This is a genomic window from Actinoplanes sp. GCM10030250, assembly GCF_042666575.1.
Lineage (GTDB): Bacteria > Actinomycetota > Actinomycetes > Mycobacteriales > Micromonosporaceae > Actinoplanes.
In genome coordinates this window covers 1-56,317 of sequence record NZ_JBHTDO010000019.1, presented here as the reverse complement: position 1 = coordinate 56,317, position 56,317 = coordinate 1, and the positions used below count along the sequence as shown (strand labels likewise).

The window sequence follows — 56,317 nt, the reverse complement described above, 5'->3', positions numbered from 1 at the left end:
CCTGCTGATCTACGGCCTCATCTTCATGGTCCCGATCGCACCGTTCGGCATCTTCGGCAGCGTCTACAACGGGTCCGGCGGCATGGTCGCGCTGGCGTACGTCATCGGCATGGTGGCAATGATGTTCACCGCGCTTTCGTACGCCCAGATGGTCAAAGCCTTCCCGATGGCCGGCTCGGTCTACAGCTACGCCGGGCGCGGCATCGCGCCCCCCGTCGGTTTCCTCGCCGGCTGGGTGATCCTGCTCGACTACGTGCTGGTCCCCGGCCTGCTCTACCTGGTCGCCAGCGTCGCCATGCACTCGCTGGTGCCCGGCATACCGGTCTGGCTGTGGCTGGTCGCGTTCGTGCTGCTCAACACGGCCGTCAACTACCTGGGCATCCAGATGACCGCCCGGGTCAACAAGATCATGCTGATCGCCGAGCTCATCGTGCTGGCGATCTTCCTGGCGGTCGGCATCGGCGCACTGCTCTCCGGCAAGGGCGCGGGCTTCTCGTTCGCCCCGCTCTTCAACGCCGACACGTTCTCCTGGTCGGTGGTGTTCGGCGCGGTGTCGATCGCGGTCCTGTCGTTCCTCGGCTTCGACGGCATCTCGATGCTGGCCGAGGAGAGCCGTGAGGAGGCGCGCCAGATCGGCCGGGCCATGGTGGCGGCGCTGCTGCTGGCCGGTGTCCTGTTCATTGTCCAGACGTGGGTGGCGGCATTGCTCGTACCCGATGCCCCTGGTCTTCTGGCCAACGGTGACCCCGACGGAACCGCCTTCTACGACGCGGCCCGCGCTGCCGGCGGCGGCTGGCTGGCCAGCCTGACCGCACTGGCCACCGCGATAGCCTGGGGTTTCGCCAACTCGCTGGTAGCGCAGGCCGCCACCAGCCGCCTGCTCTACGCGATGGCCCGCGACCGCCAGATGCCCCGATTCCTGGCCCGGATCAACGACAAACACAAGGTCCCGGCCAACGCCACCCTGCTGGTAGCCGCCGTCTCCCTGGCGCTGGGCCTCTACATGGCCACCCGCGACGACGGCATTTCACTGCTCTCCACCCTGGTCAACTTCGGCGCGATGACCGCCTTCCTCGCCCTGCATGTGGCTGTAGTGGTCCACTACGTGGTGCGCCACGGCAGCCGCGACTGGCTCCGGCATCTTGTCGTGCCGGTGGTCGGCTTCCTGATCCTGCTCTACGTGGTGATCAACGCGAACATCGCCGCACAGACGCTGGGCTTCCTCTGGCTCGGCATCGGCGTCATCGTCCTGATCACTTTCTACCTCACCGGCCGCCGCCCTGAGCTGGCCGGACTCACCGAAGGGAGCAAGCAGTGACCGAGGTGGTCCGCTATCGTCCCGCCGAGGACGAATTGTCCTACACCTTCGGCGGCCGGCAGCCGGTGCGCCGCGTCAAGCCCGGCACGATCGTCGAGCTCTACACCGAGGACTGCTTCGGCGGCCGCGTCCGCACCGTCGACGACCTGCCTTCCCAGGTGTGCGAGTTCCCTTACCTCAACCCGGTCACCGGCCCGCTGCACATCGAGGGAGCCGAGCCGGGCGACACCCTCGCGGTCCACTTCGCCGAGATCGTGCCGGCCCGCGACTGGGCGGTCTCCTCGACCTTCCCTCACTTCGGCGCCCTGACCGGCACACACACCACAGCCATGCTGCACCCCCCGCTCCCCGAACGCGTCTGGCGCTACGATGTCGACGTCGACGCGGGCGTCGTGCGCTATCACGCCCGGCGCGGCGACTTCAGCATCGACCTTCCTTTGGACCCCATGCACGGTACGGCCGGAGTAGCGCCCGCCGCATCGGAAAGCCGCATGACCATCGTCCCGGACGCCCATGGCGGCAACATGGATTCCCCGGAACTACGTGCCGGCACCACTGTGTACTTCGGCGTCAACGTGCCCGGTGCGTTGTTCGCCGTCGGGGACGGGCACTGCCGCCAGGGCGAGGGCGAGGTCTGCGGCACGGCAGTGGAGGCGGCCATGAACACTGTGGTCATCGTCGACGTGATCAAGGGCGTGGCGACGCCCACACCACGCTTCGAGACCGATGAGGCACTGATGTCGGCGGGCTCGGCCCGGCCGCTGGAAGACGCCTATCGGATGAGCCAGCACGATCTGGTGACGTGGACGGCCGGGCTGGTCGGCCTAGACGTATTGGACGCGTATCAGCTGATCAGCCAGGCCGGCGAGGCACCGGTGGGCAACGTGTGCGACCCGAACTACACGATGCTGGCGAAGGTGGCCAAGCGGTACCTAGGCCCGGCGGAGGTTTACGAGGGGGTGCACGGGCGGCTGCGCGCGGTGGCCCAGGAATACCTCTCCTCCCGGTAAGAGCGCTAGGCGGGTCCTCCCGGTAAGAGCGCTAGGCGGGCCCTCCCGGTAAGAGCGCTAGGCGGGCTGGGTGCGCAGCGCGCGCACCAGCCCAGCGAACTCGGGCAGTTGCTCGGCGTCGTGCATTGCCTGACGCAGCGCCTGGTCGTGGGTGGGGCGGGCCTCTGACAGCAGCCGCAGGCCCGCCTCGGTCACCTCGGTGTAGATGCCCCGGCGGTCGTTCTCACACAGGTAGCGGCTCAGCAGGCCCTGCTCCTCCATCCGCGCGACCAGCCGGGTCGTGGCGCTCTGGCTGAGCACGACGGCCTCAGCCAGCTGCTGCATCCGCATGTGCCAGCGCTCCTGACGCGACAGCAACTCGAGAACCGAGTATTCAACGACGCTCAACCGGATCGCAGCCTGCAGGGCCCGCTCGAGCCGCTGCTCGATCCGGGCGTGCAACCCAGCTAGCGCGCGCCAACTCTGCGCGCACGTGTCGACGTCTTGCTCCTGTGTTGCCATGCGGATAGGGTACACCGCCTTCGCAGGTATACCGCGTTTGCAATATCACGCGTCTGCAACTACCTTTTGATCGTCAGCTGTTGGCGTTGGCGTTGCCATCGACGGTGGTGTTGGCGTTGCCATCGACGTTGGCGCTGGCGTGCCATCGGTGTTGGCGTTGGCGTGCCATCGGTGTCCGCGTCGGCGTCGGCGTCGGCGTCGGCGTCGGCGTCGGCGTCGGCGTCACCGGAAGAAGGATCATTCGATGCGGGAACTTGCCCTGACCCCTCTCGTGAACGGCGCACACACGCGGCTCATGCTCTCGGCCCTGCCGTGCAGCCCTGTGGTACCGGACCGCCCGCCCGGCCGGCTCCGGCTGCTCACCGCCAGATCCCTGCACTGGCTGGCCGGGCGCCTCGACCGCGGGCATTCCACGCCGACGAGCGACTGGCAATCAGCAGTTTGTGTCCGCTGACGACGCCCGAGCAACGACGTTTGATTTCAGCTTTGCCGTGGAGTAGCGCATGGCCGTCGGATCGCCGCCTCGGACGCCTTTATAACGCCAGCAATAGTGCAAGTATAACGCCAGCAATAGTGCAAATCTTTTACCAAGCCCCGAACCGTGACCGAAAATAGCACACTCATTCCGTCTAATTGTTCACCCTCACCACAGCATGGTGACCCACGCGGACCCGCCCATAACCGACAACACCTTTTATCACCTCGACCAAAGCCCTGCAGCGACCACCTGAATTCAAGAAAAGTCCAGACCGAGCCGATCGTGGCAGGGACGACTCCGGCCGCCCTGCCACGGGGCCAGGTTGCGGATTCTCGGGCTATTTTGGTGGGGTACCGGCGATGCGGTGCCGACGGTCGCGGCGTATGGCGTGTGCCGCGACCTGCCGGCGATGAGGTCTGGGCAGCCGCCGATGAGGTCTGGGCTGCCGGCGATGAGGTCTGGGCCGCCGCCGGTGAGGTCTGGGCTGCCGGCGATGAGGTCTGGGCAGCCGCCGGTAGCGTTCGGGGCTGTCGGCTCGGCGCCGAGGATGGATTCACCTGCGGCGATGACGCTTTCGCTGACCGCGGCCCGGGAGGCGGCGGCGCGACGGCCGCCCGCTGCGCATCGGGAGCGGCCGCGGGCACCGTGCCCGCCGCCGGCACCCTGCCCGCTGCCGGCACCCTGCCCGCCGCCGGCACCCTGCCCGCCGCGGGCGCCACGGTCACCGCAGGCACCGTGGTTGCCACGGACGCCGCAGGCGACGCGGGCGCTGTCACCAGCCCCGACCTGCTCTTCGCAATACGTCGGAGCTTCGCGGCATGCCTCTGCTGCAAACCCCACAACCGGTGCCGTTCATGCTCACGACGAAATGCGTCGCGGGCCGCAGAATAATTGCGAGAAGCGGTCCGGTCACGCATCACCGCAATTTCCGCCCGACTGAAAAACGACCCCTGCCCCATGCGAATAATTCTTCCGCACCCGCGCCCCGAGGTGTAAGCAGTCGATCATGCCATTTCCACGCAGGATCAAATGCCACGGCAGCGACGATTGAGCCGAAGCGTCAGGCAAGCTCGAGCGCCACCGAACCCCGCTGCGGGCAGGACATCGGCTTGGCCCGCCAGTGCTCCGCGACATGCCGCCTCCACAAGACGACATCGAGCGACCGCAGAACGCTCACCTCGTGGTCCAAGCCCACGGCTGCGCGGGCTGTGGCGAGTGCGGCCCGCAGGCTGCCGTCGTTCTGGGCGAGCTGGTGATGGAGCTTCATCCACACGTTCTTCGGCGCCCCGAACTGGCAGCTGACGATGGAGTCGTACACGGGGATGAGCTTCGGGCGCTTGCGGGCCAGAAGCTTTCCGGCGATCACCCAGCCGATCCCGGTCTTCTCGTTCCGGTTGTTCAGGAGCCGCCATGCCCGATCGGCGTGCCCACCATCGGCGACCAGCTCTTCACCGCCGCGCACGCCCAGCTCGGCATCAATGGGGATCTCTCGCAGGTGAGCCCCGATGTCGCTGCCGAGCTGCCCATCGATCAGTTCCTTGCCGACGGCAAACGGAACCTGGACGTTGAGGGCCTCCACCGCGTACAGATCCTCCACGGTGATCCGGTCACGAACCTCGGCTCGATCGCCGCCACCGGCGAAGGCTTCGAACCACTGCCCCGTGTACGCCCCCGGCGCGAAGTAGGCCTTGAGATGGTCCACGCCTTCACGGCGAACAATGTCGATCAGCTTCTCCGGCATCGCCAGATGCTACCGACCACCAGCGACCCCCGGGCCGGGACCCGTTCTCTTGGCCGGGATATTCGGCGTGAAGGTCACCGTCGAACAGGCGCCAGCAGAAGTCGTTCATCCGGGCAGCGGCCGGGGAGTGCCTGGCGATGATCTCCGCCACGGGCGACGGCACGTCCGGTGGGATGCCGCCGGTCGCGCATCGGCGTACGACCTGATCGCGGGCAACAGGACCACTGCCGGCCGGCGCGGGAATCCCGCAAACCGAGGTGACCAGCCAGTTCACCAGGCGCATGGAAGCGTAGTCGGCATCGTGACCGGCATTGCGGGCGGCGAAGTCGCGCTCGGCGTCCGACAGCTCGAAGCGCGGTGAGGTGGCGAGCCCGAAATCGACCAGGTAGAGCCGGTCGTCGTCGGCCCGGATGTTGCCGAAGTGTCCGTCCAAATGCAGCACCTCGCGGTGACGCAGAAACGCCACCATCTCGAACAGCTGCCGCTCTACCGCCGCGGCTCTGCCAACCGGGTCGCCCAGCCAGCGAGGCAGCCCGTCGGGAAGATGTTCGAGAAACAGCACAAGGTTCGCAGTGGCACCCACCAGCGCTTCGAGCCGCGCACGCACAGCTTGGTCACCACCGAACTGGTCGACGACGGCGTCGACGTCGAGGTGCTCGGCCGCGACCGGCGGCCGGCCGGGCAGCACCCGCCAGTGGTGCAGCAACGCAAACGACCCGGACTCGCCTGCGAGGACGCCCTCCGTGACGCTCAGGTTCGCGGCCAGCTCGCGCCACGCGCCGAACCCCGGGCCGGCCAGGCGGTACATGCCGTACTGCCAACGGGCCGGTAGTCCGAACAGGTTCGCCGTGCTGTGCGGATGAGCCAGCTCCCGCTCGGTGATGGGGACCCGCTTGACGAACACGGGTACACCATCGACCTCGGCAATCGACGAGCCGCCGCCCACGCCCACACCGTTGAGTGGCGAGTTCAGCAACAACTCCGCCAGGTCCCCGTCGGTGCGGGCGGCCAGCGACGCCGCGACCCGGTCATGGCGGGAACGCCGCGTGTGGAGCACCGCCGCATCATGCCATCGAGCGGCTTCTCGGCGCGACCAGGAGTCCGGCTGAGCGCGTACGGCCCACGCTGTCAGACAACAGCGTGGGCCGTACGTTGTCCAAGAACGGTCAGTTGGAGCTGGTGAAACGGGTACGCCGCTGACGTGCCAGCAGGAACGCCACCGCTCCGGCGACCAGCAGGCCCACGCCCGCCACAACGGCCGTCGTCGTGTTGGAGCCGGTGACCGGCAGGCCGCCACCGTCGCCCTCACCGGCGCCGGTCCCGGGCGCCGCGCTGGAGGCGGAGGGGCTCACCGTGGCCGCACCGCTCGAAGCGGTTGCGGACGGCGCCGGCCGGCTCGGTTCGGCCGTCGGCTCGCCGTTGCGCTCCAGCTTGAACGTGAAGCTGCCCGGCTTCGCCTTGACGTTGACCTCGGCCTGGGCGACGTCGGTCGCCTTCCAGCCCGCCGGCGGTGTGACCTTCACCTGATAGCGGCCGACCTGCGCGCCCTTCAGCTGGGCGTTCCCGGCGGCGTCGCTGCTGATCCGCGCCGAGAAGTTGCCGGGGCTGTTGGTCAGCTCGGTGAACTGGACGACGGCGCCGGCGACACCGCCGCCGCTGGATTTGGCGTCGACGACGTGGATCGTGAAGTCACCGACCTGGCCGGGCACCCGGATGCTGCGGTAGGCGATGTTGTCGTTCATGTTCTTGTCAGTGTTCGCCGCGGCGAAGAAGTACAGCACCTGGACGTACCCGTCGGCGAGCGCCGCCTCCGGGATGGTGCCGGTGCGGGTCAGAACCTTCGACTCCCCGGCGGCGAGGTCGAACTTGGCGCCGTCGGCAAGGGCGGGCGACGTCCACGTCAGGGCGTCGTCCCATTCTCGCCGAACCGCCACGTCCTTTGCCGTACCGGTGCCGTTGTTGGACACCGTGACCGTAACGGTCACCGTGTCGCCGACCTTGCCGGTCTCCTGGCTGAACGCGACGGCCGTCTTGACGTCGGGCTGGGCCTCCTCGGCATGCGCCGGCGAACTGAGCGCCACGGATGCCAGGCCTGCGGTTACGGCCAGCATCGCTCCGGTCAACGTACGAAGAAACATCCACTGCTCCCGTGATCAATCGACGAACCGGTGCAGCTTAAAGGGCGCAAACCGATCCCGCTGTCCCCCGAATACCCGGGCGCTCAGCTTCGGAGGCGAATCGGCAGGGCTGCCAGCCCGTGCATCAACATTCCGGTACGCCAGTGCAGCTCCTGCGGCGGCACTGCGAGTTGGACGTCCGGGTAGCGGTTGAGGAGTCGGCCCAGGGCGATCCGCGCTTCCAGCCTGGCCAGCGGCGCGCCCAGGCAGAAGTGGACACCGTGACCGAAAGCGAGGTGCCCGCCGTCGCTGCGATCCAGGTCGAGCGTGTCCGGGTCGGCGTACCTTTCCGGGTCGCGGTTCACCGCCAGGAGCGAGATGAGCACCTGCTCGCCGGCCGGGATCGTGGTCTCGCCGAGCGTGATCGGGCGGGTGGTGACCCGGTAGGTGGTGGTCGCCGCCGGACTTGCCATCCGCAGCACCTCCTCGACCATGGCGGGCAGCAGACCCGGATCGTCCAGCACACGTTTGCGCTGATCCGGCCAGCGGCAGAGCAGGTAGACAGCGTTGCCGATCAGGTTCGCTGTGGTTTCGTGGCCGGCGACCAGTAGCAGCAGGGCCATGCCGACCACTTCGTCGTCCGTGAGCCGGTCACCGTCGTCGACAACCGCCAGCAGCGCGCTGAGAAGATCGTCGGCCGGCTGGGCACGCTTACGGGCGAGCAGGTCACGGAAGTAGGCAACGATCTCCGACATCGCCCCGACCATGTCAGCCGCGCTGGAATCGCCGATAATGATCACGTTGGACCAGGCGTGGAACGGGCCACGCTCGGCCGCCGGGATGCCGAGCAGCTCGCAGATCACCGCGAACGGAAGCGGAACGGCGAACCCGCTGATGAGATCCGGCTCCGGCACCGTGGCCAGTTCGCCGAGCAGCCGGTCGGTGATCCGCTCGATACCCGGCGCCAGCGCCTGCGTCCGGCGCGGTGTGAAAGCCGCCGAGATCAGCCGCCGCAGCCGGGTGTGGTCCGGCGGGTCGCGCAGCAGCATCTGCGTCGCCAGGGCTGAGCGCAGTTGCGGGGGCAGCTGGTCGACCGGCTGCCGCTTGGACAGCGACGAATCGGCCAGCACCTGACGTGCCTCGTCCCACCGCGTGATCATCCAGAACGGGACCCCGGCGGCCGAGATCACCCGGTGCGCCGGCCCGGCCTGCCGCAGCTCAGCCAGTGCCGGATGGGGATCCGCCGCGTACGCGTCGTCGAACAGTGCCATACGACCCCCCACCCCCGCTGCGAGCATGCGCCGACCATCGTATTGGTCCACATCCATGCCGCATGCCACTACCGGATGATGCCGCCGCCATGGCCCGCTCGGCAGCGTGCCGCATGCTGGCTACAAGAGGTGGATGGGCGGCTTGACCTGAAGCTCGCTTGAGGTCGCAGGATGGGTGCATGACGGCGACGGATGAGGCGCTGCGCGCGCTGGAGCGGCAGCGAACCGTGGAGATCACCACGATCGGGCGGCGAACCGGGCAGCCGAGAAGGATCGAGACGTGGCGCTACCAAGCCTCCGGCCGCTTCTGGCTCACCGGAAGCCCCGGCTCGCGCGACTGGTATGCCAACGTGCTCGCCCACCCCGAGTTCACACTGCATCTGAACAACCAGGATCTTCAGGTACGGGGACGCCCCGTCACCGACTCCGGCGAGCGAGCACGGGTGCTCGGTGAGATAGTCCCGGCTCTGGACTGGGCCGGAAGCCTGGAGAGCTGGATCGCCGGCAGCCCACTCGTGGAGATCGAACTCGGCTGACGACCACATGCCTGCTAGTGGCGACGAGCGGGACCAGCGGGCCGGCCGCCGGCGGCGCGATTCACGGACGTCACGTCGCGGATCGGCCGGTGACCTCTTCGTAGATGGTGTCGTAACCGGCGGCGTCGACCAGGTCGAGCAGGCCGTCCTCACCCAGCGTGTAGACGCCCCCGGCGAAGCAGGCGTTGGTGACGGTGACGAGTTCGGCGACAGAGCCGAATTCGACGACCGGGTTCCCCGGATCCAGCAGAGACACGACCACCGGTTCCTCGCCCGCCGCGGACCAGGCCGCCACGTACAGGTCGGTGGCGCCGTCCCGCAACAGCGGGACCCAGTGGGGGTACGACAGCTCGACCGGCCATTCGTCGCTGGTCTCGGCGAGGGTGACCGGCCAGTACCCCGGTATCACCCAGCAGTCGCCGATCGTCTGGCCGGGTGCGTCGTCGACGCCGTCGCACCACGAGAACCAGGCGAGGACCGCCGCGGGCACGTCCGCGCCGAGCACGGCGTGGATCTCCTCGGGCGGCCGTCCGCGACGTAGCCACGGGGCAACCGGGGCGCCGAGCCGGCTCAGCCACCCGCTCCACTCCCGAAGGGCGCCCGCCAGGCTGCTGTCCGCATGCACGCCGAGGAAGATAGCAAGCGCGGAGGAACGGTAGCCGGATCAGCCGGCCCGGGCACGGATCTCGCGGACCACGGTGGGCCAGATTTCCCGGGGCAGATCGTGACCGACACCAGGCAACTCGACATACCGGGCGCCCGGCACCGACGCGGCGATGCGGCGGCCGGCGGCGGGGCGGCCCAGCGGATCCTGCTCGCCGTGCAGCACCAGGGTGGGCACGCGGAGTTCGCGCAGGCGCGGGCCGTGCCAGGTGGCGCTCACCTGCCGGGCCTGGGCACGGTTGTCGCGGACACCGCTGGGCAGCCCGGCGTCGAGTTCGCGCTCCACGCGGAGGCGGGCGTCCTGCTCGTCGAACGGGTAGCCGGGTGAGGCGACCGCCCGCAACAGGTCCAGGCCGGCCGCCACATCGCCGTCGCGGCCGATGGGGTGGCGCATGCGTGCCAGGCGAGCCAGGAACGGCAGGCGTACGTAGCGCAGGACGGCGGCGCCACGGATGTCGCTGGGTATGGCGGCGAACGAGGTCACGGTGTGCACCCGTTCCGGGTGGCGCAGCGCGGTGCGCTGGGCGACCAGGCCGCCCTGCGAGATGCCGAAGAGGTGGGCGCGCTGCCAGCCGAGCACGTCCAGGACGGCGACGGTGTCGTCGGTCATGTCCTCGGCGGTGTAAGCGGGCGGCCGGCGGCGGAACAGCGCGGTCACCGGGTTGCCGACCGGGACGTCGTCGAAGTGGGTGGATCCGCCGGCGTCGCGGCCGTCGAAGGAGGCCACGCTGAAGCCTGCCTCGATCAGGGCGGTGACCAGGCCGTCGGGCCAATAGAAGCGGGAGACGCCGAGCCCCATGATCAGCAGCAGCGGGTCACCGCCGGCGCCGCCGAGGTCGTCGACGGCGAGGTGCACGTCGCCGTTGCGTGCGGTGTACGGGGTTCGGTTCATCGCCGCCTCATTCATTCGGGAGCCGCCTCGCTCATTCGGGAACGGTGTTCGCGAACACCGTATCCGCAACGGTAGGCTGGGCGCAACGGAGAGGGGTGGCATGGAGAGGGGTGGCATAGAGACGGTGCCGGTATGGCTCAGGGAGCGGCGTACGGGGATCGGCCGGCCCGCCGAGCGATCCCGGGCGGAGGTCACCGCGGCGGCGATCGCGCTGGCCGACCGGGAAGGCCTGGCCGCGGTTTCGATGCGCCGCGTCGCCGCCGAGCTGGGCACCGGGGCGGCGTCGCTCTATCGCTATGTCGACAGCCGGGACGACCTGCTCGACCTGATGACCGACGAGGTGGCGGGCCGGTACGCGTTGCCGGCTCCGGGCGGCCCTTGGCTGCCGGGCCTGCTGGAGGTGTGCCGGCAGGGACGCGAGCTGATGCTGCGGCACGGCTGGCTGCCGGAGCTGGTGCTCACCCGCTCGGCGCTCGGCCCGCACGGCACCGACCTGCTGGAACACGTACTGGCGGTCCTCGCCGAGCACTCGGCGACCGTGGGTCGCAAGCTGGAGGCGTTCGCGGTGATGAACACTCTCACCGCCGCGCTCGCCCTCAACGAGCTCAACGGAAGCTCCAGCGCCCGGCAAAGGCAGGGCGCATACCTCGCGCACGCGGTCGCAACCGGCCGGCACGCCCACCTGGCGGCGGCGCTGACCAGCGGTCCGCTGGTGCCGGCGCCACGCTTCGAGGACACGGTGTCGCGGGTTCTGGTGGGCCTGCTGGGCGAGTGAACCGACAGGGGATCACCGGTAGCCGACGTAGACGACCAGACGGTCCTGGCGTGGGTCGGCGCCGACGGTGACGAAACCCGGATCGGTCAGGGTGGGCGGCAGGGTCCGCTCCCGCGCGAGGCCCATCTCCCGGGCCAGATCCTCCGGTGTCTGACTGGCCGACGGCGTCAGAGTGAGGCTCCACCAGCATCCGCCCGAGGCGCACATCATGGTGTCCTCAACGACGGTCGCGCCGGCCGGGACCGCCGGAATGCGCCATCTCGGTGGCATCGCCCCCTCGTCGCCGAACATCCACAGCGCCGCGAACCAGAGACACCACAGGAGCCCGGCCGCCACCGCCAGGTAGACGGCCGTGCGGCCGATTCGCAGCGCGGTACGGAAGGTCATTCGCGCCAGGCTAACGAGGTGGGACCACCCCGCCCCGGTCGCGCCGTTGCGACCGGGGCCGGGGTACCGCTGATGGGTCAGGCCGGCAGCGCCCACTTCTGGTTGGCGCCGCCGTAGCAGTCCCAGATGTGGATCTGCTGCCCGTCCGCGGAGCTGTTCTGGCTCACGTCCAGGCACCGGCCCGACTGCGGGTTGCGGATCGATCCGTCGGCCTGCGGCGCCCAGCTCTGCGCCCCCGAGCCGTTGCACGTCCAGAGCTGGGCCTTCGTACCGTTGGCCGTCGCGCCACCCGCCACGTCGAGGCACTTGCCCAGGGCCCGCAGCGTCGTGCCCTGGCGGGTCCAGTTCTGGGCGCCGGAGTTGTTGCAGGTCCAGAGCTGGATCTTCGTACCGTCGGCGGTTGCCGACCCGGAGACGTCCAGGCATTTTCCTGCCAGGCCCTTGATCGGCCCGGAGGTCACCGGCGGTGTGCCGCCGAGTTCCTTGATCCGGATGTTGCGGAAGGACGCCTCGTCGTCGGCGCCGTGGTTCTGGATGCCGATGTGGCCGGCGAGCGAGCGTGCCGGGTCAGCATTCAGAAAATCATTGATCTGTACGCCGTTGAGGTACACCCGCAACCGCTCCCCCTCGACGAGCAGCTCGTACGTGTTCCAGGCGCCGGGCGGGTTCAGGGCGGCGTCCCGGGCCGCCAGGTCGGCGGACTTGAACGTGTAGACCGCGCCGGTGGTGCGGTCGGCGGCGTCAGTGGCGTCGATCTGCACCTCGTAGCCGTTGTTCACCGCCGACCACGGGTCGGTCGACGGCGGGAAGCCGAGGAAGACGCCGGTGTTGTCGTCGCCGGCGAGGCGCCAGTCCAGCTTGAGCGAGTAGTTGGTGAACTGCTTCGCGCTGTACCAGTAGAGGCCCATCCCGCCGGTCGAGGTGAGGGTGGCGTCGGTGCTGGTGAACGCGCCCGGCCCGGCCTGCGACCAGCCGGCGGTCGAGCCGTTGTAGAGCGGCGTGTAGCCGGTCTCCGGCCGGCAGTCGGCCTTGGCCTGGCCGGCCGCATAGCGGATGCCGCCCAGGAGGTGGGCACGGAAGGCACCGTCGGTGTACGACGCCGCGGTGTGCCCGCCGCCGGTGTAGAAGGAGCGGCCACCCTGGTACGGCTTGCACCACGAATGCGGATGGTCGGCACCCATCGTGCCGCCGGAGTACGACGACTCGTCCAGGGTGGCCAGCACGTGGGCGCTGCTGCGGGCGTTGGTGCGGTAGTCGTACCACTCGTCGGTGCGGTTCCAGACCTGCGGCAGGTGCGCGGTGGCCGCGTGTGCCCGGTCCTCGACCTTGACGTTGGCGGACTGGATCGCTGGGTGCGAGGCGAACCAGGCGCCGACCAGTTCGCCGTAGAACGGCCAGTCGTACTCGGTGTCGGCGGCGGCGTGCACGCCTACGAAGCCGCGGCCGGAGCGGATCCAGGTCTCGAACGCGCTCTGCTGCGCGGCGTTCAGCACGTCACCGGTGGTGTTCAGGAAGACGACGGCCTCGTAGTTCGACAGGTTGGTGAACACGGCCGGGTCCTCGGTGGCGGTCACCGTGAAACCGTTCGCCGCCCCCAGCTCGCGGACGGCCTGGGTGCCCGCCGCGATCGAGTCGTGCCGGAAACCGGCGGTGCGGGAGAAGACCAGGACGTCGTAGGGGGTGTCGGCCTGCGCCGCGGCGGGCACGCCGAGCGTCGCCGCGATCGTGGCGAGGATCAGGAGGGTTCTTCTCATGAGAGCACCCACTTCTGGTTGGCCGCTCCGGCGATGCAGTCCCAGATGTGGATCTGCTGACCGTCGGCGGAGCTGTTCTGACTGACGTCCAGGCAGCGTCCGGACTGCGGGTTGCGGATCGTGCCGTCGGACTGCAGCGCCCAGTTCTGCGCCGCGGAGCCGTTGCACGTCCAGAGCTGCGCTTTCGTGCCGTTGGCGGTGGCGCCACCGGCCACGTCGAGACACTTACCCAGGGCCCGGAAGGTCTGACCTGATCGGGCCCAGGTTTGTGCGGCGGTGTTGTTGCACGTCCAGAGCTGCACCTTCGTACCGTCGGCTGTTGCTCCCGCGGAGATGTCGAGGCACTTTCCGGCCAAGCCCTTGATCGCGCCCGCCGCGGGGGTGTTGAGGGTGAAGGCGTCGAGGTCGAAGAGCGCACCGGCGGCGCCGGCGAAGGTGAGATAGAGCGTGGTGGTCCCGGCCGGTGCGCCGGTCACCGTGCCGGTGACGTCGGTGAAGGAATCCCAGCCACCAGTCACGGGTACGGTCGACGAGCCCAGCACAGCGCCGGTAGCCGAACCCGCACGGATCTGCAGCGTCCCGCCCACCCCGGCGGACGACACCCGCGCGGTGAACGACGTGACGTTGCCCAGCTGGTAGGGCTCGAAGGCGATCCAGTCGCCGTTGTTGATGTCGCCGACCGTCCGGCCACCCTCGGCCGCCGTCTTGGTGAACGTGTTGATCCCGGACGAGGTCTTGTAGTGCTCGGCCTGGCGGTGCCGGGGCTGGAGGATGTGCTGCTGGTGCGTGGTGAGCCCGGCCGCGTCGGTGTACTCGGCGTCGAAGACCGCGAAGATGTTCGCCGCCGCGTCGTGCTCACCGTCGACCGGGATGGTGATGACGCCGGAGCAGCCGTTCGCCGAGGTGATCTGGTGGCCGTGACTGTCGTGGCCGAGCACGTACGTCATCTTCGCTCGCGCGCAGTTGACCGTGCCGTCCTCGGGGTCACTCGGTGTGAAGGTGAACGGCACCGTATCGCCGTACGAGAAAAGCTGCCCGTTTCCCGGAGAGCCGATGCTGATCGACGGCGCGGTGTTGCCCACCCCGATCTGCACGCTCGCCGTGCCCGTCGCACCCTGCGGATCGGTGACCGTGAGCGTCACGTTGTAGGTCCCGTTCGCCGCGTAGGTCTTGGTGGGATTGGCGGCGGTGGAGCTGCTGCCGTCACCGAAACTCCACGCGTAGGTCAGCGCCCCGCCCTCGGGATCCGAGGATCCGGCGGAGGAGAACGCGACGGTCAGCGGCGCCTGGCCGGACGTCTTGTCGGCCGCGGCGGCGGCGGTCGGCGCGCGGTTGCCACCACCCACGTAGTCGTAGCGGTAGAGCGCGGAGTTGGCATCGCCGTTGAAGTAGCCGGTGCCGTAGTCCAGGACGTAGAGCGAGCCGTCCGGCCCGAACGCCATGTCCATCACCTGCTTGCCGCCCCACGCGAAGTCGGAGATCGCGCCGACCGCGCCGTCGGTGCCGACGTGGATCGGCTTGATCCAGCCCCGGCCGAGCTCACCGGCGAAGAAGTGGCCGTCGAGCGACTGCGGGAACTTGGTGGCCGACGGGTTGCCGGCGTCGTACCGGTAGACCGGGCCGGCCATCGGCGACTCGGAGCCGCCCCCGAACTCCGGAGGGGTGCCGGCGTCTCCGGCGTACCGGATCCAGGCGGGCCTGGCCGGCGGCAGCGTCGCCTGCCCGGTGTTGCGGAACGAGTTGTTGGCCGGCCCGCCCGCGCAGTTGTACTTCGCCCCGGTCGTGCCGGCGGCGAAGTTCCACTCGTTGTAGGTCTCGGTGCCGGTGTTCGTCCCGGTGCAGTACGGCCATCCGTAGTTGCCCGCGCCGGCGATGCGGTTGAACTCGACCTGCCCGCTCGGGCCGCGGTTCGGGTCGGTGGAGCCCGAGTCCGGTCCGTAATCGCCCAGGTAGACGACGCCGGTGGCCTTGTCCACGCTCATCCGGAACGGGTTGCGGAAGCCCATCGCGTAGATCTCCGGGCGGGTGTTCGCCGTGCCCGCCGGGAACAGATTGCCGCTCGGGACCGAGTAGGACCCGTTCGCGTTCACCTTGATCCGCAGTACCTTGCCGCGCAGGTCGTTGGTGTTGCCGGCGGTGCGCTGCGCGTCGTAGGCGGGGTTGCGGTTGGTGCGCTCGTCCAGCGGTGAGAACCCGGCCGAGTCGAACGGGTTGCTGTCGTCGCCGGTGGACAGGTACAGGTTGCCGGCCGCGTCGAAGTCGATGTCCCCGCCGACGTGGCAGCAGATCCCCCGGGTGGCGGGCACGTCGAGCACGGTGACCGCGCTCGCGGTGTTCAGCGTGTTGTCGGCGTTGAGGGTGAAGCGGGACAGCCGGTTGACGCCGTTCCAAGCGGAGAAGTCGGTCCCGGTGGCGGGCGCGTCCCCGGCCGGGGTGGAGAGCGGTGGCGCGTAGTAGAGGTAGATCTGCCGGTTGGTGGCGAAACCGGGGTCGACCCCGACGCCCTGCAAACCTTCCTCGTCGTGGGTGTAGACGGGCAGCGTACCGATCACGGTGGTCGTGCCGGCGGCGTCGGTGCGCCGCAGCGTGCCGTTGCGGGCGGTGTGCAGCACGGACCGGTCCGCCAGCACGGCGATGGCCATCGGCTCGCCCACCTCGGCCACACCCTTGGCGAGGGTGACCTGCTGGAAGTCGGCGGCGTTGACGGGATGGGCGAGAGCGGGCCGGGGTGCGGCCAGCACCAGCGTGGAAGCGATGAGCAGCGATCCGAGGACGCGTTTCAAGGACATGGCAGGTCCACTTTCCTGACGGATGCCAGGTGCGGGGACCTGCGCCGACACACCGATCCTGGCTGGGGAAGCGCGACCGAGGGAGGGTCTCGCTCAGTTACCACCGTGTTACACGGTGCCCCAGACGTTAATGACTTTCGATGGAGCTGTCCATACTTTCATCGACAACGACAAAAGTCAGCGACGGCCGGTGGAGAGGGTGACGAGGAACTGACCCCCGCCCGCGTCGACGCTCGCGGCCACCGGCAGGCCCGGGACCAGCCGGGAGAACCGGTCGACCAGCCAGTCCGCCGCCTCCTGGGCGTCCCTGGAGTTCGGACAGCGGGCCACCAGCTCCCGGCCACCCTTGCGCTCGAGCCGCTCGGCAACGGTGATCAGCGGGGCGGGCTCCACCACACGCAGACGATCCGGCCAGGCGATGACCACCTTGACCGCACCCTTGCGGGTGTTGCAGGCACGGTGCGCGAGCCGCTCGGCGACCTTGGCCTTCCGGTCGGCGGTACGGCTGTCGACGCTGGGACCGCGCGGGTCGTTCACCGACATGCCGGCATCCACCGGCTCGTCACACACCCAGCAGCGCCAGCCGTCCCGCTCCGCCACATCCTCAAGAAGACTCATCCGGACAAACTAGCCTGCCGCGGGCGGCGAGCCCGTCACATGTCCGATTTAGCCCAGGCTCACCGCGGCACACCGGCAATCGGCCGCCGTGTGTCCACAGTGTCCCTCCGAGCGCCTGCCGGGCACCGCATATGGTGCTGGGGTGGTGACGATCAAGGTGCTCGGCTCGTTGCGGGCCGACGTGGACGGCGCCGCCGCCGACCTGGGCACACCCCGCCGGCGCGCGGTGCTCGCGCGGCTCGTGCAGGCCGGTGGAGCGGTCGTCGCCGTGGACCGGCTCGTCGACGACCTCTGGCACACCGATCCGCCGGCGAAGGCACAGGCCGCCCTTCAGGTCTACGTCTCGCACCTGCGGCGGGTCCTCGAACCCGGGCGCCGTCCCCGCACCCCGGCCACGGTACTGGTGAGCGCTCCGCCCGGATACGCGCTGCGGCTGCCGGTCGAGGCCGTCGACGCCTGGCGGGCCGAACGACTGGTGCGCGCGGCGATCGAGATCACGGCGGCCGATCCGGGCGGCGCGCACCGGCGGCTCGGTGAGGCGCTGGCGGAGTGGACCGGGCCCGCCTACGCGGAGTTCACCGACGAGCCCTGGGCCGCGGCCGAGGCTCACCGGCTGGAGCGGCTGCGGGTCGACGCCCTCGAACATCGGGCCGGTGCCGCGCTGCGGCTCGGACAGGCCGAGCGGGTCCTGCCGGATCTGGAGCTGATCGTCCGCGACGATCCGCTGCGCGAGTCGGCGGTGCGGCTGCTGGCACTCGCCCTCTATCGCACCGGCCGGCCGGCGGACGCGCTGGCCGTGCTGCGCCGGCTCCGTCACGACCTCGCCGAGCAGCTCGGCGTCGATCCGAGCCCGGACACGCGCGCGCTCGAATCCGACCTTCTCCGCCACGACCTGGCGTTCCCCGGCCCAGGTCCGGCCGGCGTCACCGCCGGCGCAGGCGCTACCGGCCCCTCCACTCACCCGGCGGCCGCTCAGCCCGCCGGGCGCACCGCCGCAATCACCCGGCTGCCGGCCGCCGCCCGGCCGGTCGGGCGCACCGCCGAGATCGCCCGGCTGGCGGAGATCGCGGCACGGACGGGCGTCGACGGTCCGCACGTCTGCTGGATCACCGGCGAGGCCGGTTCGGGTAAGAGCACCCTGGCCCGCATGCTCGCCGGTGAACTGGGCGCCGCGGGCTGGCTGGTCGCGGCCGGCCGGTGCCCGGAGGTCGACGGCGCTCCCCCGGCCTGGGCCTGGAGCGAGATCTTCCGCGACCTGCGCGCTGAGCGACCGCCGTCGGCCGAGCAGGCCCGCGCCCTGGCGCCGCTGCTGGAACCGGGAGCGCCGTCGGACGGCCTGTTCTGGCTGCACCGGGCGGCGGGCGACTATCTGGCGACGCTCGGCGACATGCCGCTGCTGCTGGTCCTCGACGATGTGCACCGCGCCGACGGCGAGACGCTGCAGCTGGCCCGGCACCTCACCCGCGCGCTGGAGGGCCGGCCGGTGCTGGTGGTGGCCACCTACCGGGCGAGCGAGGCCGGCGACGATCTCTCCGCGACCCGGGCGGCGCTGGCGGCCGTACCCTCGCATGAGTTTGATCTTGCTGGTCTCGACGAGGACGCGGTCGGCGCGCTGCTGCACCGGCACGTCGACGCCGCCGCGCCTGACCTGGTGCGCGAGGTGTGGCTGCGCACCTCGGGCAACCCGCTGTTCGTCGCGGAGGTCGGGCGGATGCTCGCGGCCGAGGGCGTGGCGGCTGCCGCGGCGGGAATTCCGGCCGGGATCCGGCATGTCCTCCGGCGGCGGCTCGCCCGGCTGCCGGACGGGGCGCGGACGGTCCTGCGCCATGCCGCGGTGATCGGCCGGGACGTCGACGTGGACGTGCTGATCGAGCTGGACGGCTCGGGTGAGGAGCGGGTGTTCGACGGCCTCGAGGCGGGCGTGCTGGCCGGTCTTCTCGTCGAGCCGGCGCCGGGCCGGGTCCGGTTCGCGCACGCCCTCGTCCGCGAGGCCCTCTATGACGACACGCCGATGCTGCGGCGCGGGCGGCTGCACGCGCGCGCCCTCGCCGCTGTCGAGAAGCGCCGGCCCGACGACATCGCGGGGCTGGGCCGGCACGCGCTCGCCGCGCTCACGGCGGAGAACGCCGATCAGGTCGCGGCGTACGCGGCCGCGGCGGCCCGGCGGGCCACGGAGATGGACGCGCCCCGCGAGGCGGCCGCGCTGTGGGCCGGTGCGCTGCGGGCGCTGGACCTCTGCCCGGACGCCGCGGACGGGCGGCGCCTCACCGTGCGCTGCGGCCTGACCAGCGCCACGGCGCGGGCCGGCATGGTGATGGCAGCGCGGGAACACCGGGCCGCCGCGGTCGCCCTGGCGGAACGGATCGGTGGCATCGAGGCCCGGTGTGCGGCGCTGACCTGTTACGACGCGGCGGTGACCTGGACGGTGCGACCGGACCGGGAGATGGACGCGGGACTGGTGGCCGCGCTGGAGGCCACCATCGCCGAGCTGGGACCGGACCAGCCGGCGATGCGGGCGAGGCTGCTCAGCACGCTGGTCTTCGAGATCGAGGGCGCCGATCACCCGTACGCCGACGCCGCCAGCACCGAAGCGCTGGCCCTCGCCCGCACGCTCGACGACCCGCAGGTGCTCTGCCAGGCACTCAACGCCCGATACTTCGTGGTCGTCGCGCCACACCGGCGGGCCGAGCTCGCCGCCATCGGCCACGAGTTGCTCGAGGTGAGCACGGCGGCCGGCCTGACCCCGTTCATCGCGCAGGCTCATCACGTTCTCTACCAGGAGGCGCTGGGCCGGACCGACCTCGACGCCGCCCGCCGGCACGTGGCGCGGGCCGTCGAACGGGCGACCACCGGCCAGCTCGGGCTGACGCTCGCGGTGATGGGATGGTTCGAGGGGCTGAGCGCGCTCCTGGACGGTGATCTCGCGCTGGCCGAGCGGCGCTACGGCGTGCTGGCGACGCGGATGGAGGCGGTGGGCGGTCCCAACGGCGCCGCCATGGGGGTGCTGGGCCGGATGGCGGTCCGGCTGGCCGCCGGGCGGCTCACCGACGACACCGTCGCCGAGCTGCGCCCGCTCCACGACCGGCTTCCGGACGACATCCACGATCTGCTGGCCCGGGCGCTGTTCGACATCGGTGACACCGAAGCTGCCCGGGCGGTGTGGCGGCCGTGGGTGCCGATCCGGCTCGACTATTTCTGGCTGCTGTGGACGGCGATCCGGGGCCAGAACGCCGCCCGGCTGCAGGACGCCGCCGTGGCTCGCGACTGCTACGCGGCGCTGCTGCCCTGGCAGGGCCGCTTCGCCGGGCTGGAGAACGGCTCGGTCTCGCTCGGCCCGGTCGACGACACGCTGGCCGACCTCGCCGAGGTGCTCGGTGAGCCCGGCACGGCGGGACGGCACCGCGCGGCTGCCCGGTCACTGGCTCGCCGCGTCGGTGCCGTCCCCTGGATCTGATCCCTACGGCGTGCGAACCCCACCGCACCGTCCCCTGGATCTGATCCCTACGGCGTGCGAACCCCACCGGTCACCGTCGCCGAATAGCGGCCGGCCTCGACGGTCGCCAGCGTGACCATGATGTACGTGTTGGACGGCAGCCCGGTCACCCGGGTGCCGGTCCAGCCCGTGCCCGGTAGCCCGGCGGCCTGGACCGCGCGGGCCTCCGTGACCCGCACCCACTTGCCGTCCCGGCCCATCACCAGCGCCATCCAGCTCAGGTTGAGCGCGTAGTGACTCTCGCCGGACGAGTTGTCGGACCAGGCCACGTCGACGTAGGCGTTGTCGAAGCCGGACGTCCCGGCCGTCACCGTGAGGTTGCCCGGCACCGCCGGATCGACCTGGTAGGACGGGCACGACAGGGTGCTGCTCGGCGCGTATCCGGTGCCGCCGGGCACGTTGAGCGCGGTGACGCACACCCGGTGGCTGCCGGCGTTGGACGGCGCCGGCACCGTGATGTCGAACCCGACGTCGGCGTTGCGGGCGGCGTAGCGGCTCGCGGCCGCGAACGGCCCGGCCGGGGCGCCGTCGACGCTCACCATGATCGACACCGGTCCACCGTCGGGATCGGCGGCCCACCCGGTGACCCGCAGCCGGCCCGACTCGTAGTGGTAGGCGTCCAGCCAGCCCTGTGGCTGCTGGTCCGCGCCGGGCGGCGGCGGTGGGTCGCCCGGCTCGCCGGGCTCCTCGCAGCCCGGCGGCGGGATGGGGTCGTCGCAGGTGGGTTTGGCCGACGCCGGCGCGGCGAACAGCGTCGACGCGGCGAGCGCGCCCAGCGCGACGGCCAGAACGGTCCGTCTCATGCGGGAGATCCTTCGTTCACGATCTTGTCGGTCAGTTTCAGCGCGGCCACCATGTCGGAGACGGCTTCGATGCGCTCGGTGTAGGCGCCGGCGGCGAGTCGCTGCGAGTACTTCTCGTAGAGGCCGCCGAGCTCACCGGCCCGCTCGATCGCGACCGCGTGGATGCAGTTGCCGAGGAACTCGTTGGGCGAGTTCGGGCTGTCCGCCCCGGAACAGATGGGTGAGAAGATCGGCGCCTGGTTCTTCCGCGGGTCCATCATGGTGACCCCGTCCGGGCACGGATCTCCGGCCGCCGCCTGGGTGCACGGGGCGAAGTTCGTGACCGCCACCGTGTACGCGCGGCTGATGTTGGTGTCGGGCAGGTCGGCGCCGACCGGCGCACCGGCGATCCGGTAGTCGCTGGGCAGCATGTTGACGCCGTTGAGGTAACCGCTCAGCTGGCCGTCCTGTTCTTGCGCGACCGGAAAACCCAGTTCGGTGTACGCCTGGAGCAGCTTGAACGCCTCGACGATGTCGGCCGAGCGGGCGGCCAGCGGGGACGTGACGTCCGCGAACGCCGCCTTGACCCGCTGGTAGTACTCCTTCTGCTTGCCCCACAGCATCCGGTCGACCTTGGCGCGGTTGACCGCCAGCGTCGTGTTGTCGTCGGTGAAGGAGGCACCCGCCTCGAACGCCGGCTTGTGCGCGGTGGGGTAGTCGTAGCGCATCACGTACGCCTCGTCGTGGCAGTAACCCTGTGGGATCGGATCCCGGGTCGTCCACGAGCAGATGATCCCGGCCGACTTCTTGTTGGTGAAGACCCGCACGTCGCGCCACTGGTCGTTCGGGAAGCGGGTCTGCAGGTGCACGGTCAGCAGCAGGTTCGCCGTGGTCGTCTCCTGCCGCGGGCCGGTCCTCGTGACGTGGTCGACGAACGCGGCGTCGTAGCAGATCCGGTACTCGGGCTTGAAGCCACCCTTGAGGCCGTGGTCCGCCAGGTGGTAGGTGTTGGCCACGCCCGCGAACCGGGCGTTGGCCGGCACGGCGACGGTGAGCCCGAACCCGGAGCAGTTCCCCATCTGTGCCTTCTCGGCGATCCGGGTCGGCGGCAACTGGTTCGCCTCGTACCACGGGTTGTATCCGCCGCCGGTCACCGCGTCGCGCAGCCGGCGAAGCTCCGCCGACTGGGCGTTGACCGCCTGCTTGTAGCTCTCGGTCAGCCCGGTGAACAGCGCGTTGCGGTGGCCGTCGGAGGTCGGTCTGCTGAACCGGTTGGCCGCCGCGTTGATCGCCTCGCCGGACTTGATCAGCTTGGTGGAGAACCGTTCGCTGCCGGCGGGGCTGCGGGCCAGTGCGGGGTTCTCGACGGCGAGGGCGTTGAAGCCGCGGGCCGCCATCGTCCACACGCCGGGATGGCTCAGCTCGTAGGTCGACGGGAAGGCCGGATCCCAGGTGCGGGCCAGATAGGCGAGGTAGTCCATCGAGCCGTAGACGCCCTTCTGGTCCAGCACCTGCGCCGGGCGTAGCCCGCCCTGGCTCCACTCCGGCCTGGTGTAGACGAACGGCGCGTCGCTCGCGGTGGTCTCGCCGGTGGTGAACAGCGTGCCCTCGGCGTGGTCGAACTGCTCGACCGAGAGCGTCCGGCCGGTACGGGCGGTGTAGCCGACGTAGGTGTTGAGCACGACAGCGGTGTCCCGCAGCCCGTCGGCGCGCAGCGCCTGCTGCATCGAGAGGCTGAGTGCGTCCACCTTGGTCTCGATGCGCGCGAGCTGCTGCTTGATCGCCTCGATCTCGCCCTTGATGATGACGAGGTCGCCGCACATCTTGTCGAGCACCGACATGACGTCGTCGTAGATGGCGTCGAGCATCGACTCGACGCGGTCGAACCGGTCGTGCATCTCGGTGCGCAGGTTCTGCACGTCCTCGCGGAGCTTGGTGATCTCCTGCCGGATCAGCTCGGTCTCCGACGGCCCGGAACCGAGGAACAGCGGCGCCAGCGTCATGACCGCGCCGAGGATGTTGCCGGTCAGGACCACCGTGCTCAGCGACCCGAGCGCTTCGGCGAGGCCGAGTCCGGCGACCGTCGGCAGGTACTGGTTGATCGCGGTGGCGATGCCCACGGCGGCCTTGCCGAGAGCCTGGAAATCCTCGCCCGCCCGCTTGTCGACGAACCCGGCCAGCGTCGAAAGGATGTAGAAGGCGGAGTTGGCGGCGTCGATGGCCACCTGCCGGTCGGCCGCCGCACCGAGCTCCCTGGTGTAGTCCTCCGGCGTCGGCTTCGGCCCCGGGCCCACCGGATACTTCAGGTTCGCCGCGGTCAGCATCCGCTGTGTCTCGGCGTTCTGCTCGGACAGTTTGTCCAGCGCCCCGCTGAGCTCGGCCTTGAGCGCCGCCATATAGGCCTGCGAGTTGCCCAGGTGCTCGAGAATCGCCTCGGTGTTGATGAACGTGCCGAGCAGCGGGTCGGCGAGCAGCTGCTCGACGGTCGCCTGGGCCCGCACATTGACCTGCGCCCCGATGTCGCCGTCCCAGGTCGCCGCGAGGTCGTCGTCGGTGGCGGCCATGCGCATGAACCCGCCCCAGACCTCCTCCTGCAGGGTGTAGGTCTCCTGCATGAACCGGTAGTTGCGGACACTCGCGGTCAGCGAGTCGTCCAGCGCGGCGCGGGCGGCGGTTTTGCCACCGACCGTCACGTCGAGGAGTCCCTTCACCATCGGCGTGGCGATGGACACCCACGGGATCCCGGAGATGGCGTCGAGGAACTTGACCGTGTAGCCGTAGGCGGTCCGGCTGAAGTTGTCGGCGTTCCCGGCCGCGTCCACCTTGGCCCGGGCCAGCGCCAGGTTCGTGCGCAGCTCGTCCTGGGTCGCATTCGGGTGCGTCTGCCGGTAATCCATGATCACGGCGGTCAGCACAAGGTTCTTCAAGCCCTGGACACCCGGGTTGTGCGCGCGCATGTAGGCGGCGAACAGCCCGCTGTGGAATTTGTTGACGTCCCAGTCGACCGGGCCGGACGCCGAGGCCAACGCCGGCATCGGCGCGACCAGCAGAACACCGGCCGTCACGACCGCGATCAGCCGCCGCATTCCCCCCAGCGGCGCACGCCGTGCGGCGCGTGTGGACCAGGTGGCCGAGCCGGCCCTCCTGATCCGGCGCAGGATTTTCCGCACCAACTGTCTCTCCCCCTCGAAATCGTCGGCCGTCCACACGTGGACGGCCGGAGGAGAGCCTGCGGTTCGCGACTTGACGTCTACTGAAGACCGCGCGTTAAGTCGTCACCAAGTCTCGCTACCCGCTACTACCGTGCCCGTCCTTACCCCGGCAAGGATCTGCTGCGGGCCCGGCCGGCTCCCCCGGCCGCCTCTGCTGGACCGCGTGGTGCAGGGCGCTGACGAAGGCCGTGGTCGCGGGCGGATCCGGCGGGTCGCCGTAGGCGGCCAGGTAGACGTGCCGGCGGAAGTCGCGAAGGACGCTCGCCTCGATGCCGGGCGCATGGTGGGTGCGCAGTGCCAGGCCCGGCATGGTGGTCACGCCCATGCCCGCGGCGGGCCAGGTGCGATACGCATGTGTTTGCCCAACTATTGTCATTGGACGAATGAGTTGGTGCGCGGGACGCCGAGCGGGACAACCGCTATGCCCTCGAAGAGGAGATCATCATGGACGGCAGCGGCACGATCCAGCGGATGGACAACATCGCCATCGTCGTCGACGACCTCGCCGCCGCCAAGGCGTTCTTCGCCGCACTCGGGCTGGAACTGGAAGGCGAAGCGACAGTCGAGGGCAGCGCGGTGGATCGCCTCGTCGGGCTCGAGGGAGTCCGATCGGACATCGCGATGATGCGCACCCCGGACGGCCACGGACGGGTGGAGCTGACCAAATACCACTCACCGGCGAGCAAGGACGGCGACCGGCACGCTCCGGCCAACACGCTCGGCATGCACCGCATCATGTTCGCCGTCGAGGGCATCGACGACATCCTCGACCGGCTGCGGCCGCACGGGGCCGAACTCCTCGGCGAGCCGGTGCAGTACGAGAACAGTTACCGGCTCTGCTACCTCCGCGGCCCCGCGGGCATCCTCGTCGCGCTGGCCGAGAAGATCAGCTGACCAGCGCCGGTCATATCGTGTCCGCATGCCGGCGGTCAGGCGGCGACCAGTTCCCGGTCGGGCTCCATGTGCCGTGCCTGGTAGACGGTTTCCACAACACCGCGTGCCCAGCGCATGCGCCGGCAGGCGGTCTCCGGATAGTCGCCGTAGGCCGCGGCCATCTGCGCCACGCAACCGCGCGTGCCGCCACACCTGCGGACGGCTCCGGCGATGGCACTGTCCACAACGAGAGCACTGGGCCGGGAAGCGGTGGGCAGATCGCTGGCGAACAGGGCCGCGGCGCGGGCTGCGAGAAGTTGGCTTCGCATCTGGATCAACTCCGAACTCTTGGGGGTCAACGCATTCAGAGTGAACCGCCCGCGCCACTGATCGCCTCCGGTATTCCACCCGTGCTCGACACGGGGGATAGGGGGTATCCCCCGGGCCGGGAACTCAGGGGCAAGCCGCCGCCGGCAGAGCGAGACGGGCCCGTCAGGCGCGGTCGTGGAGTGTGATCCGGTAGCCGTCGGGGTCGGCGAAGGTGAACGTCCGGCCGAAGGGTCCGTCGATCGGTGCGGAGACGATGGTGTGACCGCCGGCGACGAGAGCATCGTGAATGACCTGGACGTCTGTGGCGTGGAACCAGATCGCGGCACCGATGCCGGGCTGGGCAACGGACGCGAGGTCGGTGCCGGGAACGACGTCGCGGAGCGCGAAGGCGATCGGCGTCGTCGCGAAGACGACGGCGTGCGGAGGGCCGGCCGGCGAGCGGAGGAGGCCGAGGTACCGCTCGTAGAACGCCTGCGAAGCGTCGAGGTCACGCACTTGCAGCGAGATGAAGTCGGTGCCGGTGGCGGGCATGATGATGCTCCTTGTCGTCGTGTCAGGTTTCTGACACAGACCAACGTATGTCAGAATGCTGACATGAGTCAAGATGGCGTCGACCTGGAGAAGTCACTGGGCTACCTGCTCAAAGAGGCGTCGAGCGCCCTCCGCACCGCCATGGAGGAGGTGCTACGGCCGCTCGGGATGAACGTGACGCGCTACGCCTGCCTCGAACTGCTGGCCCAACGGCCGGGCCTGTCGAACTCCGAGCTCGCGCGGGGCGCGTTCGTGACCCGGCAGTCGATGAACGTGCTGCTCCAGGCCCTGGAACGAGAGGGCTACGTGACCAGGCCCGCGGAGGCACCGGTCGGGAAGATCCTTCCCACCCGGCTCACGGCTCTCGGCCGGCGAAGCCTGGAGGAGGCGTCCGCAGCGGTCCGGTCCGTCGAGGTCAGAATGCTGGCCGGCATGACCGGGAGCGAACAGGCGGAGGCGTTCCGGAGCCTGCAGCAGATGATCCACTCCCTGCGCGCCGGCGACAACGGTTCATAAGTACTGGTACGAGTCAGTTCATGAAGCCCTTGATGACGCCCTCGACGGCCGGGGCGATCATCTCCCGGATGCCGAGCCGCTCGGCGAACCCGCGCTTGTCCTGGGGCAGCAACGCCGCCATCTCCTCGCGGACCAGGTGCTGCCGCCCTCGCGGATCGGTCCGCCGGCTCGCCCGGCGGGACACTGTGCCGAGCACCGCGAACGCCGTGGTGACGACGCCGCCGACATCCGCCTCGTCCTTGCCCGCAGCGGTCAACATGGCGCTGATCGGGAGGATCACGGATTCCGCGCTGTGCCAAGGATCGAAGCAGATCAGGAACAGCGGGAGGTGCTGCAGGGGCAGGTCCAGGCGGTGCGCCAGGTCGTACACGCCGGTGGCACCCGCCTGCCAGGCGTCCGTCTCGTGCAGGTAGTGCTGCCGGCCGGCGACCTCGGTGACGTCCGGCGGGGCGCTGTGGTCCGGCTCGGCGAGCAGCGTCGCCGAGCAGTAGAGCCCGGCCATGTCGCTGAGCATCCTGCGGTTGCTCCTGACGTGGTCGAAGACCCGGCCGTCGAGGTCGCCGGACCCGCAGAGAACCAGGCAGTACGTCGCCGGCCGGTACCGGCGGCGGTGCTCCTCCCACTGGGCGAGCAGGCCGGGCAGGTCAGTCAGCACGGCGGGCACCGGGCAACTCCATCTCCGCCGCCTGGGCGGCCGTCATCATCGGTGAATCGACTGTCATGATTAGCCAGACGGCCGCCAGCAGACGGTTCCAGTCGGATGTGGTGTGGGTCAGGCACGCGAACACACGCTGGAATCGTGCGACGTCGGCGTACCGGGGGAAGCCGCCGAAGAAGCGGACCGCCGACGGCTCGTAGGTCAGGCGCAGCGTGCGTGCCATGGCCGGCAGCTGCTCGTCCCAGAGCGACAGCAGTACCGGGTACAGCACGATGGGGCCCTCTCGGTCGACGGGCCTGGCGGCGATGATCCCCCAGGTGCGCTCCACCAGAAGCGCGTGATAGAGCCAATCCCCGTCATCGTCCCGCTGGATGGCGAGCACCCCCTCGGCGAAGCTGGTGCCGCCGCCCAGCGCGAAGACGACGATCTTCCCGGTCGGGAACCACTTCAGCGTCTCGGGATGCAGGAACGCGAGCGGGCTCAGCGAGTACGTGGCCTCGGCCAGGGACGGGTGCCGGGCCCACAGGTCGGGGATGCGCTCCAGCGGCACGGTGACGACGTGCGCGGCGCTCTGGTCGGGGCAGTGCATGGCGAGACGTACGTGGCCGGGCGGCAGGTCGGCCGGCTGGTGGTACGGATCCGCCACGAACCGCAGACCCTCGCCGATCGGGTTCACCTCGGCGATCACGAAGTCCACCTCGGCGACCCATTCCGGATCGAGGTCCTCCGGGGCGTACCCGAAGGATCCTTCCGGCCCCGGCCACAGGCTGACCTGCAGCTGCTCGCCGAGCGTGTGCCAGGCGTGCGTGAGCAACCCGAAGAGGCCGGGGTCGCGGCCGTGCCGCGACGCGAGGTCGCCGACGATCTCCAGGACTCCGGAGCGGACGCTCTCCGGGAGCGAGGGCGCGACGGCCCACGCCGCAACCTCGGCGTCGGTCAGCTCCGCCAGGTCGTCCATGGCCGCGCCGAACGCCGGTCCGGGGAGTTGCCGGCCTGCTCCAGATAGCCGGCGAGGGTGCGCGGATCGGCCAGCCCCAGCCGCTGCCAATCGCCGACAACTGTGGTGTCCAGACAGCGGGCCGCAATGGCCAGAGCGATCCGGCTGCGCCGTTCGGCGTCGAAACCGCGGCCGTCGAGAAGTGCGGCGAACCGTTGATGACCGGAAAGGTACAGCTCCGGAAGCCGTTTGACCGCCGCTGCCCGGGCGGTCGGGTCGAGCACGACAAGCGAGCAGTACGTGGCGGCAGCCTCCTGCAGGCCGCGGCTGTGCCGGTCGAGCAGGTCGGCCGGCGCCGACCAGGCCTCCGACGGGGCTTCCCAGGCCACCGGCCGCAACGCCGCCACCGCCTGCTGCAGCAGACCGTAGGAGGTGCCGCGGGCCAGCCGGTGGTGGGTGCTCTCGTGCCGCAGGACCTCGGCGAGCCTGTCCGGATCCCGCGCCACGGACACCGGGACGAACACGATCCCCTGGGAGTCGTACCAGCCGAGTGCCGGATCCTCGTTCACCGTCGCCGCCTGTCTGAAATGGACCTGTCACCGGCCCGGCAGTATGTCGCAGTGCGCGGCACGGGCGCCGTCGTCATTCCGACAGTCGGCCCGGACGTCCCACCCACGAGCGGCTCACGACAGCGCGGCAGGCCGGCAGGCTCCAGAAGACCGGAGGCCTGGCGTGGTATCAGCCATTGAGCACAGCACGACGGCCACGGATTCCTCCGTGGCCGTCATCGCGTGGATCGCCGCTCAGCACCGCACCCAGCTGAAGTTGAACAGCGTGTCCACGTCGCCGTCGCTGGAGGTCATCGACATGCTGCTCGTGGAGGTCGACGTGCCGGCGTCGACGCGCAGTTCGGTGTTGATGTTCAGCACCCGCTGCTCCTCGCACGGCACGTAGATCAGCACCGGAGCGACGTCGTCGGTGTTCCAGTAGCCGTAGTAGGGGCCGCCGAACGTCTCCTCGGTGCGGCTGGTGGTGGCCGACCCCTGCCAGTAGTAGCTGGTCCGCTGGAGGCCGGTGGCGCCGGAGGACAGCCGCGCCCGGCCCCGGTAGTTGGCCTCGGCGATCGCGAACGTCCATCCGGCCGGTGCGGTCACGACCACGCCCGCCTGGCAGTTCTTGCGGCGGTCGGTCGCGTCGACGCCGCCGCCCGCCTGGGCGACGAAGTCCCGGTAGCGGATCCGGAAACCGGTCTTGTCGGCGTTGGCGACCACGGTGGCCGTGCCGGGTGCGCACCCCGAGCCGTTGGCGGCCACGACCTCGACGGTGATGTTCCCGTCCGGGACGGCGGCGAGCTGGGCCGCGTCGGTTCCTTCGCCGGCGGCTTGGGCCGGCGTGGACAGTGACAGGGCGAGGATCGCGCCGAGTGCGCCGAGCGCCGCCCGCCTCGCGCCGATTAAGCGTTCCGTCATGTGCATTTCCCTCGGGTTCCTGCTCGATGTCGATTAGCAGACAGGCGCGCGGATCATCACGGGCCTTCGGGCACGACCATGTGCCGTGGCCGCGTTTCGGGGGGAATATTAACGATACCGATGAGATCAAACAAGTATTGACGTACATCTATGTTAAAAGATCTTAAAAGACAGAACTTAACTGCACTTAACGTACGGCGTTATGCCCGCTTGCTCCGGTTGCAGGTACCCGGTGTGCCCGTTTTTCGCCCGCTCTGCTGCTTTGCGCTGACAGCAGCGGTGCTTTGCCCGTACACAAAAGGTCTGTTGATTTGGGTCGTCTCCGCGACAGCAACTCATCCATTGACGCTCATCTATGTCCTCCATAACATTGGCCCGGCGCGCGCATCCTGCCTCGAATTGGAAAGGAATCCTATGCGTAAATTATTGGCGCGTGGAGCTGTCGCACTCGCGTTACTGGCCTGTTCGTTGACCGTGAGTTCGCCCGCCCACGCCGGCAGCATCCTGGACGACCCGCCCAACGACCACATCGTCATCGATCTGGTCGCGATGGCGGGCTCGGGATGCCGGCCCGGAACGGCCGCTGTCGCGGTCTCGCCGGACAACACCGCCTTCACCACCATCTACAGCGAATACCTGGCGCAGGCCGGTCCGGGCATCGCCACCACCGAAGGCCGCAAGAACTGCCAGCTCAACGTGCTGGTCCACGTGCCGCAGGGCTTCACCTTCGCGATCGCCAAGGTGGACTACCGCGGATACGGGTTGCTCCAGTCGGGTGCCACCGCCTCGCAGCGGGCCAACTACTACTTCCAGGGAATGACCCAGAGCACCTACGTCAGCCACCCCATCACCGCCCCGCTCGACGACAACTGGATGGCCAGCGACGACGTACCGATCGCCGCGATGGTCTGGCACCCGTGCGGCGAGATGCGGAACCTCAACATCAACACTGAGCTCCGGGTCGCCCGGGGCAGCTCCCGAGACGCCAGCTTCCTGACGATGGACTCCACCGACGGCAGCATCTCGACCACGTACCACTTCGCCTGGAGGGAGTGCGACTGACCCGACGCTCGTCGCGAGGGTTGCCGGCCGCAGCCCTCGCGCACGACCCGCCATCAGTCGGCCGCTCCATCGATAGTTTTCGATGGACTTATCGAATCGATGTCTGGGGTGGCTGTCAATCCGCCTTTGGGAGCGCTCCCGGCCCGCCGCGCCCAGCCCCGCCGCCGCCCAGCCCCCGCCGCGCCCAGCCCCCGCCGCGCCCAGCCCCCGCCGCCGCGCCCAGCCCCCGCCGCAGCGCCCAGCCCCCCGCCGCCGCGCCCAGAGTCCGCCGCGTCGGGCGCTACCGTCGCGCGGCAGGCGAGGTTCCGAGCGCCGGCCATCCTCGAAGACGGCGAGCAACGGGGGTAGAAGCACACACAACGCAACCGTGCGCTGTTGCACGGCCCCTGGGCCTACCCAGGTCACACACAACCTGAACGTGTGCGCTCATCCACCCTGGCTCGGCGGTGGTCACGCGCAATGGAACTCGCGCCAGGAGGGTGCCGGCCCGGCGCCGAATGACCCGGTCGCGCACCTGACAGCGCCGTGGAAATCGAGCGGCTACGGTCGGGATTCGGCGTCTCGCTCTGTCCCGGCAACTCTGCCGCAGGCTTGTGCGCTGTCGAAATCCACTCGGTGGTGATGAATGATGAACTCCGCGATCACGGCCGTCTCGCTCCACAAGCCGGACGGCATGATCCTTTCGACCGGCAACATCTATTTCACCTCGCACGACGCGCTCGGTGCGCATGTCTTCCGAACGGCTCAGACGTCGGGCCCCGGCGATGAGACAGAGCTGTATCGGGAGCCGCCCGGGAATCTTTTCGGTGACATCGTCTTCGCGAAGGTCGGTGGCGCCTTCTTCGGCTACTTCTGGACGCTCGACGAGAATGCCGGTTCGTCCATCAAGCGCATCCCGCTCACCGGGGCGCAGGAGGCACACGTCGTCACAGAACCGGTGAATGACATCGACATCGTCAACAGCTACCACAACCTCGTCGCCGACGGCGTGAACCTGTACTGGCAGCAATCGACGTCGGTGAACAAGATCCCGATCAGCAACGGTGCCGTCACCTCACTGGACCCATGTCACGCGAACACTCCGACCGCGGGCGTACACCAGCAGGGCAAGACAATCGTGTACGCCTCGGTCAACGACGTGCGGTTCGTGCCCATCACCGGTGCCGTCACCACCCCGCAGGTCCGGACCATCGCGACCGCGGACACCACCGTGACGGCGATCCTGCCGGTCGCCAACGGCACCTACTGGGGCGAGCGCAACGGCTCCATCAAGCTGCGAACGGGTTCGGTGACGCACACGATTCAGGGCAGCCAGAGCGGGATCCCGTCGGCGATGACCACGAACGGTCACACCGCCGGCGGCGCACTGGCGTGGATGCAGAGCACTTCGTCCGGCTGTGAGATGCGCTTGAAATTGCATCTCAGCGACATCACGGTCCCGGTCAGTGACAACGCCTTGGGAACGACGATGACCTCGTCCGGGAACGTCTTCTGGGGTGACGATTCCGGCGTACACCGTCTGGCGCTCTGATACTTGGCCGGGCAGGCGACCGCTGATTCGTCGAGCAGGTGAACGCGCGGAGGGCTAGGCCATCAGCCGGCTGCCGATCAGGCCGAGGGTGACGAGCAGGAAGCCGGCGATCAGCGACGGCGTGCGGGCCCGGCGGCCGGCCACGGCACCGGCGAGGCCGGCGAGCAGACCCAGGCCGATGGCCCATCCGGGTACGGGCCTGGCCCAGTCCGGTCCGCTGGAGGGACAGACCGTCTGGCCGGTGTCGCCGATGCAGCCGTTCGACATGAGGTAGGCCGAGTCGACGAGCGCGTATCCGGCGAAGACAACAAGAACGCCGAGCGCGACAACGACTCCGACGACCCGTCTCACCTGGGTAGATGCGGTCACAGTGCGGGATTCAATCACAGCTCGCGGGCGTGCTGCCGGTCCAGAAGCGCCAGGTTCAGCAGTGCGTTCGTCACCAGCCGGCGCTGGTCGGGTGACAGGCCGTCGGCCGTGCGGCCGATCTCCTCGGCCAGGGGCCGCAGTTCGCGCAGCATGGTTTGGCGGGCCTGCGCGGTGGCGATCACGATCTGACGCCGGCGGTCGTCGGGGTGCGGTTCGCGGCGCACCCAGCCGGCCCGCTGGAGACGGTCGACGAGGCCGGTGGCGGCGCCGGACGTGAGGCCGAGCAGGCGGCCCAGGTCGACGGGGCCGAGCGGGGTGTCGGCCACCAGCAGGTGCTTGAGCGCCAGCAGCGACTGTCTCCCGCATCGGGCCTGGCCGCTGTCACGCCGGTCAGCACCGGACTGCTGCTGGGCTGGACCACACTGGCGAGCGCCGTCAACATCGTCGCCGCGCGAGCGGACCGGAACGTGCCCGAGGCGGCCACGGGCCGTCTGCTCGCGGTCGCCGCCGCGGTCGCCGCGGCGGTCGCGCGGGCCCGTCGCGGCGGGCTGCCCCTTGCCCTCGCATCCGGCTGGGGATTGGGCACCCTGGCCGCGATGCGAACGCGTCCTCGCGGCGTCCGCCTGGCCGCCGCGACGGGAGCCACGGCGGTCGCCGCAGCGCAGTGGGCCAGCCGCCACGCCGGGGAGCCGCGGCTGGGGCCAGGGCGGGAGCCGCACCGCAGTGGGCCAGCCGCCACGCCGGGGAGCCGCGGCGGGGGCCAGGGCGGGAGCCGCAGCGCAGTGGGCCAGCAGCCGCGGTGGGAGCCGCGGGGCGGTGGGTCGGCGGGCGGAGATCGACAGACACTAACGTGTCACGGCATGAGGGATCACGGGGGAATCGGGACGGAGGGCGGGCAGCATGACGTCACGCCCGTGCAGAAAGCCAAGACCACCGCGCTCCTCGGCGCTTTCGCCGCGACTATCGGCGCGGCCGTTCTGCTCGTGGTGAGCCCCGCCGTCTTCATCAGCCTCCTGCCGGACTGGTTCACCGACGACGGCGCGCACCGCGCCACCGCCTCGGTGGTCGCCGGTCTGGGCGCCGGCGCCGCAGCCTTCGTGGCCGCCTGGCGGGGCGGCTCACCGAGGCTGCGGGGCGCGCTGATCACCGTGATTCTGCTGGTCGCCGCCGGATACGGCATGCATGCGCTGAAGAGACAGCCGGCCGAGGACAGCTCCCCGCCGACGCCGGAGAACACCTGCGTGGCCTACAGCGGCGGCCACCACACCTGCCCGGGCGGGTGACTACTCCTTGACGCCGAGGTGCTCCAGCGGTGGCACCCGCAACAGTCGCCCGATCGGCAGGATCGTCGTCGCCAGCGCCAGAAGCGCGGTGCCGACGACGACGGACACCCACCCGAGTAGCGGCACGTACGGCACCAGGCTCCCGGTCAGCGCCCGCACCACCGCCACCAGCGTCAGCGCCGCGATTCCCCCGCCGATCACCAGGGCCACACCCAGTAGCCCGGCCTGCTCGGCATGCACCATCCGGCGGGCCTGCCGCCGTGTCACGCCGACGATGCGCAGCAGGGCCAGCTCCCGCCGCCGCGCCAGCGCCGCCATCACCATCGTGTTGGCCGCTGCCAGTGCCGCGTAGCCGATCATCACGCCGACGAGCAGCTTGTTGAGCCAGGCGCTGAGGGCGAGATCCGCGGCCAGCAGTCCGGTGCGCTGGCCGGTACTGATCAGGGTGGCGGCCGGAAACAGCGACGTGTCCCGGAGTTCACCCTTGATCAGCACCTCGTCGTCGGTACCGCGGGCGGTGTGACCGATCACCACGTCGCGGGGCAGTACCGCATCTCCGTACCCCAGCCCTCGCTCGTAGATCGCGGCCACGCGCAGCCTGACCGGCGTCCCGTCGCCCAGCCACAGCGACACCTGGTCACCCACCTTCCAGCCCTGCCCGCCGGCGCGGATGCTCGACACGGCGATCGTGTCACCGCGCAGGTCGGCGAGGCGCCCGGCGCTGACGCCGAGGTCGAGGGTGGACACGTCGTCGACGGCCTGCGCCGGCACCACCTCGGCGTCCCCGCCGAAGATCTTCACGACCACCGATGTACGCCGCACCGCCGTTGCCGCCTCGACGCCCGGCATCTCGCGGATCTTCGCTGCCGCCGTCGGTGCCAGGCCCGCCGGTGAGCTCAGCGTCTGCTGGGCGAGCATGCCCTCGCGCGCCTGGGTCAGCGTGCCGCGTTCCAGGTTGTCCTGGAGGAACCACACCGATCCGCCGAAGCCGACCGACAGCACCAGCGCGGTCAGCACGGTGGCCATGCCCTGCGCGTTGGCCCGCAGGTTCGCGACGGCGAGATGCCCGCTCACACCCCACACCCGCACCAGGACCGGTGCCAGCACGCGGGTCGCGCCGCGGTTGATCCACGGTGCGAGCAGCGCGACCGCCGTGACGTACAGATAGAGCATGCCGATGGCACCGGCGAGCGCGACCTGACCGCCCGCACCGACGGTCACCGCGCTGGATCCGGCCGCGCCGGCCAGCGTGAGCAGCCCGAAGGTCAGCCGGACCCAGCCGCTGCCGCCGGGTTCGACGGCGATCTCGCCGAGTGCCTCGACCGGGCGGATCGCGGTGACGCGGCGGGCCGCGAGCAGGGCTGCGAGCACCGCGACCAGCACGGTCAGCAGCGCGACGGCCGCTGCCGAGAGCACGCCGGGCAGCAGTGGGAAGCCAGCCGGGAGGAAGCCGCGCGTGATCAACTCGTCGTGCACCCGGTGGGCGCCGGCCAGGCCCGCCGGGACGCCGACGGCGACACCGGCCACGCTCACCAGGCCCGCTTCGGCGGTCACCATCCGGCGGACCTGGCCGGGGGTCGCGGCGACGGCGCGCAGCAGTGCGAAGTCGCGGCGGCGGTGCCGCACGGACAGGCCGACGGTGCCGGCTACGACGAACACCACCAGCAACACGACGTAGCCGCCGAAGGAGCCGCCGACCTGCACGAGCAGGCTTGCGGCAGCGGTGTCGCCGGTGCGTTCGAGGGCGCCGCGATCGGGTCCGGCGTACACCTCGGCCCCCGCCTCGGCAGCCAGCCGGTCCACCGCGCCGCGATCGGCGTCCGGTGCCAGAGTGACGCCCACGGCGTCGATGCGGTCGCCGCGCGGGGCGAGCGCCGCGGCGCGGGCTTCGGTGAAGAAGACAGTGTCCGTGCCCGCGTCGGTGAGGCCGCTGATCCGGTAGCGCGCGGCGACACCGCCGATCACCAGGTCGACGCCGGCGCCGGGCCGCAGACCCCCGGCCAGGTGGGTGGCGAGCACGATCTGATCGTCACGCTCCGGTGCGTTTCCCACCCCGATGGTGTACGGCCGGAGCACAGCACTCCCCCACCCGTGTCCCTGTGCCGGGCCGGACGCGGTCAGCAGAGGGATCGTCCGGTCACCGGCCGCCGCTGTCACACCCCGCACGTCCCGCAGGCGCCGCACCAGGTCGGCGGGCAAAGTCCCGCCCTCGGGGAGGGTGATACGGCTGGTCATCGTGCTGCCGTCGAGATCCTTTCCGGTCACGGTCATGTCCCGGTCCGCGATCACCAGGTCCACCGCGGCATACCGCTGCGGCGGTGTCCGATACCGCAGACCCGACTCGACGAGGACCGCCAGCGAGGTGAGGATCATGGCGCCGGCCGCGAGGGCGGCGAACGTGGCGAGCGCGGAACCGGGGCGGTGCCGCAGCATCCGCAGGGCGAGCCGGATCATCGTGCGGCTCCCCGGCTGTCGAGGGCGGCCAGCTGCTCGGCGACGCGGGCCGGTCCGGGCTGCGGCGTGTCGTGCACGATCCGGCCGTCCGCCAGGACCATCACCCGGTCGGCGTACGACGCGGCGACCGGGTCGTGGGTCACCATGACCACCGTCTGCCCGTGCTCGTCGACCACCGCCCGCAGCAGCGCGAGGACCTCGGCGGCGGTCCGGCTGTCGAGCGCTCCGGTCGGCTCGTCGCAGAAGATCACCTCGGGGCGGGTGGCCAGCGCGCGGGCGATCGCGACCCGCTGCTGCTGCCCGCCGGAGAGCTGCGCCGGCCGGTGACGCAGCCGCTCGGTCATGCCGATCCGCTCCACCACGTGGGCGAGCCAGGCCCGGTCGGGAGCGGTGCCGGCCAGTCGCAGCGGCAGCACGATGTTCTCCTCGACGGTCAGCGCGCCGATCAGGTTGAACGCCTGGAAGATGAACCCGATCCGGTTGCGGCGAAGCTCGGTGCGCTTGGTCTCGCCCATCCGGGAGATCTCCAGGTCACCGATCCAGACCCGCCCGGAGCTGGGCCGGTCCAGTCCTGCCGCGCACTGCAGCAGCGTGCTCTTGCCGGAGCCGGACGGCCCCATCACGGCGGTGAACGTTCCCCGGGCGAACTCGGCGTCGACGCCCGCGAGGGCGGTCACCGCCTGGGTGCCGCTGCCGTACGTGCGGGTGAGTTGCTCGGCGCGTACCGCCGTGCCGACCCGCTGGTCAACGTGGACCGTCATGTCCCTGCCTCCGTGTGTCGTGACTTCGGTGCGCGCACGGAGAACGTTAGGAAGATCGATGGCCCGGACCCATCCCGCCGGCTACCCAACCGGTTGTACAGCAGGCACTACCGTCGTTGGGTGTCCTCGAGATAGCGCAGCACGGCGATCACCCGCCGGTCGACCCGGTCGGTCGGGATGAGGTCGAGCTTGGCGAAGATGCTGCGGATGTTCTTGTGCACCGCGCCCTCGGTCACGACCAGCCGCTCGGCGATCGCGGTGTTGCCCAGCCCTTCGGCCATCAGCGACAGCACCTCGCTCTCGCGCGGGGTGAGCCGGCTCAGCGCGGTGTCCGGGCGGCTGCGGGCCAGCAACTGCCCCACCACCTCCGGGTCGATGGCGGTGCCGCCGCCCGCGACCCGGTGCAGGGCGGTCAGGAACTCCTCGACCCGGCCGACCCGTTCCTTGAGCAGGTAGCCAAGCTTTCCGGCGCCCTCGGCCAGCAGTTCGGTGGCGAAGGCCTGTTCCACGTACGCGGAGAGCACCAGGACCGCCAGACCGGGCAGCCGGCGGCGGGCCTCACCGGCCGCGACGATGCCCTCGTCGGTGTGCGTCGGCGGCATCCGCACGTCGACGATCGCGACGTCCGGCTTGTGCTCGTCGACAGCGGTCAGGAACTCGGCGGGATCGCCGGCGGTGGCCACCACCTGCAGCCCCTCAGCCCGCAGCAGCAGCGCGAGGCCCTCTCGCAGCAGGGCGTCGTCCTCGGCGATCACGATCCGCACGGCAGCTCCACATTCATCGTCGTCGGCCCACCGGGTGGGCTGGTCAGGGTGAACCGTCCGTCGTACGCCTCGACCCGCCGCCGTATCCCGGCCAGCCCGGTCCCGGCGCTCTCGTCGGCGCCGCCCCCGCCGTCGTCGGCCACGCTGAGGCGGAGCCGGTCAGCGTCGAGGCGCGCGGAGACGGCCACGCTCGTCGCACCGCTGTGCTTGACCGCGTTGGTCAGCGCCTCGGCGACCACGAAGTAGGCGGTGGCCTCGACCGACGCGGCACACCGGGCGGGCAGGTGCACCTCCAGGCGGCACGGCAGCGCGCAGCCCGCGACGAGGCCGTCGAGCGCTCCGGACAGCCCGCGGTCGTCGAGCACCGGGGGAAGGATGCCGCGGACCACCGTACGAAGCTCGGCGAGGGCCTGTTCGGCGGCCTGCTGCGCCCGGTCGAGCAGTTCGCCGCCGGCCCGCGGGTCACGGGCCAGCGCACGGCGGGCCGCGCCGAGCAGCACGGTGACCGCGACCAGCCGGTTCTGCGTACCGTCGTGCAGTGATCGTTCGATGCGGCGCAGCTCGGCGGCGTGCGCGTCGAGGGCGGCGGCCCGGGTCGCGGTGAGCTGAACGACGCGCAGCGACAGATCGGTGCCGGGTGCCGGCGCCAGCAGGCGGCGGCCGGGCCAGGCCTGCACCCGGGCCAGCCACAGTCCCCCGAAGACCAGTAGGGCCAGCCAGCCCAGCCCGGTCAGCGCCACGGCGATCGCGTCGGCCAGGCCGTCGATGTTCCAGAAGACCAGGCTCGGGCCCTCACCCGCCGGCACCACCGTGTACCAGAGCGGGAACGTCAGATTCTGCACAGCGGTCAGCGGCAGGCTCAACCCGATGAGGCCGACCACGAAGCCGAACGTGGCGTGCACCGGCACCCACAGCAGTTCACGGCACACAGCCGGGTCGCGCAGGGCGGCCAGCGCACCGTCCGGCACTGGCGGCGGGCCCAGAACCTCAGGGCCCCAGCGGGACAGGCGTGCCCGCTCCCGGTCGGCCACCGACCGTACGATCCGGAGCGCGCCGGGAATCAGCAGCAGCCCGATGCCGCCCACGCACAGCAGCAGCACGATGACCAGCCAGAACACCGCTCCCAGCGCCAGCACCGACGTGCCGAGGCCACCGACGAGGTGCTCCAGCGCGTCGACCGCGGCCCGGGCCCGGTCCCTGGCGAACCGCCGCATGCCCACCTCCCGGGCAGTGACGATAGGCCACCGGTGCCCGGCGGTCAGTACAGCCTGCTGTACTCCTGATCGTCGCGGCTGCGGGATCGTGGCGGGGACCGGCTCTCCCTAGCGTTGAGGACGACACCGCAACCGATGGAGGAGCCATGACCGACCGTTACAGCATCAGCGACGCACCCGCCCCGGCCACCACGCCCTCATCGACGGGACGGCTGCGCCCGCTGCTGTGGCTGGTATTGATCGTCAGCCTGGCGGCGAATGCCACCGCGTCGGCCCTCGGCGCGACTCTGCTCAGTGTGGCGTTCGGGGTGGTCACGCTGGGATCCGGCGCTGCCCTGGCGGTCAACCACTACCGGCACCGCGACAGCTGAAAGCTCAGCAGCCCAGGCGCTCGGCTGACAGGGCGATGTCGTCGATCCAGAGGTCGAACTCGCCCGGTGTGGTGCCGCCCTGGTACAGCTGCCAGCCGATCTTCACGGTGTTCACCGCCGGCAGGATGAAGGGCACGTCGCTGCCGCCGTGCTCGGTGGTGGAGGCGGTCAGCTCCGGGTTGGCCACGCCGTCGATCCACACGGCGACCCGGTTGTCCGCCGGGTCGAGCGTCCACTCGAAGCACTGCCAGGTGTCCTCGACGACCGGCGCGGACTCGCGCCAGTCGGTCCAGTCGCCGGTCGGGCCGCCGTCGGCACCCACACCCCAGAAGATGCCGGGGACCGTGGGTGCGTACTGGCCACCGATCGGGCGGACGACCTCCGCGCTGCCGGAGCCGGTCGCCTCGACGAGCGTGAAGTGCGCCCAGTCGGGACCGGTGGGGAACGCGTCGACGCGCAGCCGCATCCGCCCGTAGAACCGGTTGCCCGGCGCGGCGAAGTCGTCGACCCGCAGGAAGGCGCGCCCGTTGTCGAGGGTGTGCACGTGCAGCACCTGGTTGCCGCGCCGGGCCCGCTCGACGGTCAGCGTGCCGTTACGGGTGTCGACGCCCCAGTTAAGGGTGCTGGGCCCGCCCCGCGGCAGCCGTTCGAAGTCTTCACAGAAGAGCAGGCCGCGCGTGCAGGAACCGCGGTTGGCGGCGGCTGCCGCATCGGCGGGAACACTGCCGGCGGTCGCACTGAGCATGAGGGCGGCGGCGAGCACGGCGAGAAGGTTGCGCATGGTTGTCCTCCAGCGGGGCGGCGTGGGAGCGCTCCCATCATCGCACAACATCAATGTCTCATCCGGGACGCGCCCCACTCTCCCCACTTCGTGCCAACGCGGTTGACCTCACAGGGCCTTCACAGGCAGGGGCGTCAGATGTCCCCTAGGCGGCCGGGGACACCGCCGCCACACACAGGGGGAGAGAACACCATGACTGACTCACGGAAACGGCGCCGATCCCGGTGGCCGGTCGTCGGCGTCGCGATCGGCGCATTGCTGCTCACCGGCACCGGGGTGAGCGCGGCGGAGGCGGCAACCGCCCCTCCGGCGCTCGCCTTCGTGGCAGCCGCCAAGACGGTGACAGCGGAGCGCTATGCCGACGGTGACGAGGTGTACCTCTCCTTCGACCTCGGCCTGCACGTGATCGCCGGTAAGGCCGCCTTCGAGATCAAGGCCCGCCGCGCCGGTTACGACAAGCCGATCGTGGCGCACCGTACGGTCGTGAAGAAGGGCAAGAGGACGAGCGTGAAGCTGCCGGCCGGCGCGGTCAAGGACCTCACCGGCCTCAAGGACTTCACCACGATCACCATCCGGAACCGGGCCGGGAAGGTCGTCACCTCCTACCGGACACCGTTCTGCGGCAACTCGTCCGCGTCCGGGCGCACCCGGCGGGACGCTCCGGCGACCAACCCGTACCCGACCTCGTGCGGCGGGGAGAATCCGTTCGCGCTCGGTGCGGTGTGGGGCGTACAGGCCGGGTGGGACGCGGCCGTCCCGGACCAGCCGCTCAGCGGGAACGGGCTGGCGAAGCTGAAGGCCGGCAAGTACACGGCGACCGCCACGATGGCCAAGAAGTACCGGAAGATGTTCGGCGTCCCGGCCAAGAAGGCCACCGCGAAGGTCACCGTCAACGTGGTCGACGTGGACACCGACGAGGCGGGCCTGGCCCGGGTGAAGGCGGCGGACGCCAAGGTCGATCCGGCGGTGGCGGCGCTCGCGGCCGGGGAGCACGACCTGCACACCGCTGAGGGCGACGCGAGCCGGCAGGTGTCGTCGTACCTGCCGGAGTTCCGGGCCGCGGCCAGCCGGCCGAAGGCGGGGAAGACCGTACCCAAGGGCCCGAAGCCGGACCTGCGGTCCCTGCCCGCGTGGGGCATCTCGCTCTCCCGGGAGGGTGGCCGGTCGTACGTCAACTTCGGCGCCACGGTGTGGAACGCCGGCACCTCGCCGCTGCTCGTCGACGGCTTCCGCCGCACCGGCACCGAGGTCATGGACGCGTACCAGTACTTCTTCGACGCCAAGGGCAAGCAGGTCGGTTCCAAGGCGGCCGGGACCATGCAGTGGGACGCGCGTGAGGGCCACATGCACTGGCACTTCACCGACTTCGCGCAGTACAACCTGCTGGCGGGGAACAAGAAGCTGGCCGTGCGCAGCGGCAAGGAGGCGTTCTGCCTCGCCAACACGGACGCCGTCGACTACACCATCAAGGGCGCCAAGTGGCGGCCGGACAACACCGACCTGGCCACCTCCTGCGGCGCCAACACGGTCGTCGCGGTCCGCGAGGTGCTCGACATCGGCAACGGCGACACCTACAGCCAGGACCGGCCGGGGCAGTCGTTCGACATCACCGGGCTGCCGAACGGCACCTACTACATCCAGGTGCTGGCGAACCCGGCGAAGAGGCTGGCCGAGCTGAGCACGTCGAACAACACGGCGCTTCGCAAGATCGTGCTGGGGGGCACGGCCAAGAAGCGGACGCTGACCGTACCGAAGGTGCACGGCATCGCCGGCTGAGCCGGCTTACCGAGTCAACCGTCCCGGCTCCGCGCGGAGCCGGGACGGTTGGTTCTCAGGCGTGGGCCCTGATACTGCTGACCCGATCGCATATAAGGCCACGATGACGACGACCGAGTGCGTCGCCGGCCGGGCCCTCAGCTTCGGGATCGTGGCAGGCAGCACTTCTTGTACTTGTTGCCGGAGCCGCACCAGCAGGACGCGTTGCGCTCCGGCGGCCAGGTGGTCTTCCCGGGAGCGGCAGCCAGCTGAGCCGCGTACGCCGCCCTGGTCTTGGGGTCGGCCGGGTCGCCGTCGGTTCCGGCGGACCGGGTCAGGCCCTCGACCGTGCCCGGCAGCACTGCCAGGTCGGCGCGGCCGGTACCGGTGAGCCGGACCAGCTCCCGCTCCAGGTGGGCGCGGTGCTCGTCCCAGGTCTCGCCGTAGGTCTGCGACAGGGCGGGCCACTGCTTGATCAGCAGATCGAATTCGGTCTGCGGCCAGAACACCAGGTCGCTGGCCGGTGCGGCGGTCGAGGTGGTGGCGGCGCCGGCCAGCCTGGTCTCCAGCCGGTCGGCCAGGTTGTCGTGCGTGTCGTGCGGCAGGCCGAGGACGTGGCGGACGCGGTGGCGCTGCTGCAACAGGAAGAAGAGCACGCCGGCGTCGTCCGCGCTGGCCGGCTCGGCGCGCCCGGCCAGTGCGGACCGCACCGCCTCGGTCAGCCACTGCTCGGCGAGCTGGTCGCGCCTGCCCACGGCCAGGGCGGCGCTGACAAACGCCGCGGCGTCCGGATATTCGGTGAGCGACGGCCGCAGGGCCTCGAGCTCGGCAAGCGCCTCGTCCTCGCGGCCGGTCCGGAACAGGATCCGGGCGTGCAGCGCGCGGGCGGCGCCGACCTGGCCGTCGTCCCGCTTCGCATACGCCTCCAGGGCCCGCTCCACATACCGCAGGGCCGCGTCGAGCTTCGACCGGCTCTCGGCGATCTCGGCGGCCAGCGTCAGGGCATAACCGGCGTCTTCCTGGTCGGCGAGCCGCCCGTCGTCCACGGCGCCGGCCAGCTCGGCCGCGATGCCGAGGGGGTCGGCCGCGCCGAGGGCCGACTGCCGGATCTCACGAAGGTCTGCGCTGTTCAAATCCGCTCTCAAGGGCACGCCGTCACGCTACTGCGACTCGTACCCCCGCCGCTGTTGATCTGTGTCTCAATCCTGTCATCGGCGATGATTGATAAATATCCCGGCACCGTAACCGTCCCCGATCCACGACAGTTGGGCTCCGGTGGGGCACGGAACACTGGAGAGTGACGCAACGCGATGGACGGCATCAGCGCGTTACCATGAGGAAATGCCGCGTATCGATCCCATGGAGATGACAGCGCTCGTCGCGCTCGTCAACGACTGGGGCAACCGGCCACGCGAGGTGGGTCACCGGGACCAGCCGGAGGCGACCCCGGAGAGGCAGCAGACCGTGATGGCCGTCGCCGACCGCCTGCACGCGATCTTCGCTGACGGTGACACCGCGAGCCGGGCGGTGACCGTGACCGCGATCCTCGCCGAGACCGGCGTCAGCCCCGAACTGGTCTTCACCGCGGGGACACTGGGGGCGGCTTGGGCCGTACCCCGTCTTGAAGACGCCCTCCTGGCCTCGGCGGCCCTTGCCCTTCGGGACCACCTGGCTGCCCGCCCGGATCGACTCGGGATCTGTCATGACAGGCAGTGCGCCGATGTCTACGTCGATGCTTCGCCCGCCGGGCAGCGGCGGTTCTGTTCCCTCACCTGCCAGAACCGGAGCCGGGTCGCCGCTTTCCGGGAGCGCAACCGCAAAGAGGCCTGATCAGGAGTCGGCGCCGTTGCTGAGTGTCGCTCCCGGCTCCCGGCTCCCGGCTCCACATTGTGTGCGTCTGTCGCTGCTCGCGGGGAGCCGTGGTCAGCGGGGCGGGGGTCAGCGGAGTTGGCCGGCGGCGAGTCCGCTTTGGACCTGGCGGTGGAAGAGGAGGTAGCCGGCGATCACGGGCAGCATCGCGATCGTCATGCCTGCGAAGAGGCCGCTGAAGTCGCCGCGGTAACCCTCGTTGACGGCGAGGGCGGTCAGGCCCTGGGCGAGCACCCAGCGTTTGTCGGCGCCTTCGCCCTGCATGAGCACAATCGGCAGGACGTACTGGTTCCACTGGAAGAGGAAGTTGAAGATGCCGACGCTGACCAGGCCGGGGCGGGCCATCGGCAGCATGACGCGGAAGAAGAGGCCGAAGTGGCCGCAGCCGTCGACCATGGCGGCTTCGGCGACGGAGGTGGGCAGGGTGCGGAAGAAGGCGGTCAAGAAGAAGACGGTGAACGGGAGGGAGTAGGCGGCGTACACCAGTGTCAGGCCGGGCAGGGTGCCCAGCAGGCCGAGGTTGCGCACGACGAAGAAGAGCGGGACGAGGGCGAGGAAGACGGGGAACATCATGCCGCCGACGAAGGCGTAGTAGACGATGCGGTGGCCGCGGAACCGGTAGCGGGCCAGGACGTAGGCGGCCATGGCACCGAGCAGCATGGTGAGGATGAGGGCGCCGGTGACGACTACGGCGCTGTTCAGGAAGTAGCGGCCGATGTGGGCCTCGTTCCAGGCGCGGCCCCAGTTCTCCCAGCGCAGCCGGGTCGGCAGGCTCCACGGGTCGGTCAGGATCTCGTTGTCGCTCTTGAAGGAGCTGAGCACCGCCCAGACCAGCGGCAGCGTGGTGAGCAGGGCCCAGAGAATCAGGAACGCGTGGGAGAGGATCGGTACGGCACGCTCGGGTGGCGGCGGCGAGGTGACGGGCGGTGACTCGCGGGAGGTCTCCACCAGGACGGCCATCACTGCCCCATCCTGTCGCGGCGGATGACGCGCAGGAACGTGGCGGCCACGGTGAGAGTCGGGGCGGGCATTACAGCTCCACCCGGTCGCGGCGGGTGACGCGCAGGAACATGGCGGCGACGGTGAGGGTCAGGAAGAACATCGCGACGCCGATGGCGGAGGCGTACCCGAACTGGCCGTCGCCGAAGGCGGTCTTGTACAGGCGCAGGCCTACGACGTCGGAGGAGGAGCTGGGGCCGCCGTCGGTGATGATCTGGACGATGGCGAAACCGTCGATCGCGATGATGGCCAGGTAGACCCAGGCGACCTGGATGGTGTCCCACACCAGCGGCACCGTGAGGCGGACCAGCGTGGTGATCCGGTTGGCGCCGTCGAGCAGGGCCGCCTCGTAGAGGTCGCGGGGGATCGACTGCATGGCCGCGCTGAACAGGACCACGTAGAAGCCGACGTTCATCCAGACGAGCACAACGAGCACGCACCAGAAGGCGAACCTGGGATCACCGAGCCAGGCGACGGCGAGCCGGTCGAGGCCGACGGCTCTGAGGAGGCCGTTGATCATGCCGGTGTGCGGGGCGTACATCTCCTTCCAGAGCACGCCGATGATCGCGACCGAGAGGACCTGTGGGAAGAAGTAGACGACACGGTAGAAGCCGGCACCGCGTACGCCGTGCACGCCCACCCGGTCCGCGCGGCCGCCGACGCTGATCATCGAGGCGAAGAAGAGGCCGAGCAGGATCGTCGCGACCGGTAGCAGCACGAGCAGGAGCGCGTTGTTGCGCAGCGCGTTCCAGAAGTAGCCGTCGCCGGCCAGCCGACGGAAATTGTCCAGGCCGACGAACTCGTAGGTCGGTGACAGCCCGCTCCAGTTGGTACCGGAGATCTGGAAGGCCTGAGCGTAGGGAGAGACGACGAAGATGACGTACAGCAGCAGGGGCGGGATGAGGAAGACGGCGATGAACAGCCGCTTGCCGCGCACCTCAGGCCCGCTTGTACTTCTTGATCGAGGGATCCTTGGCGAACTCGTCGGCGGACTGCTGGACCTTGTCACACCACTGTGCCGCGGTGATCCGCTTGGCGTACATCTCGGCGCACGCCGCGTCCACGCGTTCCCGCTCGAGCTTGCGGTAGTAGGAGGAGTAGAGCCAGGTGAACGCGGTTCCCTTCGACGCGTCGATCAGCTGGGTCACCGAGGTGAGCCCGGGGCCGAGCTCGATGCCGGCACTGGAACCCTGGACGCAGGTGAGGCTGCTGACCTTGCGGGTGAAGTCGGAGGCACCCTTCTGCGAGAGCATGACCCGCAGGTAATCGAGGCCGCCACGGACGTTCTTGCCCTTCGCGGGCACGATGAACGGCTCGCTGCCGGTGCCGCGGAACGACTCGTACGGCAGCTTGTCAGCGGTGGTCAGGCTGGGCGTGGGCGCGACGGCCATCCGGAAGCCGGGCGGGGTGACCGACTTCTGCTCGTTCTCCAGCCAGGATCCGCAGGAGAGGAAAGCGGCCTTGCCCCGGCACCACTCGGTCTGCGACTGGATGTGATCCATGCCCGCGGCACCCGGTTGCAGGTATCCGTCGACGGCGAGCTGGTAGTACGCCTCGGCGGCGGCCTTGACCGCCTCGTGTTTCCAGGCGTTCGGCTCCAGGTTGTCGATCGCCTTGATCACGTCGAGGCCACCCATCTTGGCGGCGGCGGCGAGGATCGGCCAGCTCATGTAACGGGAGTGCTTACCCGGGTACGTCCACGGCGCGATGCCGGCCGCTTTGATGGTCTTGCAGAGGGCGATCATCTGGTCCCAGGTCTTCGGGTACTCCCAGCCCTTCTCCTCGAAGAGCTTCTGCGAGTACCAGATGCCGTAGGCCGAGTAGGCGTAGTTGAGCGACAGGAACTTGCCGTCGTAGGAGCCGACGTCGACGATCCCGGGCAGCAGCGTGTCACGAACCTTGCGAGCCGGGTCGTCGAGGCTGGGGGCGTCGAGCAGTTCGCCCAGGTCGGCGAGGGCACCCTGGGACACCAGGCCGTTGAAGTCGATCTGGCTGCCGCCCGAGTTGTTGACCACGTCGGGCGGGTCGCCGGCGACGAACCGCGGCTGCAGCGTCTCGGCGATCTGCTGGGTGGCCGAGTGCTTGATCTCCGCCTGCGGGTGGCGTTCCTTGTACATGGCCTCGTGCGCCTTGGCGTACTCCTCGCCGAAGCCGCCGTTGAAGATGACCACCTCCAGCGGCGCGTCCTCCTTGACGCCGAGGGGGTTGTTCTCGCTGGTCTCGCCCTTGACGTCGTCCTTGTCGGAGTCGTCGCCGCCCATGGCGCACCCGGCGAGCGTGCCCGCGGCGGCGACACCCGCCGCGCCCTGGAGGATCCCCCGCCGGCTGATCCGGTATCCCATCTTCGGCTCCCGCCTATGCAATCACTGTCGGTTTCCAGCCGTCGGCGGCGAAGGTGGTCGTGCCGTCGACGAGGGTCGCTCCGGGCTCGAAGACCCGGAGCCGGTCGAGGAGGACACCGCGGCCCTGCGAGGCGACGTCGGTGCGGTAACTGAAGCGCAGGTGGGTGGTGCCGGCCGGCACGTCGGCGACAGCCCGCCACCAGTGGCGACCACCGAAACCGGTGAACGTGCCGTCGCTCGTGAACGCGCCATCAGTCCGGGACGCACCATTGCTGGTGAACGCGCCATCAGTCCGGGACGCGCCATTGCTGGTGAACGCGTGGTCATTCGCGGACACGCCGTTGCTCGTGGCCCCCTCCCGGTCGGAGCGGAGGGTGGTGGGCAACAGCGTCCAGGTGGCGCCGTCGGTCGATGACTCGATCAATGCTGTGTCGAAGCGAGGCTCAGTGTCGTACCAGAAGAAGAATGAAGCACGCGCCCGCTCGCCTGCCGCGCGCCGCAACGGTGCGGTCAGGGTCATGGTGGCGCTGTCGCGCCAGTCGGTGCGCCACGGCCTGCCGCCGGGGAGTGCGTGGATGGGCTTGGCGGAGGCGAAGGTACGGGCGAGAGCGCGCCGAGCCACGTTGTTGCTCCCCCATGCCCGGTCGGGGTGCACCCGGTTGCTCAGAACGATCAGGAACGACTGGTCGAGCGGGTCGATGACGACCGACGTGCCGGTGAAGCCGGTGTGCCCGAAGGTGACAGGTGATGCCATCGAATCCATGTAGGAGTGCTTGGCGAGTTCGAAGCCGAGGCCCCTGTCGCTGTCCGGGAAAGCCTGCTCCAGGCCTGCGTTGTAGTTGACCAGTGCCTGCCGGACCATCGGCTCGGACAGGATCCGCCGCCCTCGGTAGGCGCCGCCGTCGAGCAGTGTCTGGCACAGGATCGCCAGGTCGTCGGCGGTGGAGAAGACGCCGGCGTGCCCGGCTACGCCGCCCAGTGACCAGGCGTTCTCGTCGTGCACCTCGCCGCGGACCACGCCACGGCCGGCGTAGGGTTGATACTCCGTCGCGGCGATCCGGTGTGCCGTCTCGGGGCCGGGACGGTAGCCGGTGTCGCGCATGCGCAGCGGACCCGTCACACCGTCGCGGACCGCGTCGGCGAGTGGCTTGCCGGTCACCCATTCGATGAGCAGGCCGAGAGTGATCAGGCCGATGTCGGAGTAGACGTACTGGGCGCCGGGCGTGGAGCCGGCGGTGAGCGGGGTGGCCAGCGCGGCGGCGAACCGGGCCGCGGGTGTCGGGTAGCTGGACCAGAACGGACGGAACGCGGGTAGTCCGGAGGTGTGGGTGAGCAGGTGCCGTACGGTGACGCGCTCCTTGCCGCCGGCGGCGAACTCCGGCACGTAGGTGGCGACGGGCGCGTCGAGGGACACCCGGCCGGCCTCGACCTGCTGGAGGACGACGATCGTGGTGAACAGTTTGGAGATGGAGGCGAGGTCCCACAGGGTGTCGGTGCGGGCCGGGACGCGCTGGTCCGGTGGTAGCTCGACGATTCCGGACGCGTCGGAGGTGTAGCGGACCGCGTCGCCCACGGCGAAGCGTGACACCACGAGGCCGTGGCGGGCGGCGAGCACGGTGGCGCCCGCGTAGGTGGGGTGGTCGGGGTGATCGGGTGTGGGCAGCAGGTACGAGGCGGCGATGCCGGGCAGTGCGGCGACCGGCTCGGACAGGAGGCCGGCCTGGCGCGCGGTGCCGGGACGCAGCACATCGCGCCGGAACCGGATGTCAGCGGGAGTGACGGTCGGCGCCCCGGTGGGCGTGGCGGGCAGGGCCCCGGCGGGAGCGGCAAGCGGCGGGCTGGTGGGCGTGACGGTGGGCGCCTCGCTGGGTGCGGGCGGCGTGGCGGGCGGCGCGTGGCTGGGTGCGGCGGCCGCGGGTGAGGCGGCGGCGAGGCCTGCGAGCGCGCAGAGTGGGAGTGTGAGCCAGAGCTTGATCATCAACGCCTCTCAATACGTCGATTCGTAGAGGATGGATGTTTCCTCCAGAACTTGCAAGGGGGGTGGAGGTTATTGCCATACCACAGGGACGGGGCTACCTTCTGGCATCATGCGAACGCGTACCGTCGCTCTGCTCGCCATCGCCGCTCTGGGCGTCATGATTCCGGCCGCCCCGGCAACTGCGGCGTCTCCGGTGGAGACTCTGCTGGGCCGGATGACGCTGGCGGAGAAGGTGGGTCAGCTCTTCACCACCTACGCGTACGGCAGCGACGCGACTGCGCCCTCGGCTGCCGACGCTGCCGCCAACCGTCGGCTGTTCGGCGTGGACACGCCGGCAGAGGTTGTCGCGAAGTATCACCTTGGTGGCGTCATCTACTTCGCCTGGACGAACAGCCTGCAGAACACGCGTCAGATCGCCACGCTCAGCAACGGGCTCCAAGCCGCTGCCACCGGCACCGGCGCTGCCACCGGCACTGCTACCGCTACCGGCACCGGCGTTCCGCTGACTATTTCCACCGACCAGGAGCACGGCGTGGTGACGCGGATGCCGGCTCCGGCGACCCAGTTTCCCGGCGGGATGGCGATCGGTGCGGGGCGGAACCCGGTCGACGCCTACCGCACCGGGAAGGTCACCGGTGCCGAGTTGCGGGCGGTCGGTATCAACCAGGCCTGGGCCCCGGTTGCCGACGTCAACGTGAACCCGGCCAACCCGGTGATCGGCGTGCGGTCGTTCAGCAGTGATCCGGGGCTGGCCGCCGCGCTCACCGCCAGCCAGATCCTCGGGCTTCAAGTGGGCGCCAACACCTCGGCGTCCGCCAAGCATTTTCCCGGGCATGGCGACACCGCCACCGACAGCCACACCGGGCTGCCGGTGATCACGCACAGCCGCGAGGAGTGGCAGCGGATCGACGCGCCGCCGTTCCGGGCCGCGATCGCCGCCGGTGCGGACGCCATCATGAGCGCGCACATCGTGGTGCCGGCGCTCGATCCGGCCGGTGACCCGGCGACCCTGTCGAAGCCGATTCTGACCGGGCTGCTCCGCGGGGAGCTCGGCTACCGCGGGGTGATCGTCACCGACTCGCTCGAGATGGCCGGGGTCCGGCAGAAGTACGGCGACGCGCGCGTACCGGTGCTGGCACTTCAAGCGGGCGCCGACATGCTGCTGATGCCGCCGAACATGCAGGTCGCCTACGACGCGGTGCTCGGCGCGGTCGCCTCGGGCGAGCTCACCGAGGCCCGGATCGATCAGTCGGTGCGCCGCATTCTGACCCTCAAGCAGAAGCGCGGTCTGCTCTCCTGGACACCTGTCGACCCGGCGGCGGCGGAACGCTCGGTCGGCTCCGCGGAGCACGTCCGCGTCGCACGGGCCGTCACCGACCGCACCGTCACCGCGATCCGCAACGACGCGAACCTGCTCCCCTGGTCCGGTGCCGGGAAGTCGGTGCTGGTCACCGGGTGGAACTCGAGTGCCTACAACAACGTCGCGGTGCTGGCCGGCGCGCTCAAGGGCACGCCGCTGGTTACCGGGCTGCCGAACGACGCGAAGATCGCCGAGGCGGTCACCGCGGCCGGCTCGCACGACCTGACCGTGGTACTCACCAGCAAGGCCTGGGACACCACTGTCACCGATCCGGGTGGACGGCAGCAGGCGCTGGTCAAAGCACTGGTGGCGACTGGTAAGCCGGTCGTGGTGGTGGCGGTTCGCGATCCGTACGACATCGTCGCCCTGCCGGACGTCACCACCTATCTGGCCACCTACAGCTACACAGGGGTGGCCATGGAGTCGCTCGCGAAGGTCATCGTTGGCGCCACGGCACCCCGTGGAAAACTCCCGGTCGAGATTCCGGCGCTTTTTCCGTACGGATATGGGCTGACCTGGAGCGTAAGATGAACCGCCGAGATCTCCTGACCGCGGGTTCCGCCGGCGCAGCCGCGGCGCTGATCGGCTCCGCGCCCGCTGCCGCCGCACCCGGCGTGCTCCCCCGCCTGCCGGTGCGGACCGGGATGGACAAGCTCGCCGCCTCGGGCTGGGACGCGATCCGGGGTGAGCGCATCGGTGTGATCTCCAACCCGACGGGCGTCGACCGGCAGTACCGGCATCTGGTGGACCGGATGCATGCCGACGGTGTGACGATCGGCGGGGTGTTCGGGCCCGAGCACGGCTTCCGCGGCTCGGCGCAGGCCGGCGGCAGCGAGGGCACCGGGATCGACGCCCGCACCGGGCTGACCGTTTATGACGCCTACCTCGCCTCGCCGGCCCGGTGGGGCGAGATGTTCACCGCGGCGGGCGTGCGCACCGTGGTCTTCGACATCCAGGACGTCGGCGCGCGCTTCTACACCTACATCTACACGCTGTACGACTCGATGGCCGCCGCCGCCCGCCTGGGCCTGCGGTACGTGGTGCTGGACCGGCCGAATCCGATCGGCGGGCGCGCCTACGGGCCGATGATGACCGACGGCTTCACCTCGGGCGTGGGCCGGCTCAAAATCGTGCAGCAGCACGGCATGACCGTGGGTGAGCTGGCGCGCTTCTACAACGGTGAGTTCCTGCCCGCCGACGCGGGAAAGCAGGTGAAGCTCGAAGTGATCACCTGCCGGGGCTGGCACGGGCGGCTGCATGCCGGCGACACGGACCTGCCGTGGGTGCTGCCCAGTCCGAACATGCCCACCCCGGACACCGCCGAGGTCTACCCCGGCACGGGCATGTTCGAAGGGGTGTCGTCGCTGTCCGAGGGGCGCGGGACCACCCGGCCGTTCGAGCTGATCGGCGGGCCGGGGTTCGACTACCGCTGGGGCGACCGGGTGACGGCGCTGAAGCTGCCGGGTGTGCGGTTCCGGGAGGCCTACTTCACGCCGACGTTCAACAAGTTCAGCGGCCAGCTCTGCGCGGGGATCGAGGTGAAGGTCACCGATCAGGCCGTCTACGACCCGATCCGTACGGCGGTCGGGATGCTGGTCGAGGCGCGCAAGGAGGCGGCGTTCGTCTGGCGGCTGGACAGCAGCCGGTACTGGATCGATCTGCTGACCGGGTCGTCGCGGCTGCGCACGATGATCGACGCGGGGGCGGCGACGGATGAGGTGGTCGGGGCGTGGGCCGGTGAGCTGGCCGCGTTCGATCAGCGGAGGCGGCCGTATCTGCTCTACCCCCGGAGCGGCGCATGAGGACTGCTGGTCAGGCGGGTGTGCACCACCGGCGACACGGGGATGCCGGTGAGGCGGCCGACGGCCAGCGCTGCGGCGCCGCCGGCGCCGTCGAGCGCCGTGCGGGGCTCAGTACCGGTGCGGGCCAGCAGGCCGGCACGTACCGCACGGCTGACCGGGCCGGGGCTGAGCAGCACCGACCCGGCCAGCACCACGACGGCGCCGGGTGGCGGCCCGACGCTGTCGAAGGTGTGCAGCAGGCGTGCCGCTGCCGCGGCGCAGATCCGCTCGGCCACCGGGTCGCCGGACTCGCTCGCGGCGCTCACCGAGGGCGCCAGCCGGCCGAGGGTTGCGGGTGCGGCGGCGAAACCTGCGGCGAGCAGGGCCTGGGCGACGCTCTCGGCATCGTCCCGCGGTGCTGTCCCGAAGTGGGCGCAGGCGGCGTCCACCAGGGCGGTCGGCTCGCCGCGGCCGTCGAGCGCGGCGAGGACCGAGCGCAGCGCACGCACCCCGATCCAGACCGCCGAGCCCTCGTCGCCCAGCAGCCAGCCGTAACCGTCGCAGCGGCGGCGCAGCACACCATCGTTGAACCGGGCCGCCAGGGCACCGGTGCCGGAGAGCAGCAGCACGCCGTCGGGCTCCGCCGTGCCCGCCGCGTAGGCGACCTCGAGGTCGGTCACCGTGACCACCTCGCCGGTCAGCCCGGCGGCCCGCCAGGCCTGGACGGCGGCAGCGCGGAACGCCTCGCGGCCGGCACCGGCCGACCCGGCGGCGCCGAGAACTCCGAGACGCACCGCGCTCCGGTCGACCGAGCCCAACGCCACGGTCAACGCTGTGCCCAGGGCCGCGCTGACCGCACCGCCGCTGCTGTTGGGGTTGGCGCCGCCGGCGACGCCTCGGCCCATCACGGTGCCGTCGACGGTGGCGAGCACACAGCGTGTGGTCGTGGCGCCCGCATCGACGCCGATCACCATCGGGGTGCTCATGCGGTGACCGTACCCCCGCCGCCGGCCGCGATCCTCCCTTGGTGGAGACAATTGACGATTCAGGCCGAGGAATGGAAACTTTTCTCCATGAAGCCCCCTCCGGTCGAGGCCGTGGTTCGAGCCCGCGGCCTGTTGCCCTCGCTGTCCCCGGCCGAGCAGCGGGTCGCCCGGGTGGTCATCGACGAGGCGGCCACCGTGGCCCGGCTGACCATCACCGAGCTCGCCGAGCGCGCCCACTCCAGCGAGAGCACGGTGATCCGGTTCTGCCGGGCGCTGGGCTTCGCCGGTTACTCCGAGTTGCGGCTGACGCTCGCCGGGGAGGCCGGCCGGGCGTATGAGGCCGCCACCTCCGACGAGCCGGTGGGCAGTGACATCAGCCCCGGCGACGAGCTGGCCCAGGTGGTCAAGAAGATCGCCTTCGCCGACGCGCGGGCGGTCGAGGAGACCGCCGCGCAGATCGACATCGCGGTGCTGGAGCAGGTGGTCGGCCTGGTGGCCGGCGCGCGGCGGGTGGACATCTACGGCGTCGGCGCGAGCGCCTTCGTCGCCACCGACTTCCAGCAGAAGCTGCACCGGATAGGGCGCATCGCGTACGCCTGGAGCGACACCCACGTGGCCCTGACCAGCGCCGCCCTGCTGGACGAGCGGGACGTCGCCTTCGGTATCTCGCACACCGGCACCACCAGCGACACCATCGACGCCTTCACGCTGGCGGGGCAGCGCGGCGCGCGTACGGTAGCCCTGACGAACTTCCCCAAATCGCCGATCACCCGGGTCGCCGACCTGGTGCTCACCACCGCGGCCCGCGAGACCACGTTCCGCTCCGGTGCCATGGCCAGCCGGCTCGCCCAGCTCACCGTCATCGACTGTGTGTTCGTCGGCGTCGCGCAGCGCACCTACCAGGAGACCCGGACCGCCCTCGACGCCACCTTCGCCGCGGTCCGGGGACGGCGCATCGGAACGGACCGGAGGCGCGGGTGAGGCCCGTGGACGAGGTGCCGCTCTCGCGCACCGAACAACGCAACCCGCGCAGTGCCTCGATCGACCGGATGTCGACCGTCGAGCTGCTGAGCCTGATCAACGCCGAGGACCGCCAGGTGCCGGCTGCCGTCGCCGCCGTGCTGCCCGCCCTGGCCGCGGCCGTGGAGCTGGCAGTGACCGCGCTCGCCACCGGCCACCGGGTGCACTACGTCGGCGCCGGCACCTCGGGGCGGATCGCGGTGCTGGACGCGGCGGAGCTGATCCCCACCTTCGGGCTGGAGCCCGGCCGGGTGGTGGCGCACATCGCGGGCGGGACGAGCGCGCTCACCCGGCCGTCGGAGTCGGCCGAGGACGACGAGGAGGCCGGGGCGGCGGCCGCCGGGGACGTCACCGACGGAGACCTGGTGGTGGGCGTGACGGCAAGCGGGCGTACGCCGTACGTCCGCTCGGCTCTTCTGATGGCACGCGCTCGCGGCGCCTGCACGGTGCTGGTGTCGGCGAATCCGGCGTCACCGATCGCCGCCTACGTGGACGTGCACGTCGCGCCGGACACCGGACCGGAAGTGCTCACCGGCTCCACCCGGATGAAGGCCGGCACCGCGCAGAAGCTGGTGCTCAACGCCTTCTCCACAGCCACGATGGTGCGGCTCGGGCGAACCTATTCGAACCTGATGACCGACATGCTCGCGAGCAACAACAAGCTCCGCGACCGGCAGCTGCGCATCCTGGCCGAGGCGACCGGCGCCGACCTGGAACGCTGCCGTCAGGCCCTGCTCCTGGCCGGCGGCGACGCGAAGGTGGCGGTCGTGACACTGATCGCCGGCGCCAGCACGGAGGCGGCCGGGCAGGCGCTCGCCGACACCGACGGGCACGTGCACCAGGCCTTACGCCTGCTGGACGGCCACGCCGCCTGAGCCTCGCCGTTGACATTTCCGGACAAAACTTTCCGGGCGTCCGTGTCTGATCGCTCGAAAGCGGGGTAGCCAGCACGCCGTTGCCTACAGCAAAGCAAAGGTGTGCGATGAGAGTGTGGCCTGGTTCGCCGTATCCGCTGGGGGCGGCCTACGACGGCGGGGGAACGAACTTCGCGATCTTCTCCGAGGTGGCCGACCGGGTGGAGCTGTGCCTGTTCGACGACGACGGCACGGAGACCCGGGTCGACCTGCCGGAGCGCGAGGCCATGGTGTGGCACGGTTATGTGCCCCGGCTGGTGCCCGGTCAGAGGTACGGCTATCGGGTGTACGGGCCCTACGACCCGTCGCGGGGCCTGCGGTGCAATCCGAACAAACTGCTGCTCGACCCGTACGCGAAGGCCATCGAGGGCCGGTACGACTGGAACGAGGCGCTGTTCTCCTACCGTTTCGACGACCCCGCGAGTTTCAACGACGCCGACTCGGCCCCGTTCGCTCAGAAGTCCGTGGTGATCAACCCGTACTTCGACTGGGCCAACGACCGGCCGCTGAAGGTCCCGATGTACCAGACGGTCATCTACGAGGCCCACGTCAAGGGGATGACGATCCAGCACCCGGACATCCCCGAGGACGTCCGTGGCACGTACTCCGGCCTGGCCCACCCCGCTATGATCAAGCATCTGCACCGTCTGGGTGTGACAGCTGTCGAACTCATGCCGGTGCACCAGTTCGTGCACGACAGCACCCTGGTCGAGCGGGGCCTGACCAACTACTGGGGTTACAACACGATCGGGTTCTTCGCACCGCACAACGGTTACGCCTCGTTCGACGGCGGTGGCGGGCAGGTGCAGGAGTTCAAGGCGATGGTCAAGACCCTGCACCAGGCCGGTATCGAAGTCATCCTGGATGTGGTCTACAACCACACCGCCGAGGGCAACCACCTCGGCCCGACGCTGTCGTTCCGGGGAATCGACAACCCGGCGTTCTACCGCCTGGTCGACGAGGACCGGCAGTATTACTACGACACCACCGGTACTGGGAACAGTTTGAACGTGCGGCATCATGAGTCGTTGCGGCTGATCATGGATTCGTTGCGGTACTGGGTGACCGAGAT

The 56,317-nt window shown here is 70.2% G+C and carries 52 protein-coding genes (1 of these 52 cut by a window edge); 18 read left to right on the top strand and 34 right to left on the bottom strand.

Annotated features, from left to right (window positions below; translation table 11 throughout):
* Nucleotides 1-1,318 carry the 3' portion of an APC family permease gene (locus ACFQV6_RS23665; protein WP_378029747.1) on the top strand. 89 nt of this gene lie to the left of the window's left edge, so the window shows 1,318 of its 1,407 coding nt (coding positions 90-1,407); the start codon falls outside the window, past its left edge; the stop codon is at nt 1,316-1,318.
* Nucleotides 1,315-2,328, top strand: coding sequence for an acetamidase/formamidase family protein (locus ACFQV6_RS23660; RefSeq protein ID WP_378029746.1), 1,014 nt, complete (start codon nt 1,315-1,317; stop codon nt 2,326-2,328). The genes ACFQV6_RS23665 and ACFQV6_RS23660 overlap by 4 nt, the downstream gene beginning before the upstream one ends.
* 57 nt (nt 2,329-2,385) lie before the next feature.
* Here ACFQV6_RS23660 and ACFQV6_RS23655 read toward each other — a convergent pair whose 3' ends face one another.
* From ACFQV6_RS23655 to ACFQV6_RS23630, 6 genes are all read right to left on the bottom strand, one after another.
* Nucleotides 2,386-2,829: a MarR family winged helix-turn-helix transcriptional regulator gene (locus ACFQV6_RS23655; protein ID WP_378029745.1), complete on the bottom strand. Its 444-nt coding sequence runs from the start codon at nt 2,827-2,829 to the stop codon at nt 2,386-2,388.
* Nucleotides 2,830-2,902: 73 nt separating this feature from the next.
* Nucleotides 2,903-3,070, bottom strand: a complete 168-nt coding sequence (locus tag ACFQV6_RS23650) for a hypothetical protein (protein ID WP_378029744.1) — start codon at nt 3,068-3,070, stop codon at nt 2,903-2,905.
* 1,297 nt (nt 3,071-4,367) lie between these two features.
* Nucleotides 4,368-5,048, bottom strand: a complete 681-nt coding sequence (locus tag ACFQV6_RS23645; RefSeq protein WP_378029743.1) for a DUF6308 family protein — start codon at nt 5,046-5,048, stop codon at nt 4,368-4,370.
* Nucleotides 5,014-6,105, bottom strand: coding sequence for a serine/threonine protein phosphatase (locus ACFQV6_RS23640; RefSeq protein ID WP_378029742.1), 1,092 nt, complete (start codon nt 6,103-6,105; stop codon nt 5,014-5,016). The genes ACFQV6_RS23645 and ACFQV6_RS23640 overlap by 35 nt, the downstream gene beginning before the upstream one ends.
* A 109-nt stretch (nt 6,106-6,214) precedes the next feature.
* Nucleotides 6,215-7,186, bottom strand: coding sequence for an LPXTG cell wall anchor domain-containing protein (locus ACFQV6_RS23635; RefSeq protein ID WP_378029741.1), 972 nt, complete (start codon nt 7,184-7,186; stop codon nt 6,215-6,217).
* Between the two features lie 83 nt (nt 7,187-7,269).
* Complete coding sequence (locus tag ACFQV6_RS23630; RefSeq protein ID WP_378029740.1) at nt 7,270-8,436, bottom strand: cytochrome P450; 1,167 nt, start codon at nt 8,434-8,436, stop codon at nt 7,270-7,272.
* A gap of 179 nt (nt 8,437-8,615) precedes the next feature.
* Between ACFQV6_RS23630 and ACFQV6_RS23625 the strand changes: the two genes are divergently transcribed.
* Nucleotides 8,616-8,972, top strand: coding sequence for a nitroreductase family deazaflavin-dependent oxidoreductase (locus tag ACFQV6_RS23625; RefSeq protein WP_378029739.1), 357 nt, complete (start codon nt 8,616-8,618; stop codon nt 8,970-8,972).
* A 70-nt stretch (nt 8,973-9,042) separates the two neighbouring features.
* Here ACFQV6_RS23625 and ACFQV6_RS23620 read toward each other — a convergent pair whose 3' ends face one another.
* Together ACFQV6_RS23620 and ACFQV6_RS23615 are read right to left on the bottom strand one after the other, a co-directional pair.
* Nucleotides 9,043-9,597 carry a hypothetical protein gene (locus tag ACFQV6_RS23620; protein ID WP_378029738.1) on the bottom strand — a complete coding sequence of 185 codons (555 nt, stop codon included), beginning with the start codon at nt 9,595-9,597 and terminating at the stop codon, nt 9,043-9,045.
* Between the two features lie 39 nt (nt 9,598-9,636).
* Nucleotides 9,637-10,527 carry an alpha/beta fold hydrolase gene (locus tag ACFQV6_RS23615; RefSeq protein ID WP_378029737.1) on the bottom strand — a complete coding sequence of 297 codons (891 nt, stop codon included), beginning with the start codon at nt 10,525-10,527 and terminating at the stop codon, nt 9,637-9,639.
* A 124-nt stretch (nt 10,528-10,651) separates the two neighbouring features.
* Here ACFQV6_RS23615 and ACFQV6_RS23610 point away from each other — a divergent pair, with 124 nt between their 5' ends.
* Entirely contained in the window at nt 10,652-11,302 is a 651-nt protein-coding gene (locus tag ACFQV6_RS23610) for a TetR/AcrR family transcriptional regulator (RefSeq protein ID WP_378029736.1), read from the top strand.
* Between the two features lie 12 nt (nt 11,303-11,314).
* Here ACFQV6_RS23610 and ACFQV6_RS23605 read toward each other — a convergent pair whose 3' ends face one another.
* The 4 genes from ACFQV6_RS23605 to ACFQV6_RS23590 form a co-directional block, all read right to left on the bottom strand.
* On the bottom strand, nt 11,315-11,689 hold the full coding sequence (locus tag ACFQV6_RS23605) for a hypothetical protein (protein WP_378029735.1): 375 nt from the start codon (nt 11,687-11,689) through the stop codon (nt 11,315-11,317).
* 77 nt (nt 11,690-11,766) lie between these two features.
* Nucleotides 11,767-13,443, bottom strand: coding sequence for a ThuA domain-containing protein (locus ACFQV6_RS23600; RefSeq protein WP_378029734.1), 1,677 nt, complete (start codon nt 13,441-13,443; stop codon nt 11,767-11,769).
* A complete protein-coding gene (locus ACFQV6_RS23595) occupies nt 13,440-16,232 on the bottom strand; it encodes a PQQ-dependent sugar dehydrogenase (RefSeq protein WP_378029733.1) in 2,793 nt (930 codons plus the stop codon). The genes ACFQV6_RS23600 and ACFQV6_RS23595 overlap by 4 nt, the downstream gene beginning before the upstream one ends.
* A gap of 177 nt (nt 16,233-16,409) precedes the next feature.
* A complete protein-coding gene (locus tag ACFQV6_RS23590; RefSeq protein ID WP_378029732.1) occupies nt 16,410-16,850 on the bottom strand; it encodes a hypothetical protein in 441 nt (146 codons plus the stop codon).
* 142 nt (nt 16,851-16,992) lie between these two features.
* On the opposite strand from ACFQV6_RS23590, the gene ACFQV6_RS23585 reads away from it, so the two are divergent.
* Nucleotides 16,993-20,304, top strand: coding sequence for a BTAD domain-containing putative transcriptional regulator (locus tag ACFQV6_RS23585; RefSeq protein ID WP_378029731.1), 3,312 nt, complete (start codon nt 16,993-16,995; stop codon nt 20,302-20,304).
* A 47-nt stretch (nt 20,305-20,351) separates the two neighbouring features.
* On the opposite strand, the gene ACFQV6_RS23580 is transcribed toward ACFQV6_RS23585, so the two are convergent.
* From ACFQV6_RS23580 to ACFQV6_RS23570, 3 genes are all read right to left on the bottom strand, one after another.
* The gene (locus tag ACFQV6_RS23580; protein ID WP_378029730.1) at nt 20,352-21,146 is read right to left on the bottom strand and encodes a hypothetical protein; all 795 of its coding nucleotides are present in this window, start codon (nt 21,144-21,146) and stop codon (nt 20,352-20,354) included.
* Nucleotides 21,143-24,295: a hypothetical protein gene (locus ACFQV6_RS23575; RefSeq protein WP_378029729.1), complete on the bottom strand. Its 3,153-nt coding sequence runs from the start codon at nt 24,293-24,295 to the stop codon at nt 21,143-21,145. The genes ACFQV6_RS23580 and ACFQV6_RS23575 overlap by 4 nt, the downstream gene beginning before the upstream one ends.
* Before the next feature lie 118 nt (nt 24,296-24,413).
* Nucleotides 24,414-24,656, bottom strand: coding sequence for a hypothetical protein (locus tag ACFQV6_RS23570; protein WP_378029728.1), 243 nt, complete (start codon nt 24,654-24,656; stop codon nt 24,414-24,416).
* Nucleotides 24,657-24,781: 125 nt separating this feature from the next.
* On the opposite strand from ACFQV6_RS23570, the gene ACFQV6_RS23565 reads away from it, so the two are divergent.
* Nucleotides 24,782-25,231: a VOC family protein gene (locus ACFQV6_RS23565; RefSeq protein WP_378029727.1), complete on the top strand. Its 450-nt coding sequence runs from the start codon at nt 24,782-24,784 to the stop codon at nt 25,229-25,231.
* Between the two features lie 35 nt (nt 25,232-25,266).
* On the opposite strand, the gene ACFQV6_RS23560 is transcribed toward ACFQV6_RS23565, so the two are convergent.
* Together ACFQV6_RS23560 and ACFQV6_RS23555 are read right to left on the bottom strand one after the other, a co-directional pair.
* Nucleotides 25,267-25,539, bottom strand: a complete 273-nt coding sequence (locus ACFQV6_RS23560) for a hypothetical protein (protein WP_378029726.1) — start codon at nt 25,537-25,539, stop codon at nt 25,267-25,269.
* A gap of 163 nt (nt 25,540-25,702) precedes the next feature.
* Complete coding sequence (locus tag ACFQV6_RS23555) at nt 25,703-26,071, bottom strand: VOC family protein (RefSeq protein ID WP_378029725.1); 369 nt, start codon at nt 26,069-26,071, stop codon at nt 25,703-25,705.
* Between the two features lie 63 nt (nt 26,072-26,134).
* Between ACFQV6_RS23555 and ACFQV6_RS23550 the strand changes: the two genes are divergently transcribed.
* Nucleotides 26,135-26,587 carry a MarR family winged helix-turn-helix transcriptional regulator gene (locus tag ACFQV6_RS23550; protein WP_378029724.1) on the top strand — a complete coding sequence of 151 codons (453 nt, stop codon included), beginning with the start codon at nt 26,135-26,137 and terminating at the stop codon, nt 26,585-26,587.
* Between the two features lie 13 nt (nt 26,588-26,600).
* Here ACFQV6_RS23550 and ACFQV6_RS23545 read toward each other — a convergent pair whose 3' ends face one another.
* From ACFQV6_RS23545 to ACFQV6_RS23530, 4 genes are all read right to left on the bottom strand, one after another.
* Nucleotides 26,601-27,251, bottom strand: a complete 651-nt coding sequence (locus ACFQV6_RS23545; protein ID WP_378029723.1) for a hypothetical protein — start codon at nt 27,249-27,251, stop codon at nt 26,601-26,603.
* A complete protein-coding gene (locus ACFQV6_RS23540) occupies nt 27,232-28,203 on the bottom strand; it encodes a hypothetical protein (protein ID WP_378029722.1) in 972 nt (323 codons plus the stop codon). The genes ACFQV6_RS23545 and ACFQV6_RS23540 overlap by 20 nt, the downstream gene beginning before the upstream one ends.
* Nucleotides 28,182-28,751, bottom strand: coding sequence for a hypothetical protein (locus tag ACFQV6_RS23535; RefSeq protein ID WP_378029721.1), 570 nt, complete (start codon nt 28,749-28,751; stop codon nt 28,182-28,184). The genes ACFQV6_RS23540 and ACFQV6_RS23535 overlap by 22 nt, the downstream gene beginning before the upstream one ends.
* Nucleotides 28,752-28,985: 234 nt before the next feature.
* Nucleotides 28,986-29,651, bottom strand: a complete 666-nt coding sequence (locus tag ACFQV6_RS23530) for a DUF4360 domain-containing protein (RefSeq protein ID WP_378029720.1) — start codon at nt 29,649-29,651, stop codon at nt 28,986-28,988.
* A 414-nt stretch (nt 29,652-30,065) separates the two neighbouring features.
* On the opposite strand from ACFQV6_RS23530, the gene ACFQV6_RS23525 reads away from it, so the two are divergent.
* Nucleotides 30,066-30,713 (top strand): DUF4360 domain-containing protein, encoded by a 648-nt coding sequence (locus ACFQV6_RS23525; RefSeq protein WP_378029719.1) that lies wholly within the window; start codon nt 30,066-30,068, stop codon nt 30,711-30,713.
* Between the two features lie 628 nt (nt 30,714-31,341).
* Nucleotides 31,342-32,244, top strand: a complete 903-nt coding sequence (locus ACFQV6_RS23520; RefSeq protein WP_378029718.1) for a hypothetical protein — start codon at nt 31,342-31,344, stop codon at nt 32,242-32,244.
* 54 nt (nt 32,245-32,298) lie between these two features.
* Here ACFQV6_RS23520 and ACFQV6_RS23515 read toward each other — a convergent pair whose 3' ends face one another.
* Both ACFQV6_RS23515 and ACFQV6_RS23510 read right to left on the bottom strand, forming a co-directional pair.
* Nucleotides 32,299-32,595: a hypothetical protein gene (locus ACFQV6_RS23515; protein ID WP_378029717.1), complete on the bottom strand. Its 297-nt coding sequence runs from the start codon at nt 32,593-32,595 to the stop codon at nt 32,299-32,301.
* 32 nt (nt 32,596-32,627) lie between these two features.
* Nucleotides 32,628-33,293 carry a MarR family winged helix-turn-helix transcriptional regulator gene (locus ACFQV6_RS23510; protein WP_378029716.1) on the bottom strand — a complete coding sequence of 222 codons (666 nt, stop codon included), beginning with the start codon at nt 33,291-33,293 and terminating at the stop codon, nt 32,628-32,630.
* 180 nt (nt 33,294-33,473) lie between these two features.
* On the opposite strand from ACFQV6_RS23510, the gene ACFQV6_RS23505 reads away from it, so the two are divergent.
* Nucleotides 33,474-33,896, top strand: a complete 423-nt coding sequence (locus tag ACFQV6_RS23505; protein WP_378029715.1) for a hypothetical protein — start codon at nt 33,474-33,476, stop codon at nt 33,894-33,896.
* On the opposite strand, the gene ACFQV6_RS23500 is transcribed toward ACFQV6_RS23505, so the two are convergent.
* The 4 genes from ACFQV6_RS23500 to ACFQV6_RS23485 form a co-directional block, all read right to left on the bottom strand.
* On the bottom strand, nt 33,897-36,350 hold the full coding sequence (locus tag ACFQV6_RS23500; protein WP_378029714.1) for an FtsX-like permease family protein: 2,454 nt from the start codon (nt 36,348-36,350) through the stop codon (nt 33,897-33,899).
* Entirely contained in the window at nt 36,347-37,111 is a 765-nt protein-coding gene (locus ACFQV6_RS23495; RefSeq protein ID WP_378029713.1) for an ABC transporter ATP-binding protein, read from the bottom strand. Before ACFQV6_RS23495 ends, ACFQV6_RS23500 begins: the two co-directional genes overlap by 4 nt.
* Before the next feature lie 107 nt (nt 37,112-37,218).
* Complete coding sequence (locus tag ACFQV6_RS23490) at nt 37,219-37,875, bottom strand: response regulator (protein WP_378029712.1); 657 nt, start codon at nt 37,873-37,875, stop codon at nt 37,219-37,221.
* A complete protein-coding gene (locus ACFQV6_RS23485) occupies nt 37,863-39,089 on the bottom strand; it encodes a sensor histidine kinase (RefSeq protein WP_378029711.1) in 1,227 nt (408 codons plus the stop codon). Before ACFQV6_RS23485 ends, ACFQV6_RS23490 begins: the two co-directional genes overlap by 13 nt.
* Before the next feature lie 146 nt (nt 39,090-39,235).
* Between ACFQV6_RS23485 and ACFQV6_RS23480 the strand changes: the two genes are divergently transcribed.
* Nucleotides 39,236-39,460 (top strand): hypothetical protein, encoded by a 225-nt coding sequence (locus ACFQV6_RS23480; RefSeq protein WP_378029710.1) that lies wholly within the window; start codon nt 39,236-39,238, stop codon nt 39,458-39,460.
* Between the two features lie 4 nt (nt 39,461-39,464).
* Here the strand turns inward: ACFQV6_RS23480 and ACFQV6_RS23475 are convergent, their stop codons facing one another.
* On the bottom strand, nt 39,465-40,241 hold the full coding sequence (locus ACFQV6_RS23475; RefSeq protein WP_378029709.1) for a hypothetical protein: 777 nt from the start codon (nt 40,239-40,241) through the stop codon (nt 39,465-39,467).
* 192 nt (nt 40,242-40,433) lie between these two features.
* Between ACFQV6_RS23475 and ACFQV6_RS23470 the strand changes: the two genes are divergently transcribed.
* Nucleotides 40,434-42,017: a lysyl oxidase family protein gene (locus tag ACFQV6_RS23470; RefSeq protein WP_378029708.1), complete on the top strand. Its 1,584-nt coding sequence runs from the start codon at nt 40,434-40,436 to the stop codon at nt 42,015-42,017.
* Between the two features lie 137 nt (nt 42,018-42,154).
* Here the strand turns inward: ACFQV6_RS23470 and ACFQV6_RS23465 are convergent, their stop codons facing one another.
* Nucleotides 42,155-43,147 carry an SEC-C metal-binding domain-containing protein gene (locus ACFQV6_RS23465; RefSeq protein ID WP_378029707.1) on the bottom strand — a complete coding sequence of 331 codons (993 nt, stop codon included), beginning with the start codon at nt 43,145-43,147 and terminating at the stop codon, nt 42,155-42,157.
* 190 nt (nt 43,148-43,337) lie between these two features.
* On the opposite strand from ACFQV6_RS23465, the gene ACFQV6_RS23460 reads away from it, so the two are divergent.
* Complete coding sequence (locus tag ACFQV6_RS23460) at nt 43,338-43,826, top strand: CGNR zinc finger domain-containing protein (RefSeq protein ID WP_378029706.1); 489 nt, start codon at nt 43,338-43,340, stop codon at nt 43,824-43,826.
* A 108-nt stretch (nt 43,827-43,934) separates the two neighbouring features.
* Here ACFQV6_RS23460 and ACFQV6_RS23455 read toward each other — a convergent pair whose 3' ends face one another.
* The 4 genes from ACFQV6_RS23455 to ACFQV6_RS23440 all read right to left on the bottom strand — a co-directional run bounded on the left by ACFQV6_RS23455 (nt 43,935) and on the right by ACFQV6_RS23440 (nt 49,184).
* A complete protein-coding gene (locus ACFQV6_RS23455) occupies nt 43,935-44,825 on the bottom strand; it encodes a carbohydrate ABC transporter permease (protein WP_378029705.1) in 891 nt (296 codons plus the stop codon).
* A 70-nt stretch (nt 44,826-44,895) separates the two neighbouring features.
* A complete protein-coding gene (locus ACFQV6_RS23450) occupies nt 44,896-45,801 on the bottom strand; it encodes a carbohydrate ABC transporter permease (RefSeq protein WP_378029704.1) in 906 nt (301 codons plus the stop codon).
* A 1-nt stretch (nt 45,802) separates the two neighbouring features.
* Nucleotides 45,803-47,206, bottom strand: a complete 1,404-nt coding sequence (gene ngcE, locus ACFQV6_RS23445) for an N-acetylglucosamine/diacetylchitobiose ABC transporter substrate-binding protein (RefSeq protein WP_378029703.1) — start codon at nt 47,204-47,206, stop codon at nt 45,803-45,805.
* 13 nt (nt 47,207-47,219) lie between these two features.
* Nucleotides 47,220-49,184 carry a serine hydrolase gene (locus tag ACFQV6_RS23440; RefSeq protein ID WP_378029702.1) on the bottom strand — a complete coding sequence of 655 codons (1,965 nt, stop codon included), beginning with the start codon at nt 49,182-49,184 and terminating at the stop codon, nt 47,220-47,222.
* A 109-nt stretch (nt 49,185-49,293) separates the two neighbouring features.
* Between ACFQV6_RS23440 and ACFQV6_RS23435 the strand changes: the two genes are divergently transcribed.
* Together ACFQV6_RS23435 and ACFQV6_RS23430 are read left to right on the top strand one after the other, a co-directional pair.
* Complete coding sequence (locus tag ACFQV6_RS23435; protein WP_378029701.1) at nt 49,294-51,075, top strand: glycoside hydrolase family 3 protein; 1,782 nt, start codon at nt 49,294-49,296, stop codon at nt 51,073-51,075.
* Nucleotides 51,072-52,346, top strand: a complete 1,275-nt coding sequence (locus tag ACFQV6_RS23430; RefSeq protein WP_378029700.1) for an exo-beta-N-acetylmuramidase NamZ domain-containing protein — start codon at nt 51,072-51,074, stop codon at nt 52,344-52,346. The genes ACFQV6_RS23435 and ACFQV6_RS23430 overlap by 4 nt, the downstream gene beginning before the upstream one ends.
* Here the strand turns inward: ACFQV6_RS23430 and ACFQV6_RS23425 are convergent.
* The gene (locus tag ACFQV6_RS23425) at nt 52,325-53,311 is read right to left on the bottom strand and encodes an N-acetylglucosamine kinase (RefSeq protein WP_378029699.1); all 987 of its coding nucleotides are present in this window, start codon (nt 53,309-53,311) and stop codon (nt 52,325-52,327) included. The two genes, ACFQV6_RS23430 and ACFQV6_RS23425, sit on opposite strands and share 22 nt — an antisense overlap.
* 87 nt (nt 53,312-53,398) lie before the next feature.
* Here ACFQV6_RS23425 and ACFQV6_RS23420 point away from each other — a divergent pair, with 87 nt between their 5' ends.
* The 3 genes from ACFQV6_RS23420 to ACFQV6_RS23410 all read left to right on the top strand — a co-directional run.
* Nucleotides 53,399-54,292 (top strand): MurR/RpiR family transcriptional regulator, encoded by an 894-nt coding sequence (locus ACFQV6_RS23420; protein WP_378029698.1) that lies wholly within the window; start codon nt 53,399-53,401, stop codon nt 54,290-54,292.
* 5 nt (nt 54,293-54,297) lie between these two features.
* A complete protein-coding gene (murQ, locus tag ACFQV6_RS23415; protein WP_378029697.1) occupies nt 54,298-55,206 on the top strand; it encodes an N-acetylmuramic acid 6-phosphate etherase in 909 nt (302 codons plus the stop codon).
* Nucleotides 55,207-55,313: 107 nt separating this feature from the next.
* The coding region (locus ACFQV6_RS23410; RefSeq protein WP_378029696.1) for a glycogen debranching protein at nt 55,314-56,317 on the top strand (1,004 nt) is incomplete at its 3' end.

Excerpts from the sequence above, each read along its gene's own strand:
- ACFQV6_RS23655 (WP_378029745.1), bottom strand. The coding sequence starts at position 2,829 with ATGGCAACACAGGAGCAAGACGTCGACACGTGCGCGCAGAGTTGGCGC.
- ACFQV6_RS23650 (WP_378029744.1), bottom strand. The coding sequence starts at position 3,070 with ATGATCCTTCTTCCGGTGACGCCGACGCCGACGCCGACGCCGACGCCG.
- ACFQV6_RS23645 (WP_378029743.1), bottom strand. The coding sequence starts at position 5,048 with ATGCCGGAGAAGCTGATCGACATTGTTCGCCGTGAAGGCGTGGACCAT.
- ACFQV6_RS23635 (WP_378029741.1), bottom strand. The coding sequence starts at position 7,186 with ATGTTTCTTCGTACGTTGACCGGAGCGATGCTGGCCGTAACCGCAGGC.
- ACFQV6_RS23630 (WP_378029740.1), bottom strand. The coding sequence starts at position 8,436 with ATGGCACTGTTCGACGACGCGTACGCGGCGGATCCCCATCCGGCACTG.
- ACFQV6_RS23625 (WP_378029739.1), top strand. The coding sequence starts at position 8,616 with ATGACGGCGACGGATGAGGCGCTGCGCGCGCTGGAGCGGCAGCGAACC.
- ACFQV6_RS23615 (WP_378029737.1), bottom strand. The coding sequence starts at position 10,527 with ATGAACCGAACCCCGTACACCGCACGCAACGGCGACGTGCACCTCGCC.
- ACFQV6_RS23605 (WP_378029735.1), bottom strand. The coding sequence starts at position 11,689 with ATGACCTTCCGTACCGCGCTGCGAATCGGCCGCACGGCCGTCTACCTG.
- ACFQV6_RS23600 (WP_378029734.1), bottom strand. The coding sequence starts at position 13,443 with ATGAGAAGAACCCTCCTGATCCTCGCCACGATCGCGGCGACGCTCGGC.
- ACFQV6_RS23595 (WP_378029733.1), bottom strand. The coding sequence starts at position 16,232 with ATGTCCTTGAAACGCGTCCTCGGATCGCTGCTCATCGCTTCCACGCTG.
- ACFQV6_RS23590 (WP_378029732.1), bottom strand. The coding sequence starts at position 16,850 with ATGAGTCTTCTTGAGGATGTGGCGGAGCGGGACGGCTGGCGCTGCTGG.
- ACFQV6_RS23580 (WP_378029730.1), bottom strand. The coding sequence starts at position 21,146 with ATGAGACGGACCGTTCTGGCCGTCGCGCTGGGCGCGCTCGCCGCGTCG.
- ACFQV6_RS23565 (WP_378029727.1), top strand. The coding sequence starts at position 24,782 with ATGGACGGCAGCGGCACGATCCAGCGGATGGACAACATCGCCATCGTC.
- ACFQV6_RS23560 (WP_378029726.1), bottom strand. The coding sequence starts at position 25,539 with ATGCGAAGCCAACTTCTCGCAGCCCGCGCCGCGGCCCTGTTCGCCAGC.
- ACFQV6_RS23555 (WP_378029725.1), bottom strand. The coding sequence starts at position 26,071 with ATGCCCGCCACCGGCACCGACTTCATCTCGCTGCAAGTGCGTGACCTC.
- ACFQV6_RS23550 (WP_378029724.1), top strand. The coding sequence starts at position 26,135 with ATGAGTCAAGATGGCGTCGACCTGGAGAAGTCACTGGGCTACCTGCTC.
- ACFQV6_RS23540 (WP_378029722.1), bottom strand. The coding sequence starts at position 28,203 with ATGGACGACCTGGCGGAGCTGACCGACGCCGAGGTTGCGGCGTGGGCC.
- ACFQV6_RS23530 (WP_378029720.1), bottom strand. The coding sequence starts at position 29,651 with ATGACGGAACGCTTAATCGGCGCGAGGCGGGCGGCGCTCGGCGCACTC.
- ACFQV6_RS23525 (WP_378029719.1), top strand. The coding sequence starts at position 30,066 with ATGCGTAAATTATTGGCGCGTGGAGCTGTCGCACTCGCGTTACTGGCC.
- ACFQV6_RS23520 (WP_378029718.1), top strand. The coding sequence starts at position 31,342 with ATGAACTCCGCGATCACGGCCGTCTCGCTCCACAAGCCGGACGGCATG.
- ACFQV6_RS23505 (WP_378029715.1), top strand. The coding sequence starts at position 33,474 with ATGAGGGATCACGGGGGAATCGGGACGGAGGGCGGGCAGCATGACGTC.
- ACFQV6_RS23500 (WP_378029714.1), bottom strand. The coding sequence starts at position 36,350 with ATGATCCGGCTCGCCCTGCGGATGCTGCGGCACCGCCCCGGTTCCGCG.
- ACFQV6_RS23495 (WP_378029713.1), bottom strand. The coding sequence starts at position 37,111 with ATGACGGTCCACGTTGACCAGCGGGTCGGCACGGCGGTACGCGCCGAG.
- ACFQV6_RS23485 (WP_378029711.1), bottom strand. The coding sequence starts at position 39,089 with ATGCGGCGGTTCGCCAGGGACCGGGCCCGGGCCGCGGTCGACGCGCTG.
- ACFQV6_RS23480 (WP_378029710.1), top strand. The coding sequence starts at position 39,236 with ATGACCGACCGTTACAGCATCAGCGACGCACCCGCCCCGGCCACCACG.
- ACFQV6_RS23475 (WP_378029709.1), bottom strand. The coding sequence starts at position 40,241 with ATGCGCAACCTTCTCGCCGTGCTCGCCGCCGCCCTCATGCTCAGTGCG.
- ACFQV6_RS23470 (WP_378029708.1), top strand. The coding sequence starts at position 40,434 with ATGACTGACTCACGGAAACGGCGCCGATCCCGGTGGCCGGTCGTCGGC.
- ACFQV6_RS23460 (WP_378029706.1), top strand. The coding sequence starts at position 43,338 with ATGCCGCGTATCGATCCCATGGAGATGACAGCGCTCGTCGCGCTCGTC.
- ACFQV6_RS23455 (WP_378029705.1), bottom strand. The coding sequence starts at position 44,825 with ATGGCCGTCCTGGTGGAGACCTCCCGCGAGTCACCGCCCGTCACCTCG.
- ngcE (WP_378029703.1), bottom strand. The coding sequence starts at position 47,206 with ATGGGATACCGGATCAGCCGGCGGGGGATCCTCCAGGGCGCGGCGGGT.
- ACFQV6_RS23440 (WP_378029702.1), bottom strand. The coding sequence starts at position 49,184 with ATGATCAAGCTCTGGCTCACACTCCCACTCTGCGCGCTCGCAGGCCTC.
- ACFQV6_RS23435 (WP_378029701.1), top strand. The coding sequence starts at position 49,294 with ATGCGAACGCGTACCGTCGCTCTGCTCGCCATCGCCGCTCTGGGCGTC.
- ACFQV6_RS23430 (WP_378029700.1), top strand. The coding sequence starts at position 51,072 with ATGAACCGCCGAGATCTCCTGACCGCGGGTTCCGCCGGCGCAGCCGCG.
- ACFQV6_RS23425 (WP_378029699.1), bottom strand. The coding sequence starts at position 53,311 with ATGAGCACCCCGATGGTGATCGGCGTCGATGCGGGCGCCACGACCACA.
- ACFQV6_RS23420 (WP_378029698.1), top strand. The coding sequence starts at position 53,399 with ATGAAGCCCCCTCCGGTCGAGGCCGTGGTTCGAGCCCGCGGCCTGTTG.